This is a genomic window from Streptomyces sp. NPDC107521, assembly GCF_055598485.1.
This window is the reverse complement of sequence record NZ_JBVKAT010000010.1, coordinates 113,566-170,188: the sequence shown is the minus strand read 5'-3', so window position 1 is coordinate 170,188 and position 56,623 is coordinate 113,566. Positions and strand designations below refer to the sequence as shown.

The 56,623-nt window shown below is 74.2% G+C and carries 48 protein-coding genes and 1 pseudogene (2 of these 49 running past the window's edge); 34 read left to right on the top strand and 15 right to left on the bottom strand.

All coding sequences use genetic code 11. The features are described from left to right. Both chpH and ACZ7LB_RS17520 read left to right on the top strand, forming a co-directional pair. Nucleotides 1-150, top strand: the 3' portion of a protein-coding gene (gene chpH / locus ACZ7LB_RS17525; RefSeq protein ID WP_161226434.1) for a chaplin ChpH. 84 nt of this gene lie to the left of the window's left edge; only the last 150 of its 234 coding nucleotides appear in the window; its start codon lies beyond the left edge, outside the window; the stop codon is at nt 148-150. A 229-nt stretch (nt 151-379) separates the two neighbouring features. Beyond that, nucleotides 380-1,024, top strand: a complete 645-nt coding sequence (locus ACZ7LB_RS17520; RefSeq protein ID WP_471469072.1) for a chaplin — start codon at nt 380-382, stop codon at nt 1,022-1,024. A 106-nt stretch (nt 1,025-1,130) separates the two neighbouring features. Here ACZ7LB_RS17520 and ACZ7LB_RS17515 read toward each other — a convergent pair whose 3' ends face one another. Then, complete coding sequence (locus tag ACZ7LB_RS17515) at nt 1,131-1,319, bottom strand: DUF5703 family protein (protein WP_161226438.1); 189 nt, start codon at nt 1,317-1,319, stop codon at nt 1,131-1,133. Between the two features lie 47 nt (nt 1,320-1,366). Here ACZ7LB_RS17515 and ACZ7LB_RS17510 point away from each other — a divergent pair, with 47 nt between their 5' ends. Continuing rightward, the gene (locus ACZ7LB_RS17510) at nt 1,367-2,125 is read left to right on the top strand and encodes a hypothetical protein (protein WP_471469070.1); all 759 of its coding nucleotides are present in this window, start codon (nt 1,367-1,369) and stop codon (nt 2,123-2,125) included. A gap of 255 nt (nt 2,126-2,380) precedes the next feature. Here ACZ7LB_RS17510 and ACZ7LB_RS17505 read toward each other — a convergent pair whose 3' ends face one another. Next, on the bottom strand, nt 2,381-4,969 hold the full coding sequence (locus ACZ7LB_RS17505) for a helix-hairpin-helix domain-containing protein (protein WP_471469068.1): 2,589 nt from the start codon (nt 4,967-4,969) through the stop codon (nt 2,381-2,383). Beyond that, nucleotides 4,966-5,952 (bottom strand): aldo/keto reductase, encoded by a 987-nt coding sequence (locus ACZ7LB_RS17500; protein WP_471469066.1) that lies wholly within the window; start codon nt 5,950-5,952, stop codon nt 4,966-4,968. Before ACZ7LB_RS17500 ends, ACZ7LB_RS17505 begins: the two co-directional genes overlap by 4 nt. A gap of 113 nt (nt 5,953-6,065) precedes the next feature. On the opposite strand from ACZ7LB_RS17500, the gene ACZ7LB_RS17495 reads away from it, so the two are divergent. Continuing rightward, on the top strand, nt 6,066-7,121 hold the full coding sequence (locus tag ACZ7LB_RS17495) for an LLM class F420-dependent oxidoreductase (protein ID WP_471469064.1): 1,056 nt from the start codon (nt 6,066-6,068) through the stop codon (nt 7,119-7,121). Between the two features lie 269 nt (nt 7,122-7,390). Beyond that, the gene (locus ACZ7LB_RS17490) at nt 7,391-8,182 is read left to right on the top strand and encodes a ferritin-like domain-containing protein (RefSeq protein ID WP_471469062.1); all 792 of its coding nucleotides are present in this window, start codon (nt 7,391-7,393) and stop codon (nt 8,180-8,182) included. Nucleotides 8,183-8,379: 197 nt separating this feature from the next. On the opposite strand, the gene ACZ7LB_RS17485 is transcribed toward ACZ7LB_RS17490, so the two are convergent. After that, nucleotides 8,380-9,375, bottom strand: coding sequence for a magnesium and cobalt transport protein CorA (locus tag ACZ7LB_RS17485; protein WP_471469060.1), 996 nt, complete (start codon nt 9,373-9,375; stop codon nt 8,380-8,382). Between the two features lie 61 nt (nt 9,376-9,436). Between ACZ7LB_RS17485 and ACZ7LB_RS17480 the strand changes: the two genes are divergently transcribed. From ACZ7LB_RS17480 to mshC, 4 genes are all read left to right on the top strand, one after another. Next, on the top strand, nt 9,437-10,123 hold the full coding sequence (locus ACZ7LB_RS17480) for a histidine phosphatase family protein (protein ID WP_471469058.1): 687 nt from the start codon (nt 9,437-9,439) through the stop codon (nt 10,121-10,123). An 84-nt stretch (nt 10,124-10,207) separates the two neighbouring features. Beyond that, nucleotides 10,208-10,798 (top strand): DUF3090 domain-containing protein, encoded by a 591-nt coding sequence (locus ACZ7LB_RS17475; protein ID WP_161226453.1) that lies wholly within the window; start codon nt 10,208-10,210, stop codon nt 10,796-10,798. Continuing rightward, nucleotides 10,762-11,595: an SCO1664 family protein gene (locus ACZ7LB_RS17470; RefSeq protein WP_471469056.1), complete on the top strand. Its 834-nt coding sequence runs from the start codon at nt 10,762-10,764 to the stop codon at nt 11,593-11,595. The genes ACZ7LB_RS17475 and ACZ7LB_RS17470 overlap by 37 nt, the downstream gene beginning before the upstream one ends. Before the next feature lie 141 nt (nt 11,596-11,736). Beyond that, complete coding sequence (gene mshC, locus ACZ7LB_RS17465) at nt 11,737-12,966, top strand: cysteine--1-D-myo-inosityl 2-amino-2-deoxy-alpha-D-glucopyranoside ligase (RefSeq protein WP_471469054.1); 1,230 nt, start codon at nt 11,737-11,739, stop codon at nt 12,964-12,966. Nucleotides 12,967-13,035: 69 nt separating this feature from the next. Here the strand turns inward: mshC and ACZ7LB_RS17460 are convergent, their stop codons facing one another. The 4 genes from ACZ7LB_RS17460 to ACZ7LB_RS17445 form a co-directional block, all read right to left on the bottom strand. Beyond that, nucleotides 13,036-14,022 (bottom strand): PAC2 family protein, encoded by a 987-nt coding sequence (locus ACZ7LB_RS17460; RefSeq protein WP_471469052.1) that lies wholly within the window; start codon nt 14,020-14,022, stop codon nt 13,036-13,038. A 249-nt stretch (nt 14,023-14,271) separates the two neighbouring features. Further along, on the bottom strand, nt 14,272-15,810 hold the full coding sequence (glpK, locus tag ACZ7LB_RS17455) for a glycerol kinase GlpK (RefSeq protein WP_471469051.1): 1,539 nt from the start codon (nt 15,808-15,810) through the stop codon (nt 14,272-14,274). Between the two features lie 305 nt (nt 15,811-16,115). Continuing rightward, nucleotides 16,116-16,907, bottom strand: a complete 792-nt coding sequence (locus ACZ7LB_RS17450; RefSeq protein WP_471469049.1) for an MIP/aquaporin family protein — start codon at nt 16,905-16,907, stop codon at nt 16,116-16,118. A 402-nt stretch (nt 16,908-17,309) separates the two neighbouring features. Then, nucleotides 17,310-18,074 carry an IclR family transcriptional regulator gene (locus ACZ7LB_RS17445; protein ID WP_471469047.1) on the bottom strand — a complete coding sequence of 255 codons (765 nt, stop codon included), beginning with the start codon at nt 18,072-18,074 and terminating at the stop codon, nt 17,310-17,312. Nucleotides 18,075-18,488: 414 nt separating this feature from the next. Between ACZ7LB_RS17445 and metH the strand changes: the two genes are divergently transcribed. From metH to ACZ7LB_RS17430, 3 genes are all read left to right on the top strand, one after another. Further along, nucleotides 18,489-22,001 carry a methionine synthase gene (metH, locus tag ACZ7LB_RS17440; protein WP_471469045.1) on the top strand — a complete coding sequence of 1,171 codons (3,513 nt, stop codon included), beginning with the start codon at nt 18,489-18,491 and terminating at the stop codon, nt 21,999-22,001. Nucleotides 22,002-22,192: 191 nt separating this feature from the next. Beyond that, entirely contained in the window at nt 22,193-22,897 is a 705-nt protein-coding gene (locus ACZ7LB_RS17435) for an HAD family hydrolase (protein WP_161226468.1), read from the top strand. Between the two features lie 614 nt (nt 22,898-23,511). Continuing rightward, nucleotides 23,512-25,110, top strand: coding sequence for an ABC transporter substrate-binding protein (locus ACZ7LB_RS17430; RefSeq protein WP_471469044.1), 1,599 nt, complete (start codon nt 23,512-23,514; stop codon nt 25,108-25,110). Between the two features lie 81 nt (nt 25,111-25,191). Here the strand turns inward: ACZ7LB_RS17430 and ACZ7LB_RS17425 are convergent, their stop codons facing one another. Beyond that, on the bottom strand, nt 25,192-25,863 hold the full coding sequence (locus ACZ7LB_RS17425) for a response regulator (RefSeq protein ID WP_161226472.1): 672 nt from the start codon (nt 25,861-25,863) through the stop codon (nt 25,192-25,194). 205 nt (nt 25,864-26,068) lie between these two features. Continuing rightward, nucleotides 26,069-27,040, bottom strand: a complete 972-nt coding sequence (locus ACZ7LB_RS17420) for a RecB family exonuclease (protein ID WP_471469042.1) — start codon at nt 27,038-27,040, stop codon at nt 26,069-26,071. An 823-nt stretch (nt 27,041-27,863) separates the two neighbouring features. Here ACZ7LB_RS17420 and ACZ7LB_RS17415 point away from each other — a divergent pair. The 3 genes and pseudogenes from ACZ7LB_RS17415 to ACZ7LB_RS17405 form a co-directional block, all read left to right on the top strand. Continuing rightward, nucleotides 27,864-29,276 (top strand): annotated as a pseudogene (locus tag ACZ7LB_RS17415) (site-2 protease family protein); the annotation flags it as partial. A 47-nt stretch (nt 29,277-29,323) separates the two neighbouring features. Then, nucleotides 29,324-30,226, top strand: coding sequence for a tRNA (adenine-N1)-methyltransferase (locus ACZ7LB_RS17410; protein WP_471469040.1), 903 nt, complete (start codon nt 29,324-29,326; stop codon nt 30,224-30,226). Between the two features lie 309 nt (nt 30,227-30,535). Next, nucleotides 30,536-31,111 (top strand): hypothetical protein, encoded by a 576-nt coding sequence (locus tag ACZ7LB_RS17405; protein WP_471469038.1) that lies wholly within the window; start codon nt 30,536-30,538, stop codon nt 31,109-31,111. 96 nt (nt 31,112-31,207) lie between these two features. Here the strand turns inward: ACZ7LB_RS17405 and ACZ7LB_RS17400 are convergent, their stop codons facing one another. Next, complete coding sequence (locus tag ACZ7LB_RS17400; protein ID WP_471469210.1) at nt 31,208-31,513, bottom strand: ferredoxin; 306 nt, start codon at nt 31,511-31,513, stop codon at nt 31,208-31,210. Nucleotides 31,514-31,761: 248 nt separating this feature from the next. Here ACZ7LB_RS17400 and arc point away from each other — a divergent pair, with 248 nt between their 5' ends. The 6 genes from arc (at nt 31,762) to ACZ7LB_RS17370 (ending at nt 38,838) form a co-directional block, all read left to right on the top strand. Then, nucleotides 31,762-33,528: a proteasome ATPase gene (arc, locus tag ACZ7LB_RS17395; protein ID WP_161226476.1), complete on the top strand. Its 1,767-nt coding sequence runs from the start codon at nt 31,762-31,764 to the stop codon at nt 33,526-33,528. 225 nt (nt 33,529-33,753) lie between these two features. Beyond that, nucleotides 33,754-35,265 carry a depupylase/deamidase Dop gene (dop, locus tag ACZ7LB_RS17390; protein ID WP_471469036.1) on the top strand — a complete coding sequence of 504 codons (1,512 nt, stop codon included), beginning with the start codon at nt 33,754-33,756 and terminating at the stop codon, nt 35,263-35,265. A 177-nt stretch (nt 35,266-35,442) separates the two neighbouring features. Beyond that, complete coding sequence (locus tag ACZ7LB_RS17385; protein ID WP_161226477.1) at nt 35,443-35,661, top strand: ubiquitin-like protein Pup; 219 nt, start codon at nt 35,443-35,445, stop codon at nt 35,659-35,661. Between the two features lie 266 nt (nt 35,662-35,927). After that, nucleotides 35,928-36,773 carry a proteasome subunit beta gene (prcB, locus tag ACZ7LB_RS17380; protein WP_471469034.1) on the top strand — a complete coding sequence of 282 codons (846 nt, stop codon included), beginning with the start codon at nt 35,928-35,930 and terminating at the stop codon, nt 36,771-36,773. A 71-nt stretch (nt 36,774-36,844) separates the two neighbouring features. Further along, on the top strand, nt 36,845-37,609 hold the full coding sequence (gene prcA, locus ACZ7LB_RS17375) for a proteasome subunit alpha (protein ID WP_471469033.1): 765 nt from the start codon (nt 36,845-36,847) through the stop codon (nt 37,607-37,609). Between the two features lie 428 nt (nt 37,610-38,037). Beyond that, on the top strand, nt 38,038-38,838 hold the full coding sequence (locus ACZ7LB_RS17370; RefSeq protein WP_471469031.1) for a HEAT repeat domain-containing protein: 801 nt from the start codon (nt 38,038-38,040) through the stop codon (nt 38,836-38,838). Here ACZ7LB_RS17370 and ACZ7LB_RS17365 read toward each other — a convergent pair whose 3' ends face one another. Beyond that, nucleotides 38,839-39,876, bottom strand: a complete 1,038-nt coding sequence (locus tag ACZ7LB_RS17365; RefSeq protein ID WP_471469030.1) for a LacI family DNA-binding transcriptional regulator — start codon at nt 39,874-39,876, stop codon at nt 38,839-38,841. Nucleotides 39,877-39,981: 105 nt separating this feature from the next. Between ACZ7LB_RS17365 and ACZ7LB_RS17360 the strand changes: the two genes are divergently transcribed. The 11 genes from ACZ7LB_RS17360 to ACZ7LB_RS17310 all read left to right on the top strand — a co-directional run bounded on the left by ACZ7LB_RS17360 (nt 39,982) and on the right by ACZ7LB_RS17310 (nt 51,602). After that, the gene (locus ACZ7LB_RS17360) at nt 39,982-41,241 is read left to right on the top strand and encodes an MFS transporter (RefSeq protein ID WP_471469028.1); all 1,260 of its coding nucleotides are present in this window, start codon (nt 39,982-39,984) and stop codon (nt 41,239-41,241) included. A gap of 9 nt (nt 41,242-41,250) precedes the next feature. Continuing rightward, a complete protein-coding gene (pafA, locus tag ACZ7LB_RS17355) occupies nt 41,251-42,612 on the top strand; it encodes a Pup--protein ligase (RefSeq protein ID WP_471469026.1) in 1,362 nt (453 codons plus the stop codon). Between the two features lie 143 nt (nt 42,613-42,755). After that, nucleotides 42,756-43,766: an FKBP-type peptidyl-prolyl cis-trans isomerase gene (locus ACZ7LB_RS17350; protein WP_471469024.1), complete on the top strand. Its 1,011-nt coding sequence runs from the start codon at nt 42,756-42,758 to the stop codon at nt 43,764-43,766. A 59-nt stretch (nt 43,767-43,825) separates the two neighbouring features. Then, nucleotides 43,826-44,197, top strand: a complete 372-nt coding sequence (locus tag ACZ7LB_RS17345; RefSeq protein ID WP_161226484.1) for an FKBP-type peptidyl-prolyl cis-trans isomerase — start codon at nt 43,826-43,828, stop codon at nt 44,195-44,197. 124 nt (nt 44,198-44,321) lie between these two features. Beyond that, complete coding sequence (locus tag ACZ7LB_RS17340; protein ID WP_471469023.1) at nt 44,322-45,275, top strand: helix-turn-helix transcriptional regulator; 954 nt, start codon at nt 44,322-44,324, stop codon at nt 45,273-45,275. Nucleotides 45,276-45,293: 18 nt separating this feature from the next. Further along, a complete protein-coding gene (locus ACZ7LB_RS17335) occupies nt 45,294-46,436 on the top strand; it encodes a helix-turn-helix transcriptional regulator (RefSeq protein ID WP_471469022.1) in 1,143 nt (380 codons plus the stop codon). Between the two features lie 56 nt (nt 46,437-46,492). After that, nucleotides 46,493-46,726 (top strand): hypothetical protein, encoded by a 234-nt coding sequence (locus tag ACZ7LB_RS17330; protein WP_161226532.1) that lies wholly within the window; start codon nt 46,493-46,495, stop codon nt 46,724-46,726. Between the two features lie 174 nt (nt 46,727-46,900). Next, entirely contained in the window at nt 46,901-47,095 is a 195-nt protein-coding gene (locus ACZ7LB_RS17325; RefSeq protein ID WP_471469020.1) for a hypothetical protein, read from the top strand. A gap of 318 nt (nt 47,096-47,413) precedes the next feature. After that, nucleotides 47,414-47,695 carry a Sec-independent protein translocase subunit TatA gene (gene tatA / locus ACZ7LB_RS17320; protein WP_471469019.1) on the top strand — a complete coding sequence of 94 codons (282 nt, stop codon included), beginning with the start codon at nt 47,414-47,416 and terminating at the stop codon, nt 47,693-47,695. Between the two features lie 48 nt (nt 47,696-47,743). After that, nucleotides 47,744-48,691 (top strand): twin-arginine translocase subunit TatC, encoded by a 948-nt coding sequence (tatC, locus tag ACZ7LB_RS17315; RefSeq protein WP_471469017.1) that lies wholly within the window; start codon nt 47,744-47,746, stop codon nt 48,689-48,691. 58 nt (nt 48,692-48,749) lie between these two features. Beyond that, nucleotides 48,750-51,602, top strand: a complete 2,853-nt coding sequence (locus tag ACZ7LB_RS17310; protein ID WP_471469015.1) for a DEAD/DEAH box helicase — start codon at nt 48,750-48,752, stop codon at nt 51,600-51,602. A 210-nt stretch (nt 51,603-51,812) separates the two neighbouring features. On the opposite strand, the gene ACZ7LB_RS17305 is transcribed toward ACZ7LB_RS17310, so the two are convergent. Further along, on the bottom strand, nt 51,813-52,781 hold the full coding sequence (locus tag ACZ7LB_RS17305) for a pseudouridine synthase (protein WP_471469014.1): 969 nt from the start codon (nt 52,779-52,781) through the stop codon (nt 51,813-51,815). 167 nt (nt 52,782-52,948) lie between these two features. Between ACZ7LB_RS17305 and ACZ7LB_RS17300 the strand changes: the two genes are divergently transcribed. Next, nucleotides 52,949-53,533 (top strand): GNAT family N-acetyltransferase, encoded by a 585-nt coding sequence (locus tag ACZ7LB_RS17300; protein ID WP_471469012.1) that lies wholly within the window; start codon nt 52,949-52,951, stop codon nt 53,531-53,533. 672 nt (nt 53,534-54,205) lie between these two features. On the opposite strand, the gene ACZ7LB_RS17295 is transcribed toward ACZ7LB_RS17300, so the two are convergent. Then, nucleotides 54,206-55,045 carry a siderophore-interacting protein gene (locus ACZ7LB_RS17295; protein WP_471469010.1) on the bottom strand — a complete coding sequence of 280 codons (840 nt, stop codon included), beginning with the start codon at nt 55,043-55,045 and terminating at the stop codon, nt 54,206-54,208. Nucleotides 55,046-55,359: 314 nt separating this feature from the next. Next, a complete protein-coding gene (locus tag ACZ7LB_RS17290; protein WP_471469208.1) occupies nt 55,360-56,265 on the bottom strand; it encodes a 5'-3' exonuclease in 906 nt (301 codons plus the stop codon). A 192-nt stretch (nt 56,266-56,457) separates the two neighbouring features. Between ACZ7LB_RS17290 and ACZ7LB_RS17285 the strand changes: the two genes are divergently transcribed. Beyond that, nucleotides 56,458-56,623 carry the 5' portion of a quaternary amine ABC transporter ATP-binding protein gene (locus tag ACZ7LB_RS17285; RefSeq protein WP_471469009.1) on the top strand. The gene runs 923 nt beyond the window's last position, so the window shows 166 of its 1,089 coding nt (coding positions 1-166); its start codon is at nt 56,458-56,460; its stop codon lies off the right edge, out of view.

Sequence of the window (56,623 nt, the reverse complement as noted above, 5' to 3'; positions counted from 1 at the left end):
GCCCAGGGTGCCGCCGCGCACTCCCCGGGTGTCCTTTCCGGCAATGTCGTCCAGGTTCCCGTGCACGTCCCGGTGAACGTCTGCGGCAACACGATCGACGTGATCGGCCTGCTGAACCCCGCCTTCGGCAACGTCTGCGTCAACGACTGACGCCGCCGCTCGCCCCCTGAGGGTCTGAGTCCGCCGGCCCCGGAGCACGCGCCACGCGCTCCGGGGCCGACGGCCTTGGGGGCGCGGGACACGACGCCGGACGTCGGTGACGACGGCACCCCCGGCACCACGGAACCCCGGTACCACCGATCCCCCGGTACCGCGGGCCCCACTCGGTACTTCGGATCCCCGGCCCTCAGAGGCCCGGGGCAAGGCAGGGAATCAGTACATGCGACAGGCAACCCGCAAGGGTCTGATGACGGTGGCGGCCGCCACCGGCGTGATCGCCGCGGCGAGCGGCGCGGCCCACGCCGACTCGGGTGCGCACGGCGCGAGCGCCGGATCGCCCGGCGTGGTGTCCGGCAACACCGTGCAGGCCCCGGTGCACGTCCCGGTGAACGTCTGCGGCAACACGGTCGACGCCGTCGGCGCCCTCAACCCCGCGATGGGCAACTCCTGTGTCAACCGGGGCGGTGGTGGCGCGCACGCCGAGGGGCACGCCTCGGACTCGCCCGGCGTCGGCTCCGGCAACAACGTCCAGGTGCCGGTCGACGTGCCGGTGAACGTCTGCGGCAACAGCGTCAACGTCGTCGGCCTGCTCAACCCGGCCCTCGGCAACAACTGCGAGAACGGCGGGGGCCACGAGGCGCCGCCCGTCGAGCCGGAGCCCGAGAAGCCCGTCACCCCGAGCACCCCCGGCACCGACGCGCCCCCCGCCCCCGGGACCCCCGAGCGGCCCGCCCCCGGGCCCCAGGAGCCGGTCAACCTCGCGGAGACCGGCAACGGGATCCCGCTGGGCCTCTCCGTCCCGCTGGGCGCCGGTGTGCTGCTCACCGGTGTCGTGCTCTACCGCAGGGCGCGCGCCGGGGTGTGATGCCGGTCACCGGCCGCCGCCGCGGCGCCGGACCGGCGTGAGGCATCTCACCACACGCGGAAGCGGGCCCCGCACCGGCGGGGCCCGCTCCTTGTCCGTCGACCGCTCACCAGGTGGCGCGCACCTGGCGGATGATCCGCCGCCGCAGCCGCACCTTCCGGCTGCCGTCGCGCAGCAGGGTCAGTCGGTACAACTCCCAGTGTCCGTACTCGGCATGGTCCGTCAGCAGTCGCGTCGTCTCCTTGCGGGACACCCCGCGCGGCAGGCGCACGTCGACGAATTCGTATTCCGGCATCGCATCTATTGTGCGGGCCGGGGCCCGGTACGGATAGCGTCTGCACTATGTCTGATGCTGCGCAGCCCACCGCTGCCGAGGTACGCGCCGCCGCCGAGGCGGTGAAGACCGCGCTCGACCGCCACCTGGCCGCGGTCGAACGCCGCTCGGGGGAGGACGACCCGGCCGTCCACGAGGCGTTCAACCAGCTGGCCGCGGCCGCGGAGGCGTACGACGAGTTGCTCTACGACCACTACGACGAGGTGACCCCCTTCGAGATCCCCGGTGCGGACGACTCCCTGCCGCCGTACAGGGGCCCCGAGGAACCGCACGCGGTGAGCGTGCTGATCCGCCGTGACTACGCCGTGGCCGAGCCGCGGCGGCTGATGGCGCAGGCCCGCCGGGTCGAGGCGGCGGACGACGAGCGGGACGCGGACAGGGACGCGTCCGGCACCGTCCACGGAGCCCTGGGCATCCTGTTCGGCGAGTACGAGCCGGACGAGATCGCCTCCCGCCACACGGAGTTCGGCCTGGAGGAGGGCGACTCCACGCTGTGGGTGACGGCCGCCGACGAACTCGCCGAGCCCGGCGAGTGGTTGGAGGCCCCCTTCGACCACGTCGACGCCGAGGAGGTCGTCTGCCGCTTCGACGTCAGCGCCGTCTTCGACGACGAGGACGAGGACCTGGGCGGCGCGGACGACGACGAGGACGAAGAGGACGACGACGAGAGCGACGAGGACGACTACGACGAGGCTCCGGACGACGACGGCGCCGCCGGGCCGTCCGGGGACGGCACGGGACCGGCGCGGTCGCCCGCGGCCCGCTGAGGGGCGGGCGCGCGGACACCGGCCGGAGGACGGCGGCGGCTACGGAGGATCTTCCCTCCGTGGCCGCCGTTCTCGTTCCGGCGTCCGGTGCGGGTCCCCGGCCCAGGGTCCGGGTTCCGGTTCCGGGGCCCGCGCCCCGGCCGGGTCCCCGGCCGCTCGGCCACCGCGGGCCGTGCGCCGGAGAGTTCGGCGGGACCGCGGGGCGGGCGATCGGCGGGTCGGCGGATCAGGGGGAACCGGGGAGGAACCCGGGGGTCAGCCGTCCGTCGGGGCGTGCGGCGCGAGGAGGACCGGCAGCCGGGTCGTCCGGGGCGCGGCCGGGACCTCCGCCACGGCGCGGGGCAGGGCCTGCTCCACCCCGTGCACCACGGAGAGATGGCGCACGGCCCGGCCGAACGCCGTGTAGACCCAGGGGCGGCTGAGCGCCCCCGCCGCGTCCCCGGGCAGCACCACGACCACCGCGGGCCACCGGCCGCCGACCGCCTGGTGCGCGGTCAGCGCCCAGCCGTGCCGCACCGACCGCTCGACCCGCTCCCTCGGGACGACCACGCTCTCGCCGCCGCACGACAGCCGCAGCCCCTCCGCGTCGGCGCCCTCCACCCGGCCCGGCACCGTGCGGCCCGGGGCGGGGGAGTAGGCGACGAGGTCCCCCGGGTCGAAGCCGCCGAAGCGGCCGGGGCCGGGATTCAGCCGTTCCTTGAGCGCCGCGTTGAGGGCCCGGGTGCCCGCCGCGCCGCCGTGGCCCGGGGTGATCACCCGGGTCCGCCCGGCGGGCACCCCGATCGCGCGCGGCACCGAGTCCACGACGAGCTGCACCGCCCGGTGCACGGCCTCCCCGGCGTCCCGCACCGGCACGATCACGATCTCCTTGCCGGGTGCCTCCACCCGGCCCAGCTCCCCGGCGCCGATGCCGGAGACCAGCTCGCCCAGCGGCCCCGGGTCCGGCCGCCGGGAGGCGACGCGGGGGCAGAGGCCGGACGCCAGCAGGTCCGCGAAGACCCGGCCGGGCCCCGCCGAGCCGAGCACCGAGGGGTCACCGCTCAGGACCAGCCGCGCCCCGTCCGGCAGCGACTCCGCGAGCAGTGCGGCGGTCTCCACGTCCAGTTGCGGCGCGTCGGCCACCACGAGCAGGTCGAGGTCCAGCGCGCCGTCCGCGTCCCGCCCGGGGCCCTCGCTCCCGGCGAGCAGCCCGGCCACGGTGGTGACGGCGGGGGCGTCCCCGCCGGGGACGGGGGAGTCCGGCGCGGGCTCCCCGGGCACGGCGTCCGGGGATCCCGCGGGCTCCGCGCCCACGGCGGCGAGGGCGGCGAGGCGGTCGCGGCCGAGCGGGCCGTGCGCGGCGGCCCAGGCGCGCAGGCCCAGCGCGTGCGCCGCGCGGAGCAGGGCGGCGGGCTCGGCCAGGGACGCCTCGCCGCCGGTGTGCAGGACCAGCCCGTGGTCCGCGACCGCCCGGATCAGTTCGGCGGCGGAACCCCGCGCCGCGGCGGCCTCCCGCTCCCACTCGGGCGCCGCACCGTCCCGCTTCGGCGTGGAGGCGGCCAGCCGGGCCAGGGCGTCCGCGAGGCTCTCCTCCGCCAGCGCGTACCGCTCCAGCCCGACCAGGACCCGCACCGGGCGGTCCTCCCCGTCGGCCTGCTCCTCCCCGGCCGGGGCGCCCTCCGGGTGGCCGCCCGGTTCGTCCAGGGCGTCCTGGAAGACCAGGGCGTCGCCCTCGGCGAGCGCGCTCTGCACGGCGGCGTCCGGGTCCGGCACGCCCTGCTGGGCGAGCGCGGCCGTGAGCCGGGGCAGCTCCAGGGCGGTGTGGCCGCCGAGCGCCGCCCGCTCCAGCTGCCGGACGGTGAGGGCGCGGCCCCGCCGTTCGTCACCGGGGCCGCACTCCGCGCCGAGCAGGGACCGGGCGAAGCCGTCGGCCTGCTCGGGGCGCACCTCGGGGAGGCGGAGCAACTGCCAGGGGTCCTCGCGCAGCACGGGGCCCGCCGATTCGCCCAGCAGCGCGGCGGCCGCCGGCGCGAGCGCCTCGGGGGCACCGCCCTCGGCCAGCACTTCCCGCACCGCCCGTACCGTCTCCGGCGCGGGCCCGGCGGGGGCCTGGGGGACTCCGGCGGACGGCGGCGCCGGTGCCCGCCGGGCGGGCTCCCGGCGCGGCGCCGGGCGGCGCGGGGCCGGGGCCGGTCCGTCGAACCCGTCGGCCGGGGGCTTCGCGCCCTTCTCCACGGCCCGTACGGCGGCGAGGAGATCGGCCGCGGTGCCGCTCAGCTTGGCTCCGCTGGCGATCGGCTCCGTACGCTCCGCCCTGCGCCGCTCGATCCGCTCCCGCTCGACCCGCTGCGCGGCCAGCTCGGCCGTGGCCTCGGACACGGCGTCCTTGCCCCCGGCACCCTCGGCACCCTCACCCCCGGGGTTTCCGCCGTCCGCGCCACCGTCGCCCTCGGCGTCCGCGCCACTGCCGGAACCCGTGGCGCCCGCGCCCTCGGCCTCCCCGTCCGTCCCGTCATCCCGCGCCCCGCCGCCGGCACCGGTCCCGGCCTCCGCCCCGCCGCCGGAGCCCGCGCCGAGGTCCGCTCCGCCCTCCGCCCCGCCGCCGTCCGCCGCATCGCCCCGCGCCCCGCCGCCGGTACCGGGCCCGGAGCCCGCGGACGCGGGTGTGTCCCCGGCGTCCGGGACCCCCGCGCCCCCGTCCGCCTCCGCCTCCGGCGCTCCGGCGGCGGTCGCGCTCCCGTCCGCCCCGTCCGCGCCGCCGGTCCCCGCGGTTGCATCCGCCCCGTCCGTCCCGGCGGGCGCGTCGGCGGGGGCGGCGGGCCCCGTTCCCTCGGTGCTCCCCGTGGGGGCGGGCTCCGTGCTCACAGCGTGCTCCAGTCGTGATCGGGATAGCGGTGCACGGGCGCCGACACGTCGTCGAGGGCCCGGCAGATCTCGTCAGGAAGCGTAAGCGCCTCCACTGACAGCGCCGCCGTGAGCTGCCGCGCGTTGCGCGCCCCGACGACCGGCGCGACCACCCCGGGCCGGTCCCGGACCCACGCCAGCGCCACCTGCAACGGCGTCACCGCCAGCCCGTCCGCCGCCGTCGTCACCGCCTCCACGATGTGCCCGGCCGCGGTGTCGAGGTAGGGGGCGACGAACGGCGCCATGTGCTCCGACGCCCCGCGCGAGTCGGCGGGCGTCGCGTCCTTGCGGTACTTGCCCGTGAGCACCCCGCGCCCCAGCGGCGAGGAGGGGAGCAGCCCGATGCCCAGATCGAGCGCGGCGGGCAGCACCTCGCGCTCCACACCCCGCTGCAGCAGCGAGTACTCGGCCTGGGTGCTCGCCAGCCGGTTGCGCACCCCCGGGGCCGCGAGCTGCCAGGTGCCCGCCTTGGCCAGCTGCCAGCCGCAGAACCCGGCCACCCCCGCGTAGCGGGCGCGCCCGCTGCTGACCGCGAGGTCGAGGGCGTGCAGCGTCTCCTCCAGCGGGGTCTCCGGGTCGTAGGCGTGGACGTGCCACACGTCGACGTGGTCCGTGCCCAGGCGGGCGAGGGAGGCGTCCAGCGCGGAGAGCAGATGCCCGCGCGAGCCGTCGAAGCGGCGGTCGAAGTCGGCGACGCTGCCGGCCTTGGTCGAGATCACCAGATCCCGGCGCGGCACCAGTCCCTCCATGAGCCGCCCCAGGAGGTACTCGGCCTCTCCGTCGCCGTACACGTCGGCGGTGTCGACGAGGGACCCGCCCGCCTCCCAGAAGGTCTTCAGGAGGTCCGCCGCGTCGTGCTCGTCGGTGTCCCGGCCCCAGGTGAGGGTGCCCAGCCCGATGCGGGACACACGCAGCCCGGTGCGCCCCAGATGCCTCTGCTCCATGGACGCCGACACTACTGGCCGCGGCCCGCGCCGTGGGGACCTGTGGACAACCGGATCCCGCGCGCTAGGGTCGGGTCGTGTCGGACGTTACTGATCGGTAAGGGGTGTCGGCCATGAAGCTCGGGATCAGCCTCGGCTACTGGGGTGCCGGAATGGACGCGGACAACCTGGCCGTGGCCCGGGAGGCCGACCGGCTCGGCTACGCGGTCTGCTGGGCCTCGGAGGCGTACGGCTCCGACGCGGCCACCGTGCTCGCCTGGGTGGCCGCCCGGACCGAGCGCATCGACGTCGGTTCCGCCATCTTCCAGATCCCCGCCCGCCAGCCCGCCATGACCGCCATGACGGCCGCCACCCTCGACTCCCTGTCCGGCGGCCGGTTCCGCCTCGGCCTCGGGGTGTCCGGCCCGCAGGTCTCCGAGGGCTGGTACGGCGTCCGGTTCGACAAGCCGCTCGCCCGCACCCGCGAGTACGTCGAGATCGTCCGCCGGGCCATGACCCGCGAGCGCCTGTCCTTCGAGGGGGAGCACTGGACGCTGCCCCTGCCCGGCGGGCCCGGCAGGCCGATCAAGCTGACCGTGCACCCCGAGCGCCCGCACATCCCGCTCTACATCGCCGCCATCGGCCCCAGGAACCTGGAGCAGACCGGCGGGATCGCGGACGGCGCGCTGCTGGTCCTCTCCGCCGCCGAACACCTGGAGGAGACCGCGGTCCGGCATCTGCGCGCCGGACGCGAGGGGGCCGGGCTGACGCTCGACGGCTTCGACGTCTGCCCCACGCTGCCGCTCGCCCTCGGCGAGGACCGGGACGTCGCCGCGCTGGCCGACGTGTTCCGCCCGTACACCGCGCTCTACGTCGGCGGCATGGGCAGCCGCGAGCAGAACTTCTACAACCGGCTCGCCCGGCGCATGGGCTACGAGCGGGAGGCCGCCGAGATCCAGGACAGGTACCTGTCCGGGGACAAGGAGGGCGCCGCGGCCGCCGTACCGCACGAGCTGATCGACCGGACCACCCTGCTCGGCTCCGTCGGCCGGATCGCCGACCGGATGCGGGCCTACGCCGCCGCCGGGGTCACCACCCTGACCCTCGCCCCGGCCGGCTTCACCCAGGACGAGCGGATCGCCGCGCTCCGGGCCGGCGCCGAGGCCCTGGAGCGGGCCGGCCTCGGCTGAGCGGCACCCTCGGGTTCTCGCGGCCGTGGTGGGGGCTCGGGGGTCTTCCCCGCCACGGCCGACACCGGGAACAACGCGCCCGCGCCCGCCGGGTTACGGCCCTTTCCGGACGCCGTCCGTCCCCCGTACGGCCCAGTGGCCCGCCGCCCCTGTTGCCGCGCCCCCCGGCCCGCACTTGACTCGGTCTCCACGGAGCCCGCGTGAGCGGAGGCGTGCCGCGACCGGCGGACCGCCTCGCGGAGACCTGCGGAGGCGGAGAGGTGCCACGGATGCTTTCGGCCAAGAGTCTGTTCCAGGAGATCCTCGACCACGACGAGTCGTTCCGGCTGTTCTGCTCCATCGCGGCCGGCGGCGAGTCGCAGGGCGGCTGGGAGAACGGGCGGATCGCCGCCCTGGTCCCCGAGAGCGAGCGCGCCCTCGCGCCCAGGATCGCCCGGCACGGCGCGGACGAGGACAAGCACGGGCGGATCTTCAACGCCCTGCTCAACAAGCGCGGCCTCGGACCCGTCGTCGTACCGCCCGAGGCGGACTACACGATGCTGCTGGAGCAGCGGGGCATCGGCCTCTCGCACGACCGGCTCCGGGCCGACCGCCCCCTCACCGTGCGGGACGTGATCACCTACCTGGCGCACAGCAGGGTCACCGAGCAGCGCGCCGCCGAGCAGATGCGGATGCTCTGCCGGCACTTCTCGGACCACCCGGAGCTGGGCCGGGCGGTGCGGATGATCTCCGCCGACGAGGACAACCACCTCGCCTACTCCCACGAGGAACTGCTCCGCTTCGCCGCCGCCGGGCACGGCCGGTACGTCGAGCGCACGCTGCGGGCCTGCGCGTTCGCCGAGATCCGCGTCCACCGCGACGTCGGCCTCGCCGTGATGGCCCGGATGGGCCGCCTGCTGGGCTGGTCCCGGGTCCGCTCGGCGGTCCTCGCGGCCGGCATCCACGCCCGGTACGGCTACGAGCGGCTGTTCGGCTGGCGCCGGATGGTCACCCTGCGGATGCCCGAGCGCCGCGACGCGCTCGGTGGCCCGGCGCCCGCCGCGGCCACCGAGGTCGCCTGACGGCCCGCCCGGCCCGGGGCCGCGCGCCCGGACCGCACCCACCGGGACCCGGCGCCACGCGCCCGTGCCGCGCCCCGCCCCGCCCCGCGGCCCCCGGTCGCGCGCCCGCCGGGGCGAGTCCAGTACGGCGTGCGGCACGGAGGGAGCCGCACGCGCCCGTGCGCCCGCCCGGGCGACGGGTGCAGGACCCCGGCGGGTCACAGCCAGCCCCGCCCCTTGAACAGCCGGTAGAGCAGCACCTCCAGCCCGGCCATCACCAGGATCACCGCCGGGTACGCCCCCACCCACCGCAGCTCCGGCATGTGATCGAAGTTCATGCCGTAGATCCCCGCGATCATCGTGGGCACCGCGGCCATGGCCGCCCAGGCGGAGATCTTCCGCATGTCGTCGTTCTGCCGCACGCTCATCTGCGCCAGATGCGCCGACAGGATGTCCGAGACCAGCCGGTCCAGCGCCTCCACCGACTCGTTCACCCGCGTCAGGTGGTCGTTGACGTCCCGGAAGAACGGCCGCGCCCGGTCGTTGACGAACGGCACCCCGGAGCCGAAGGCCCCCGTCCCCGCCAGCCGGGCCAGCGGCGGCGCCAGCGGGCCGGTGGAACGGCGGAACTCCAGCACCTGCCGCTTGAAGGTGTAGATCCGCGAGGCGGTGCTGCGCGAGCCGCCCCCGTCCGGGGAGAACACCTCCGCCTCCAGCTCCTCCAGGTCGTTGTGCAGCTCCGACGCCACCGCCAGGTAGTGGTCGACCGTCGCGTCCGCGATGGCGTAGAGCACCGCTGTGGGCCCCTTGCCGAGCAGGTGCGGCTCGTGCTCCAGCCGCTGCCGCACCGCCCGCAGCGGGGAGCCCTCGCCGTGCCGGACGACGACCACGAAGCCGTCGCCCAGGAAGATCATGAGTTCCCCGCTGGAGACGACATCGCTCTCCGGCTCGTACACCACCGGCTTCAGCACCGCGAACAGCGAGTCCTCGTACACCTCCAGCTTCGGCCGCTGGTGGGCGTTGAGGGCGTCCTCCACGGCCAGCGGGTGCAGCGAGAACTCCTCGGTGACCAGCGCGAACTCCTCCTCGGTCGGCTCGTGCAGCCCCACCCACACGAAGCCGCCCGCGGCGCGGGCCGCGGCGAGCGCCTCGGAGAGGTCCGCGGGACCGTCCGTACGGCGCCCGTCCCGGTAGACGGCACAGTCGACGATCACCGAAACGCACTCTCCCTCACCCGGGCGCCCGCGCACCGCGCCGTACGCCTACTCTGGCCGCATGCCCACGCTGATCCTGGTCAGGCACGGACGTTCCACCGCCAACACCGAGGGACTGCTCGCCGGGTGGACACCCGGCGTCGCCCTCGACGAACGCGGCGCCGCACAGGCCGCCGCACTGCCCGGACGACTCGCGGCCCTGCCGCTGTCCGAGATCGTCGCCAGCCCGCTGCAACGCTGCCAGGAGACCATCCGGCCGCTGCTCGACGCCAGACCGGAGCTGGGCGCGCACACCGACGAACGCATCGGGGAGTGCCACTACGGCGACTGGACCGGCCGCAAACTCGCGGAACTCGGGGACGAACCGCTGATGGAGGTGGTCCAGGCGCACCCCTCGGCGGCGGCCTTCCCCGGCGGCGAGTCGATGCGCGCCATGCAGACCCGCGCCGCCGAGGCGGTGCGCGAGTGGAACGCGCGCGTGGAGCGCGACCACGGCCCCGACGCCGTGTACCTGATGTGCTCCCACGGCGACATCATCAAGTCCCTCGTCGCCGAGGCCCTCGGCCTGCACCTCGACCTCTTCCAGCGGATCGCCGTCGACCCCTGCTCCGTCACCGCCATCCGCTACACCCGGCTGCGGCCCTTCCTGGTGCGCCTCGGCGACACCGGCGACCTGGCGTCGCTGGCACCGCCCGAGCGGCCCGCCGGCGGTGACGCGGCGGTGGGGGGCGGTGCGGGCGCACCGTGATCGTCCGCCGCAGTAGGGTGAGGCGGTCGCAGCACTGCCCGTGACCGCGTTTTCCGTGCCCCCGACTTCCCATGGAGACAGGACGTGTCCCGTCAGGTGTTCCTCTACGACCAGCCGGAACGCTTCGTGGCCGGTACGGTCGGGCTGCCCGGACGCCGTACGTTCTTCCTCCAGGCGTCCGCGGGCACCCGGGTGACCAGCGTGGCCCTGGAGAAGACCCAGGTCGCCGCGCTCGCCGAGCGCATGGACGAACTCCTCGACGAGGTCGTGCGGCGCAGCGGGGGCAGCACCGTCGTCCCGGCCGTGGCCCCCACCGAGAACGCCGACACGGCCCCCCTGGACACCCCCGTGGAGGAGGAGTTCCGGGTCGGCACCATGGCGCTCGCCTGGGACGGCGAGGACCAGCGCATGATCGTCGAGGCGCAGGCCCTGGTCGAGCTGGACGCCGACTCCGAGGAGGACCTGGCGGAGGCCGAGGAACGCCTCCTCCAGGACGAGGAGAACGGCCCGCCCATGCTGCGGGTCAGGCTCACCGGCGCGCAGGCCCGGGCCTTCGCCAAGCGCGCCCTCGACGTCGTCAACGCCGGGCGGCCGCCGTGCCCGCTGTGCAGCCTCCCGCTCGACCCGGAAGGACACGTATGTCCGCGCCAGAACGGATACCGACGGGGAGCCTGACCCCCGCCGACCCGGCGGTCGCCGGCCTGCTCGCCCACGGCGAGCTGACGGTGCGCGGACGCATCGGGGAGGCATCCAACGCCGCCCTGTACTGCACCGTGGCGCACGAGGGCCGCGAGGCGCGCTGCGTCTACAAGCCGGTCGCCGGGGAGCGCCCCCTCTGGGACTTCCCCGACGGCACCCTCGCCCGCCGGGAGACGGCCGCCCACGCGGTCTCCGAGGCGACCGGCTGGGACCTGGTGCCGCCCACCGTGCTGCGCGACGGGCCGTACGGCGAGGGCATGGTGCAGCTCTGGATCGAGACCGTGCCCGGGGCCGAGCTGCTCGCCCTGGTGGAGGAGGGCGAGCCCGGCCCCGGCTGGAAGGCGATCGGACTCGCCGAGGTCGGCGAGGGGCGCACCGCGCTGCTCGTGCACGCCGACGACGAGCGGCTGCGGCGGCTCGCGGTCCTGGACGCCGTGATCAACAACGCCGACCGCAAGGGCGGGCACCTGCTCCCCGCCGCCGGGGACCGGCTGTACGGCATCGACCACGGGGTGACCTTCCACACCGAGGACAAGCTGCGCACCCTGCTCTGGGGCTGGGCCGGGGAGCCCCTCACCGAGGAGGCCGTGGCGGTCCTCGGCGGTCTGCGGGAGGCCCTGCGGGACGGCGCGCCGCTGGCCCTCCGCCTCGGGGAGCTGCTCGCCCCCGAGGAGACCGGTGCCGTACGGGCGCGGGTGGAGGCGCTGCTGGCCTCCGGCCGGCATCCGGAGCCCGGCGGCGAGTGGCCCGCGATCCCCTGGCCGCCCGTCTGAGCACCGTTCCCGTTCCCGGCGGACCGCGGCGGCGGCCCCAGGGGGCCCATGCACACACGGCCGCCGTGCGCAACAGTGCCGTCTCGGCCGTCCTGCCCGGCCGGTTCGTGCGCCGAACCGCGGTCCGGTTAGGCTCAGGACATGCATGCCTGGCCCGCTTCCGAGGTCCCCGCCCTGCCCGGTCAGGGCCGCGACCTGAGGATTCACGACACCGCGACCGGGGGCCCGGTGACCCTCGACCCCGGTCCCGTCGCCCGCGTCTACGTCTGCGGCATCACGCCGTACGACGCCACCCACATGGGACACGCGGCGACCTACAACGCGTTCGATCTCGTGCAGCGCGTATGGCTCGACACCAAGCGGCAGGTCCACTACGTCCAGAACGTGACCGACGTCGACGATCCGCTGCTGGAGCGGGCCGAGCGGGACGGCGTCGACTGGGTCGCCCTCGCCGAGCGGGAGACCGCCCTGTTCCGCGAGGACATGACGGCGCTGCGGATGCTGCCGCCCCGGGACTTCGTCGGCGCCGTCGAGGCGATACCCGCCATCGTCCCGCTGGTCGAGCGGCTGCGCGAGGCCGGTGCGGCCTACGAACTCGAGGGCGACATCTACTTCGCCGTCGAGTCCGACCCGCACTTCGGCGCCGTCTCCCACCTCGACGCCGCCGCGATGCGGCTGCTCTCCGCCGAGCGCGGCGGCGATCCGGAGCGGCCGGGCAAGAAGAACCCGGTCGACCCGATGCTGTGGATGGCCGCCCGCGAGGGCGAGCCGAGCTGGGACGGCGGCTCGCTGGGCCGCGGCCGGCCCGGCTGGCACATCGAGTGCGTGGCCATCGCCCTCGGCCACCTCGGCATGGGCTTCGACGTCCAGGGCGGCGGCTCCGACCTCGTCTTCCCGCACCACGAGATGGGCGCCTCGCACGCCCAGGTGCTCACCGGCGAGTTCCCCATGGCCAAGAGCTACGTGCACGCCGGGATGGTGGCCCTCGACGGCGAGAAGATGTCCAAGTCCCGGGGCAACCTGGTCTTCGTCTCGCGGCTGCGCCGCGACGGCGTCGACCCCGCCGCCATCCGGCTCGCCCTGCTGGCCCACCACTACCGCTCCGACTGGGAGTGGACCGACGAGGGGCTGCGGGAGGCCGTCGCGCGGCTGGACCGCTGGCGCGCCGCCGTCTCCCGCCCCGACGGGCCGTCCGCCGAGGCGCTCGTCGAGGAGATCCGCGAGGCCCTCGCCGACGACCTGGACTCCCCGTCCGCGCTGGCCGCGGTCGACCGCTGGGCCGCCCTCCAGACGGAGACCGGCGGCGACGACATCGGCGCCCCCGGCCTGGTCTCCCGTGCCGTCGACGCGCTGATGGGCGTCGCCCTGTAGGGGCGCCGGCCCCCGGAGCCGGGTGAGGGGCGCTTCCGCCGCGGAAGCGCCCCTCACCCGTCTCCGGCCCTACTCCTCCGGCGCGTCCTCGTCGTCCCCGCCCGCCTTCGGCGGCTTGGACGGCCGGGTCCGGCCGCCCGGGTTGTCCCGCAGGTACGGCGTGCCCGGCGGGGCCTCCCCGCCGTCGGCCGTGGCGTGCCCGCCCGGCCCGGTCCCGCCGTCCCGGCGCCGCAGGTACCGCTCGAACTCCCGGGCGATGGCGTCCCCGGAGGCCTCCGGCAGGTCCGCGGTGTCCCGCGCCTCCTCCAGCGACTGCACGTACTCCGCGACCTCGCTGTCCTCGGCGGCGAGCTGGTCCACCCCGACCTGCCAGGCGCGCGCGTCCTCGGGCAGCTCGCCCAGCGGGATGCGCACGTCGATCAGGTCCTCCAGGCGGTTCAGCAGGGCCAGCGTCGCCTTCGGGTTGGGCGGCTGCGACACGTAGTGCGGCACCGCGGCCCACAGCGACACGGCCGGCACGCCCGCGTGCGTGCACGCCTCCTGGAGGATGCCGACGATGCCCGTCGGGCCCTCGTACTTGGTCTCCTCCAGATTCATCCGGCGGGCCAGGTCGGCGTCGGAGGTGGTGCCGCTGATCGGCACCGGCCGGGTGTGCGGGGTGTCGCCCAGCAGCGCGCCGAGCACCACCACCAGCTCGATGCCCAGCTCATGGGCGAAGCCGAGCAGCTCGTTGCAGAACGAGCGCCAGCGCATGGACGGCTCGATGCCGCGGACCAGGACGAGGTCGCGCGGCTTGTCGCCGCCGACGCGGACCACCGAGAGCCTGGTCGTCGGCCAGGTGATCCGGCGGACGCCGCCGTCCATGAAGACCGTGGGGCGGTTGACCTGGAAGTCGTAGTAGTCCTCGGCGTCCAGCGCCGCGAACACCTCGCCCTTCCACTCCCGGTCCAGGTGCTCGACCGCGGTGGAGGCGGCGTCGCCGGCGTCGTTCCAGCCCTCGAACGCGGCCACCATGACCGGGTCGATCAGCTCGGGTACCCCCTCGAGCTCGATCACCCAGCGCCTCCTTCCGACGTGCCCTCGCGTACCCCTCAACCTTACGGCGTACCGAGGGACCGACCGCAGCCCCCTCGCACGGGGGAGTGAACGGAACACTGCCCCGATCCCGCCGGTCGAACACCCCGGCGAGCGGGGGGTTTCCGGCGCCGGGGGCGGGCGGGCACCGCCCGCTCCGGGCCCCGCCCGCCGCCGCTCCGGCCCCGTCCGCGTCCGCGTCCGCCCCGGGGCCGGGCGCCCGGCGTCTGGTCAGTCCTCGTCGTCGAGCCAGCCCTTGGTCCGCTCGACGGCCTTGAGCCAGCTCCGGTACTCGCGGTCGCGGACCTCCGGGTCCATCCGCGGGGTCCACTCGGCCGCCCGCCGCCAGTTGGCGCGCAGGTCGTCGGTGCTCGTCCAGAAGCCGATGGCGAGCCCGGCGGCGTAGGCGGCGCCGAGACAGGTGGTCTCCGCGACCATGGGGCGCACCACGGGGGCGTCCAGGACGTCGGCCAGGGTCTGCATCAGCAGGTTGTTGGAGGTCATCCCGCCGTCGACCTTGAGGGTGGTCAGCTCGACCCCGGAGTCCTTGGTCATGGCGTCCGCGATCTCCCGGGTCTGCCAGGCGGTGGCCTCCAGCACGGCGCGCGCGAGGTGGGCCCGGGTGACGTAGCGGGTCAGCCCGGCGATCACGCCGCGGGCGTCGGAGCGCCAGTAGGGGGCGAACAGGCCGGAGAAGGCCGGGACGAAGTAGGCGCCGCCGTTGTCCTCGACGGACAGGGCGAGGGTCTCGATCTCGGCGGCGGTGGAGATCATGCCCATCTGGTCGCGCATCCACTGCACCAGCGAACCGGTGACGGCGATGGAGCCCTCCAGGGCGTAGACGGGCGACTCCTCGCCGATCCGGTAGCCGACCGTGGTCAGCAGGCCGCTGTAGGAGTTGATGATCCTGCGGCCGGTGTTCATCACCATGAAGGTGCCGGTGCCGTAGGTCGACTTGGTCTCGCCCTCGGAGAAGCAGGTCTGGCCGAACAGTGCGGCCTGCTGGTCACCGAGGGCGGAGGCGACCGGGACGCCGCCGAGCAGTCCGCCCAGCCGCCCGCCCCGGATCTCCCCGTAGACCTCGGCGGAGGAGCGGATCTCGGGCAGCATCCGCGGGGGCACCCCGATCGACTCGCAGATCCTCTCGTCCCACCGCAGGGTGTGCAGGTTCATCAGCAGGGTGCGGGAGGCGTTGGTGACGTCGGTGACGTGCCGGCCGCCGTCGGCGCCGCCGGTCAGGTTCCAGACGACCCAGGAGTCCATGGTGCCGAACAGCAGGTCGCCCGCCTCCGCCCGCTCGCGCGCCCCCTCGACGTGGTCCAGCAGCCAGCGGGCCTTGGGCCCGGCGAAGTAGGAGGCGAGCGGCAGCCCGGTCTCGCGCCGGAAGCGGTCCTGGCCGACGTTGCGCCCCAGCTCCCGGCAGAGCGCGTCGGTGCGGGTGTCCTGCCAGACGATGGCGTGGTGGACGGGCTCGCCGGTGTGCCGGTCCCACACGACGGTGGTCTCGCGCTGGTTGGTGATGCCGATGGCCTTGATGTCCTCGCGGGTGATCCCGGCCCCGGCGACCGCCCCGGCGACGACCTCCTGCACATTGGCCCAGATCTCGGTGGCGTCGTGCTCGACCCAGCCCGGCTTCGGGAGGATCTGCTCGTGCTCCTTCTGCTCGACGGAGACGATCCGGCCGTCGCGGTCGAAGACGATGCAGCGCGAGGAGGTGGTGCCCTGGTCGATGGCGGCGATGAAGGGGCCCGCGGTGGGGGCGTCGGTCACGGTGCGCTCCTGGGTCGGTGATGGTGGCCGGGTGTGTGCGGCGGGTGCGAGGGGCCGGGTACCCGCTGGGCGGAAGTCTGGCCGCAGTTCCCCCGTTCCGGCGCGGCGACAGGCGGTCGGCGCCCGCTCTTCGGGCCGGTGCCCGGCGCGGGGTGCTCCCGCTCCCGGTCTCCGGCCGGGGGCTCCGGCCCCGGTTCGGCCCTTCGGCCGCGGTCTCCCGCTGCCGGTCTCCGGCCCCCGGCCCGGGTCTCCGGCCGGGCCCGGCGTCCGGCGCGGCACCCCGGCCCGCCGCTCCGGCGGCCGGCTCAGGCGAACGCCGCGTTGTAGACGCCCGCCGCGGCGGCGCCGCCCAGCAGGGGACCGACGACGGGCACCCAGGCGTACGACCAGTCGGAACCGCCCTTGTTGGGCAGCGGCAGCAGGGCGTGCACGAGGCGGGGGCCGAGGTCGCGGGCCGGGTTGATGGCGTAGCCGGTGGGGCCGCCCAGCGAGAGGCCGATCGAGACCACCACCAGCGCGGTCACCAGGCCGCCCAGGGGCCCGAGGCCGTCGCCCTCGTCGTTGAGGCCCTGGGTGAGCACGGCGAGCAGCAGCACGAAGGTGCCGATGGCCTCGGTGGTGACGTTCTGCACCGCGTCGCGGATCTCCGGGCCGGTGGCGAACACGCCGAGGACGGGGCCCGCGCCCCGCTCCCGGGCCTCGACCGCCCCGTCGGGTGCCTCCGGCGCCGGGCGGCCGACGACGGCGCGGTCGGTGAGGTGGGCGCGGAACTGGCCCGCGTAGGCGGCGTGGACCAGGACGGCGCCGGTCATCGCGCCGAGGAGCTGTCCGGCCCAGTACAGGGGGAGGGTGCTCCAGTCGCCGTCCTTCAGGGCGATGCCGAGCGTGACGGCCGGGTTGAGGTGGGCGCCGGAGAGCGGCGCGGCGACGTAGACCGCCGTGAGCACGGCGAAGCCCCAGCCGAGGGCCACGGCGAGCCAGCCGGCGTCGCGGGCCTTGGACGCCTTGAGCGTCACGGCGGCGCAGACACCGCCGCCCAGCAGGATGAGCACGGCGGTACCGATGGTCTCGCCGAGGAAGATGTCGGAGCTGGACAACCGCGACTCCTTTGTCCTTCGTCCAGGGGAATCCGGGCCGCCGGATCGCTCCGGGGGCCCGGCGCCTCGGTGCGGAGGCGATGGCGGCCCTTGGCGTCGTCACACCCTCTTACGCGCATACCGGCTGGTGTTCGACCATGCCGACCCATGGACGGAGAGTCTTGTCGCGGTTTCGTGTACGCGTCAAGGGCGCGTCGGGGGGGACGGCGCGCGCCCCCGCCACCGCCACCCGCCGCCGCCCCGGCGGGGTGCACGACCCCCGGGGCCCGGGTACCCCGGCGCGTTCCCCGCGCCTTCCCGCGCGGCGCCGGGGTACGCGTCCCGGCCCCGCCGTCTCTTCCCCCGCCCCGCGCCCGGCGGCGCCCCGGCCCCAGGGCCGCCCGGCCCCAGAACCGCCCGGTCTCAGAACCGTCCGGCGCCCAGGTCGCGGGAGATGGCGCGGGCGCAGTCCCGTACCGCCGCGACCAGATCCGGCCGGGGCTCGCCGTCCCGGCACACCCGCTCCACCGCCCCGGTGACGCCCACCGCGCCCACCGTCAGCCACCGCCGGTCGTGGACGGGGGCGGCGACCGAGGCCACGCCCTCCCAGGTCTCCTCCACGTCGGCGGCGTACCCCCGCGCGCGGGTGCGGTCCAGGATCCGCTCGACGTCCTCCCGCGCGCACGGCGTGCGCTCCGTGAACGCCGTGCGCGCGCCCTCCAGCGCCTCGCCGCGCGCCGCCGGGTCGTACGCCGCCAGCACCCTGCCGAGGGCGGTGGAGTGCAGCGGCCGCGTGGTCCCGGTCTCCAGGACCTGCCGGGTGTCACCGGGGCGGGGGACGTGGTGCACGACCAGCACGCCGTGCCGGTGCGGGACCCCGAGCTGGACGCTCTCGCCGCCGGAACGCGCCAGGTCCTCCGTCCACACCAGGGCGCGCGCCCGCAGCTCGTGCCCGTCCAGGTGGGCGGTGCCCAGGCGCAGCAGCTCCGCGCCGAGCCGGTAGCGGCCCGAGGACTCCTCCCGCTCGACGAGGCCCTCGTGCTGGAGGGTGCGCAGGATGCCGTGCGCGGTGCCCTTGGCCAGGCCCAGGGACGAGGCGATCTCCGACAGCCCGAGCCGCCGCTCGCCGCCCGCCAGCAGGCGCAGCGCCGCGGCCGCCCGTTCGAGCGACTGGATGTTCCGTGTCACCGCCCACCGCCTCCGTTCCCTCTCGGCCGCCGGGGCCGCCTGCGGCAGGGCCCGCGTCCTCCCGGGGCCCGCCGTGTGCCGCGATGCCCGTGGGCCGCCGGCCGCGGGCCGCCGGTTCCGTCCCCGGCGGCACGTCCCGCGCGCCCCCTGAGTCCCACCAGTGTTCGGCAATGCCGAACACTACCGGTTCCGGCCGAACCCCCGCCAAACGGCGGCCGACGCCGCCCGTCGGGCGTCGCGCCGATGGATTCCGGCCAACTTCGCCCCACCCGTACCGGTCCGCCTCCCGGACCCCTCGACCCATCACGGCCCGGTCCCCGCTACCCTGGCGGCGTGCGTCACCCCGGATCGTCCCCCGTGGACGGCCCTCCGGGGCGCAAAGCCGACAGCCGTCGCATCCTAGGGAGCCCGTCCATGGCCTCGTCGCCGTCCATCCCCTCCGCCGACACCCGGACCCGTGTGTCCGCCCTCCGTGAGGCCCTCGCCACCCGTGTGGTGGTCGCCGACGGCGCGATGGGCACCATGCTCCAGGCGCAGAACCCCACGCTGGACGACTTCCAGCAGCTGGAGGGGTGCAACGAGGTCCTGAACGTCACCCGGCCCGACATCGTGCGCTCGGTGCACGAGGAGTACTTCGCGGCCGGCGTCGACTGCGTGGAGACCAACACCTTCGGCGCCAACCACTCCGCCCTCGGCGAGTACGACATCGCCGACCGCGTCGAGGAGCTGTCCGAGTCAGGCGCCCGGGTCGCCCGCGAGGTCGCCGACGAGTTCACCGCCCGCGACGGACGCCAACGGTGGGTGCTGGGCTCCATCGGCCCCGGCACCAAGCTGCCCACCCTCGGCCACGCCCCGTACACCACGCTCCGCGACGCCTACCAGCGCAACGCCGAGGGCCTGGTCGCCGGCGGCGCCGACGCGCTGCTCGTCGAGACCACCCAGGACCTGCTCCAGACCAAGGCCTCCGTGATCGGCGCCCGCCGCGCCCTGGAGGCCCTGGGCCTGGACATGCCGGTGATCGTGTCGGTGACCGTGGAGACCACCGGCACCATGCTGCTCGGCTCCGAGATCGGCGCCGCCCTGACCGCGCTGGAGCCGCTCGGCATCGACATGATCGGCCTGAACTGCGCCACCGGCCCGGCCGAGATGAGCGAGCACCTGCGCTACCTCGCCCGGCACTCCCGCATCCCGCTGTCCTGCATGCCCAACGCCGGTCTGCCCGTCCTCGGCAAGAACGGCGCCCACTACCCGCTGGGCGCGCCGGAGCTGGCGGACGCGCAGGAGTCGTTCGTCCGCGACTACGGCCTCTCGCTGATCGGCGGCTGCTGCGGCACCACCCCCGAGCACCTGCGCCAGGTCGTCGAGCGCGTCCGCGGCCTCGTGCCCACCGTCCGCGACCCGCGCCCGGAGCCCGGCGCCGCCTCGCTCTACCAGACCGTGCCCTTCCGCCAGGACACCTCGTACCTGGCCATCGGCGAGCGCACCAACGCCAACGGCTCCCGGAAGTTCCGCGAGGCCATGCTGGAGGGCCGCTGGGACGACTGCGTGGAGATGGCCCGCGACCAGATCCGCGAGGGCGCCCACATGCTGGACCTGTGCGTGGACTACGTGGGCCGCGACGGCGTCGCCGACATGGAGGAACTGGCGGGCCGCTTCGCCACCGCCTCCACCCTGCCGATCGTGCTGGACTCCACCGAGGTCCCCGTCCTGCGCGCCGGGCTGGAGAAGCTCGGCGGACGCGCGGTGATCAACTCGGTGAACTACGAGGACGGCTCCGGGCCGGAGTCGCGGTTCGCGAAGGTCGCCGCCCTGGCGCGGGAGCACGGCGCCGCACTGGTCGCGCTCACCATCGACGAGGTGGGCCAGGCCCGCACCGCCGAGAAGAAGGTCGAGATCGCGGAACGCCTGATCGAGGACCTGACGGGGAACTGGGGCATCCACGAGGAGGACATCCTCATCGACTGCCTCACCTTCACCATCTGCACCGGCCAGGAGGAGTCCCGCAAGGACGGCGTGGCCACCCTCGACGGCATCCGCCTGCTCAAGGAGCGGCACCCCCGGGTGCAGACCACCCTCGGTCTGTCGAACATCTCGTTCGGCCTCAACCCGGCCGCCCGCATCCTGCTGAACTCCGTCTTCCTCGAGGAGTGCGTCAAGGCCGGACTGGACTCCGCGATCGTCCACGCCTCCAAGATCCTGCCCATCGCCCGCTTCGACGAGGAACAGGTCACCACCGCCCTCGACCTGATCCACGACCGCCGCCGCGAGGGCTACGACCCGCTGCAGAAGCTCATGCAGCTCTTCGAGGGAGCCACCGCCAAGTCCCTCAAGGCCTCCAAGGCCGAGGAACTGGCCGCCCTCCCGCTGGACGAGCGGCTCAAGCGGCGCATCATCGACGGCGAGCGCAACGGCCTGGAGGCCGACCTCGACACCGCCCTGACCGAGCGCCCCGCGCTGCGGATCGTCAACGAGACCCTGCTGGACGGCATGAAGGTGGTCGGCGAGCTGTTCGGCTCCGGCCAGATGCAGCTCCCCTTCGTGCTCCAGTCCGCCGAGGTGATGAAGGCGGCCGTCGCCCACCTCGAACCGCACATGGAGAAGACCGACGAGGCGGGCAAGGGCACCATCGTGCTCGCCACCGTCCGCGGCGACGTCCACGACATCGGCAAGAACCTCGTCGACATCATCCTGTCGAACAACGGCTACAACGTGGTCAACCTGGGCATCAAGCAGCCCGTCTCCGCGATCCTGGAGGCGGCCGAGGAGCACAGGGCCGACGTCATCGGCATGTCCGGGCTGCTGGTCAAGTCCACGGTGATCATGAAGGAGAACCTGGAGGAGCTGAACCAGCGCGGGCTTGCCTCCGGCTACCCGGTCATCCTCGGCGGCGCCGCCCTCACCCGCGCCTACGTCGAGCAGGACCTGCACGAGATCTACGAGGGCGAGGTCCGCTACGCCCGGGACGCCTTCGAGGGGCTGCGCCTGATGGACGCCCTCATCGGCATCAAGCGCGGTGTGCCGGGCGCCAAGCTGCCCGAGCTGAAGCAGCGCCGGGTGCGGGCGGCCACGGTCGAGATCGAGGAGCGCCCCGAGGAGGGGCCCGTCCGCTCCGACGTCGCCACCGACAACCCGGTGCCCGCCCCGCCGTTCTGGGGCACCCGCGTGATCAAGGGCATCCAGCTCAAGGAGTACGCCTCCTGGCTCGACGAGGGCGCCCTCTTCAAGGGCCAGTGGGGTCTCAAGCAGGCCCGCACCGGCGAGGGCCCGACCTATGAGGAGCTGGTCGAGACCGAGGGCCGCCCGCGGCTGCGCGGCCTGCTGGACCGGCTCCAGACGGACAACCTGCTGGAGGCGGCCGTCGTCCACGGCTACTTCCCCTGCGTCTCCAAGGACGACGACCTGATCGTCCTCGACGACGCGGGCAACGAGCGCACCCGCTTCACCTTCCCGCGCCAGCGCCGCGGCCGGCGGCTCTGCCTGGCCGACTTCTTCCGCCCGGAGGAGTCCGGCGAGACCGACGTGGTCGGCTTCCAGGTCGTCACCGTGGGCTCCCGGATCGGCGAGGAGACCGCCCGGATGTTCGCGGACAACGCCTACCGCGACTACCTCGAACTGCACGGGCTCTCCGTCCAGCTCGCGGAGGCCCTCGCCGAGTACTGGCACGCGCGGGTCCGCTCCGAACTCGGCTTCTCCGGGGAGGACCCGGACGTGATGGAGGACATGTTCGCCCTGAAGTACCGGGGCGCGCGCTTCTCCCTCGGCTACGGCGCCTGCCCCGACCTGGAGGACCGGGCCAAGATCGCGGACCTGCTCCAGCCGGAGCGGATTGGCGTGCACCTCTCGGAGGAGTTCCAGCTCCACCCCGAGCAGTCCACCGACGCCATCGTGATCCACCACCCCGAGGCGAAGTACTTCAACGCCCGCTGACACCCCGCCGGCGCCCCGGGCGGCCCCCGGAGCCCCGCCCGGCCGTCACCTCCGGAGCCCCGCCCGGGCGCCGGAGGGCTCCGGGGCAAAGGCCGCGCGCTCCCGCCCGGCGGGACGTACACTTGTCGGTCCACTGCAGGCCGGTTCCCTTCGGGGAACCGGCCTGATCGCCCCCCCAAGGAGGTACGTGGATGACCAGTACGGTCCCCGCGCTCGGAACCCTGACGGCCGAAGGCTCCGCCCTTCAGGCGGTGCTGCTCGACATGGACGGCACCCTGGTCGACACCGAGGGCTTCTGGTGGGACGTCGAGGTCGAGGTGTTCGCCTCCCTCGGCCACGCCCTCGACGACGCCTGGCGCCACGTGGTGGTCGGCGGGCCCATGACCCGCAGCGCGGGCTTCCTGATCGAGGCCACCGGCGCCGACATCACCCTGCCCGAGCTGAGCGTGCTGCTCAACGACGGCTTCGAGCGGCGCATCGGCCGCACCCTCCCGCTGATGCCGGGCGCCGGGCGGCTGCTCGCCGAGCTGGCCGCGCACCGGATTCCCACGGCCCTGGTCTCCGCCTCCCACCGGCGCATCATCGACCGGGTGCTGACCACGCTCGGCCCCCAGCACTTCGCCCTCACCGTCGCCGGCGACGAGGTGCCGCGCACCAAGCCGCACCCCGACCCGTACCTGACCGCCGCCGCCGGGCTGGGCGCGGAGCCCGCCCGCTGCGCCGTGGTCGAGGACACCGCGACCGGTGTCGCCGCCGCGGAGGCCGCCGGCTGCCACGTGGTGGCCGTGCCGTCGGTCGCGCCCATCACCGCGGCCCCGCGGCGCACCGTGGTCGGTTCGCTGGAGGAGGTCGACCTGCCCTTCCTGCGCGGTCTGGTGAGCCCCCTGGGGCGGTGACCGCCGCCCGGTCCGCCGCGCGGGTCCCGGCCGCCCCCACCCGTGCCCCCGCCCCCGCCGTGCGCCGGCCGACCGTGCCCCGGCGGCATGTGCCGCGCCCGCCCACGCCCGCCTCCGGCCGCGCCGCGCCCGCCCGCGCCGCGCCCGCCCGTGTCCCGGTCCGCGCCGCCTCCCGGGCGGCGGTGGCACGCCTTCGGGGCGGCCGGACGTCCCGGATGTCCGGCTTGCCTCCCGGACAAGGCCACTTGAGGGGGAACTTCCGTTCACCCGCCACCGGAATGAGTACCTCCGGAGTGGGGGCAAGCTGTGACGTTCCCCACGTTTTCGAGGATCGACAGGTGTGCCCCGATGTGCCTGTGTGCCCCGTTCCGGGGGGTGGAGGAGTGCCCATGTGTCCCGATTGGTGAGATGCTGCACTAATCCTTCCCCTGTCGGCGTTTCGGTGCGTCCACGACCGGTTTCGCTCCGTGATGAGTCCGCGCTCCGGGGCCCTCCGGCGCTCCTACGCGCGCGGACTAACCTCGTCGCGAGAACCTCGGCCACTACCCCCGTGATCCGCCGCGACACCCCTGTGTGCTGGATACACGGACCGACAGCTCTGGAGAAACTCGAGCATGAACCGCAAGACTTTGGTGCTGCCGGCCGTCGTCGGCCTGCTCGCGCCGGTACTCGCCGCCTGCGGTGGGTCCAACGGCGGCAAGGGCGAGGCCATCGTCGTCGGCACCACGGACCGGTTCAGCGCTTCGAAGGAGGCGCCGGCGCCCTTCGACCCGGCGTACGCGTACGACGTCGGTGCCTGGAACATCATGCGCCAGAGCCTCCAGACCCTGATGTCCCAGCCGCGCGGCGGCGGCGACCCGGTGCCGGACGCGGCCGAGCAGTGCGAGTTCACCGACAACGGCAACGAGCGGTACGCCTGCACCCTGCGCGACGGGCTGAAGTTCGCCGACGGCTCCGCCCTCACCGCCAAGGACGTCAAGTTCTCGATCGACCGGGTCCTCGACATCAAGGCCGACACCGGTGTCTCGGCCCTGCTCGCCAGCGTCGACACGGTGGAGGCCAAGGGCGACCGGGAGGTCATCTTCCACCTCAAGGCACCCGACGCCACCTTCCCCTTCAAGCTGTCCGCCCCGGTCGCCGGCATCGTCAACCCGGACAACTACAAGAAGGACGCCCTGCGCGAGGGCTTCTCGGTCGACGGCTCCGGCCCCTACACCATGAAGGCGGAGGTGAAGGACGGCGAGATGACCAAGGCCGTCTTCACCAAGAACGCCAACTACAAGGGCCCGTTGAAGCTCAACAACGGCAAGGCCGAGATCGTCTCCTTCAAGGACTCCGAGGCCATGGGGGCCGCGCTCGGCAAGGGTGACATCGACGTCATGAGCCGCGCGCTGACGCCCGAGCAGATCCGGACCCTCTCCAACGCCCAGGACGACGAGATCAACCTGGTCGAGATGCCCGGACTGGAGATCCGCTACCTCGCCTTCATGACCGAGTCGCCGGGCGTGAGGGAGAAGGCCGTCCGCCAGGCGATGGCCCAGCTCATCAACCGCAGCGAGCTGGTCTCCGAGGTCTACGGCTCCCAGGCCGAACCCCTGTACTCGCTGGTCCCGGCGACCGTCACCGGCCACTCCAACGCCTTCTTCAACAAGTACGGCGACGCGAGCGTCAGCAAGGCCCGGACCCTGCTGGCCGACGCCGAGGTGAGCACCCCGGTGAAGCTCACCCTGCACTACACCACGGACCACTACGGCACCGTGACCAAGAAGGAGTTCGAGCAGTTGCAGAAGCAACTGAACGCCGGCGGACTCTTCGACATCGAGATCGAGGGCCACGCCTGGGACAAGTTCCGCCCGGCCGAGCTGAAGCGCCAGTTCGATGTCTTCGGCATGGGCTGGTTCCCGGACTTCCCGGACGCCGACAACTTCCTCGCCCCGTTCCTCGACAAGGACAACATCCTCAACTCGCCGTACGCCGACGGCCAGATCATGAACACCCTGCTCCCGCAGTCCCGCCGCCAGGCCGACCGGCTCACCGCCGGCGACAGCATGATCAAGGTGCAGGACATCGTCGCCGACGACGTGCCGATGATCCCGCTCTGGCAGGGCAAGCAGTACGTCGCCTACCGGGACACCGTCACCGGCGCCGCCTACGTGCTCAACTCCTCTTCCGGGCTCCAGCTCTGGGAGCTGGGCCAGGGCGTCGGCGGCTGATCCGGACAGCACCCGAGAACGCCCGAGGGGCGCCCGCTTCGCATGAAGCGGGCGCCCCTCGGGCGTCCTCCGGGACGGCGGCTACTGGGCGCCGGGGCGCACCAGCCCGCTCTCGTAGGCGTACACCGCGGCCTGCACGCGGTCGCGCAGCCCCAGCTTGGTCAGCACGTGCCCCACGTGCGTCTTGACGGTGGTCTCGCTGACGAAGAGGTCGGCGGCGATCTCCGCGTTGGACAGCCCGCGGGCCACCAGCTTGAGGACCTCCACCTCCCGGTCGGTCAGGGTGTGCAGGGTGTCCGGGACCGGCTCGTCGCCCGAGGGCAGATGCGTGGCGTACTTGTCGAGGAGCCGCCGGGTGATGCTCGGCGCCAGCATCGCCTCGCCGGCCGCCACCACCCGGATCGCCTGCACCAGTTCGTTGGCCGGGGCGTCCTTCAGCAGGAAGCCGCTGGCCCCCGCCCGCAGCGCCTCCACCACGTACTCGTCGAGGTCGAACGTGGTGAGGACCAGCACCTTGGCCGGGCCGTCCCGCTCGGGCCCGGTGATCTGCCGGGTCGCCTCCACGCCGTCCATCCGCGGCATGCGGATGTCCATCAGCACCACGTCGGGCTGCAACGCCCGGACCTGGTCGAGGGCCTGGAGGCCGTCCCCGGCCTCGCCGACGACCGCGAGATCCTGCTCGGCCTCCAGGATCATCCGGAAGCCGGTGCGCAGCAGCGGCTGGTCGTCGACCAGTAGGACACGGATGGCCACGTGAATCTCCTTCGCTAGTCCGGCCCCATTCTGCCCTGAGCGTGATCGCCGGACCGCCGGGGCCCGCCCCCACCGCACGCACCGCCGCACGCACCGCCGCGCGGGGGCGGTCCGTGCGGTGCCGGGTGCGTGCGCGACGCCGCGCGGCGGGCGCGGACCGCCGTGCCGGTCCAGTACTGCAACGACGCGGAGTGTCGTTGCAGTACTAGCCGGGCACCCGGTCCCCGCCGGGTGCGCGCACCGGCAGCGGATAGGGCGGGGGAGTGCCGCCGTACTCCGGGCAGTGGGCCTGGTGGTCGCACCAGCCGCACAGCTTGGTCGGCCGGGGCCGCCAGTCGCCCGTCTCCGTCGCCAGCCGGATCGCGTCCCACAGCGCGAGCAGCTTGCGCTCGACCCGCTCCAGGTCGGCGGGGACCGGGTCGTAGGTGACCACGTCACCGCTGCCGAGGTAGACGAGCTGGAGGCGCCGGGGCAGCACCTTCTTGAGCCGCCAGACCACCAGGGCGTAGAACGTCATCTGGAACAGCGCGCCCTCGGCGTACTCCGGCCGGGGCGCCTTACCCGTCTTGTAGTCGACGATCCGCACCTCGCCGGTGGGCGCCACGTCGACCCGGTCGATGATGCCGCGCAGCCGCAGCCCGGAGTCCAGCTCGGCCTCGACGAACATCTCCCGCTCGGCGGGCTCCAGCCGGGTGGGGTCCTCCAGCGCGAACCAGCGCTCCACCAGCCGCTCGGCCTCGCCCAGCCAGCGGGCCAGCCTCTCGCCGCCGGGGTCGTCGGCGAACAGCTCGCCGACCTCCGGCCTGCTCTCCCGCAGCCGGTCCCACTGCCCCGGCACCAGCGACCGCGCGTGCGGAGCGGTGCGTTCGGCGGCGGGGGCGTCGAAGAGGCGCTCCAGCACCGCGTGGACCAGGGTGCCCCGGGTCGCGGCCTCGCTGGGCTTCTCCGGCAGCCGGTCGATCACCCGGAACCGGTAGAGCAGCGGGCACTGCATGAAGTCCCCCGCGCGGGACGGCGAGAGGGAAGCGGGCGCCACGGCGGCCGGCGCCACGGCCGCGGGGGCGGCGGACCCGGCCGGCGCCCCCGCCGTCGCGCCGCCGTCCTCCGCCACTGCCGCCGTCGCCGCCGGTGCGGTGCCGCCGGCGTCCCGCGCGGCCTCCTCGATGCTCGTCTCCATGTCCACGAACCTTACGGCCCGGCACCGACAGTCACCCACCGTCGAGGGAACCCCGGGTGCCGGGGCGGGGCACGCGGCACCGGACGCATACCATCGACCGCAGACCCTTCCGCCCGGCAGGCGCGGGAGACGCATCGAACGAGGGGACACCGTGAACGTGAGCGGCGGGAGCGGGCAGCCGCGGTCCGGCAAGGACGAGCCGGCGGAGCCGGAGGCGACCCCCGCGGCCCCGGCCGCCGGTGCCGGTCCCGCCGGACGCCCGCCGGAGGGCGCGCAGTCCGGCCCCGACGCCGGTCCGGACACCCCGGACAACGCCCCGGGCGGGCCCTCGGGCACTCCCGCCGACGGTGCCGGGGAGACGGCCCCGGGCGGCCCGACGGGCACGGCCCCCGCCGACCGCCCCGACCACGCCTCCTCCGACGGCACCCCGCACGGCCCCCCGGCGCCCCCGCCGGGTTCCGGCGACGGCGGGAGCGGTACCCCCGGCGAGGGGAACGGCGACGACGGCCAGACCCCCGACGGCGGTGACCGCGCCCGCGACGGCGAACACCCCGCCCCCGACGACGGCGGGGCCCGCGGCAGCGGCTCCGGGGACCGGGCCCCCGCCCCCGACGGCGACGGGGCCCCCCGCGACACCCACCCCGGCCACGCGCCCGCCCCCGACGGCCACCAGGCCCCCGCTCACGGCGGCGGCGACCGGGCCCGCCACGGCCACCGGGCCCCCACCTCCCACGATGATCGCGGGACCTCCGCCCCCGACGGCGACGAGGCCCCCCGCGACACCCACCCCCGTCACGCGCACGCCGCCAGCGGTGAGGCCCCCACCCCCCACGACGGTGGCGCGGCCCCCGCCCGCGACGGCGGGGACCGGGACCGCCACGGCGACGAGCACGCCGGTGACACCCACCCCCGCCACGCCCACGCCGACAGCGGCGACCACGGCGCCCCCCACCGCCCCGCGCACCCCCCGGGCGCCCACGTCACCGGCCACCCCGCGGCGGGCACCGACCCCGACCACGAGCGGCGCTCCCGCGCCCACGCCGGGGGAGACGCCGGACCGGGCCCCGGCCCGCGGCGCCGCCGCGAGCCCGGCGGCGGGCTGCTGATGGGGCGGCCGTTCGGCGTACCCGTCTACGTCGCGCCGAGCTGGTTCCTGGTCGCCATCCTGATCACCTGGGTGTTCGGCGGCCAGCTCGACCGCGTCCTGCCCGGTCTCGGCGCCGCCCGCTACCTCGTCTCCCTCTTCTTCGCCGTCGCCTTCTACGCCTCCGTCCTCGTCCACGAACTCGCCCACACCGTCGCCGCGCTCCGCTTCAAGCTGCCGGTGCGCCGCATCCAGCTCCAGTTCTTCGGCGGCGTCTCCGAGATCGAGAAGGAGGCCGAGACCCCGGGCCGGGAGTTCGTGCTGGCCTTCGTCGGCCCGCTGCTCTCCCTCGTCCTGGCGGGCGTCTTCTACCTCGCCCTGCTGCCCGTCGACCCCGGAAGCGTCCCCGGCGTCCTGCTGGCCGGTCTGATGATCTCCAACCTGATCGTCGCCGTCTTCAACTTCCTCCCCGGCCTCCCCCTGGACGGGGGCCGGATGCTGCGCGCCGTCGTCTGGAAGATCACCGGCAAGCCCATGAGCGGCACCGTCGCCGCCGCCTGGGTCGGCCGCGCGCTCGCCGTCAGCGTCCTGATCGGGCTGCCGCTGCTCACCCAGTCCGGTGCCCTCGGCGCCGGGGCCGTGGACAACGTGGGCATGGACACCGTGATGGACGCCCTGCTGGCCGCCATCCTCGCCGCGATCATCTGGACCGGCGCCGGCAACAGTCTGCGCATGGCCCGGCTGCGCGAGCACCTGCCCGAGCTGCGCGCCCGCGCCCTGACCCGGCGCGCCGTCCCCGTACCCGCCGACACCCCGCTCTCGGAGGCGCTGCGCCGCGCCAACGCCGCCGGTGCCCGGGCCCTGGTCGTCGTCGACGCGGACGGCGGGCCCGTCTCCCTGGTCCGCGAGGCCGCCATCGTCGGCGTGCCCGAGCACCGCCGCCCGTGGGTGCCCGTCAGCGGGCTCGCCCAGGACATCACCGAGGGCATGCGGCTCTCCGCCGAGCTGACCGGGGAGGAACTCCTGGACGCCCTGCGCGCCACCCCGGCCACCGAGTACCTGGTGGTCGAGGAGACCGGAGAGATCTACGGCGTGCTCTCCGCCGCCGACGTCGAGCGGGCCTTCGTCAAGGCCATGGCCCGCCCCTCCTGACGGGCCGCGTGGTCGGCGGCCCCTCCGGGGACCGGTAGGCTGGTCACATGTCCGAACCGACCGGTGCCGCCCGCAGGCGCGGGCCCTTCAAGGTCGGGGACCAGGTTCAGCTCACCGACCCCAAGGGCCGCCACTACACGTTCACGCTCGAGGCCGGGAAGAACTTCCACACCCACAAGGGTTCCTTCCCGCACGACGAACTGATCGGCGCTCCCGAGGGCAGCGTGGTCCGCACCACCGGGAACGTCGCCTATCTCGCGCTGCGCCCCCTGCTCCCCGACTACGTCCTGTCCATGCCCCGCGGGGCAGCCGTCGTCTACCCGAAGGACGCGGGCCAGATCCTGGCCTTCGCCGACATCTTCCCCGGCGCCCGGGTCGTCGAGGCCGGTGTCGGCTCCGGCTCGCTCAGCAGCTTCCTGCTCCGCGCCATCGGCGACCAGGGCATGCTGCACTCCTACGAGCGGCGCGCCGACTTCGCGGAGATCGCGCAGGCCAACGTGGAGCGCTACTTCGGCGGCCCGCACCCCGCCTGGCAGCTCACCGTCGGCGACCTCCAGGACAACCTGTCCGACACCGACGTCGACCGCGTCGTCCTGGACATGCTCGCCCCCTGGGAGTGCCTGGAGGCCGTCTCCAAGGCGCTGGTCCCCGGCGGCATCCTGTGCTGCTACGTGGCCACCACCACCCAGCTCGCCCGCACCGTCGAGTCCATCCGCGAGATCGGCAGCTTCAACGAGCCGACCGCCTGGGAGTCGATGATCCGCAACTGGCACATCGAGGGCCTGGCCGTCCGCCCGGACCACCGGATGATCGGCCACACCGGCTTCCTGCTCACCGCCCGCCGCCTCGCGGACGGCGTCGAGCCGCCCATGCGCCGCCGCCGCCCCGCCAAGGGCGCCTACGGCGAGGACTACGCCGGCCCCAACGCCGACGGGGGCTCCGGCCGCTGAGGCGCGCCCGGCCCCGGTAGAACGCACCGGCGCCGCGGCGGAGTTCCCCGGGACCGGGCGCAACTCCGACGCGGCGCCGCCGTCTTGGCCGCCCGCTCCGCCGCACCGCCCGCGTACCCCCGCGCCCCAACGCGCACCGGTCGCCGCAGCCCACCCGCGCACCGGCCGCCGTTGCCTTCCCCGCGGCCCCGGCGCACCGCCCCGCGGCGGTGGCCCCGCCCCGCGCACCCCGCCGTTCCCCCGCCCCGCGACGCTGTGGCACGATGCAGGCCACCCCCACCGGCACAGCCCTCACAGGAGACACTCCTCGTGCAGCACCCCGCCGTTCCGGACCTCGCGCACACCCGTGCCCGGCCGATCCACTGGATCGCCACGGCCGCCGCCGTCGCCGGGGTCGTGGCCCTGTCCCCGCTGCTCGCGCCCGGCCCCGCGACGGCCCGGCACACGGCGGCCACCGGTACCGGGACGGCCCCGGGGCGCGCGGCGCCGCCCGACGCGGAGGGCGTGGAGTTCCCCCTGGACTGCGGCCCCGTCCGGGCGGTGGTGGCGAAGAAGGCCGTCGGCGACCTCGACGGCGACGGCCGTCCCGAGACCGTGGCCGCCGTCCACTGCGACGCCCCCATGGGCACCCCGCCCGACGGGGTGTACGTCCTCACGCGCGGCGACGGCGGCGCCCCCCGGCTGGTGGCCACCCTGGTGGACCCCGCCGAGCGCCGGACGGTCACCCGGCTCGCGGTGCGGGACGGAGCGGTTCTCGCCACGCTGCTCGGCTATTCCTCGGCCACGGTGCCGAGTTGCTGCCCCGACCTCTCGGACGACGTGAAGTGGCGGTGGGGCAACGGCGTGTTCGTCCGCGGGGCGGCCGCCGGGGCGCGCGGCGTCTGAGCCGCCGGCCGCCGCCGCCCGTGCGCCGCGCGGCGCCACCCCGCGGGGCGGGCCGCGGCGGCGGTCACCGGACGCGCACGTCACCTCACGGCGCGGTCACGGCGCGTCGGGGCCGTGGACCTCGGTCCCGTCCGAGACGCGGCGCACGTGGATGCACTCGCCGGGGCACTCCTTCGCCGAGTCCACCACGTCCGCGAGGAGCGGCAACGGCACCGGGGCCGCCGCCCCCTGGTCCTGCAGCAGCTCGTCGTCGGCGCCCTTGACGTAGGCCAGGCCGTCGATGTCCAGCTCGAACACCTCGGGCGCGTACTGGGCGCAGATGCCGTCCCCGGTACACAGGTCCTGGTCGATCCAGACCTCCAGTGCCTCGCTCCCGGTACCGGCCTCCTGCTGCACGATCATTCCCATCCTGCCGTTTCCTGCGCCGTTCCCGGCCGGGAATCCGGCCAGCTCCGACGGGTGTTGAACATCTCGACCCTACCTCCGCCGGGATTCTCTTCACGGCCGATGGGTATTCCCCTGGCGTGAGGGAGAGCGCAAGGGTGAAGATCGGACACACCCCGACCGTCTTTGTGATCTAGGGGTTTCAATCGACACCCACCCAGGTAGGGTCTGGAAGCGTCCAGCTCCCCTTGGAGGAGGTGAGGACCGTGGCAGCCCACGACGACGACATGAACCGCGGCATCCGCCCGGGACGCGGGTCCGACGACCCGGCCGGGCAGGTGGCCTATCTTGAGCAGGAGATCGCCGTCCTGCGACGCAAGCTCGCCGACTCTCCGCGGCACACGAGAATTCTCGAAGAGCGGATCGTCGAGCTGCAGACCAACCTGGCCGGCGTCTCCGCGCAGAACGAGCGGCTGGCCAACACGCTCCGCGAGGCCCGCGACCAGATCGTGGCCCTCAAGGAGGAGGTCGACCGCCTGGCCCAGCCCCCGGCCGGATTCGGCGTCTTCCTGCAGGCGAACGAGGACGGCACCGCCGACATCTTCACCGGCGGCCGCAAGCTCCGGGTCAACGTCAGTCCGGGCGTCGAACTGGACGGGCTGCGGCGCGGCCAGGAAGTGATGCTCAACGAGGCGCTCAACGTGGTCGAGGCCATGGCCTACGAGAGCGTCGGCGACATCGTCACCCTCAAGGAGATCCTGGAGGACGGCGAGCGCGCCCTGGTGCTCGGCCACACCGACGAGGAGCGCGTGGTCCGGCTCGCCGAGCCGCTGCGCGGGGTGACCATCCGCCCCGGCGACGCCCTCCTGCTCGAACCCCGCTCCGGCTACGTCTACGAGGTCGTGCCCAAGAGCGAGGTCGAGGAGCTGGTCCTCGAAGAGGTCCCCGACATCGGCTACGAGCAGATCGGCGGCCTCGGCGGCCAGATCGAGATGATCCGCGACGCGGTCGAGCTGCCGTACCTCTACCCCGACCTGTTCAAGGAGCACGAGCTGAGGCCGCCCAAGGGCGTCCTGCTCTACGGCCCGCCCGGATGCGGCAAGACGCTCATCGCCAAGGCCGTGGCGAACTCGCTGGCCAAGAAGGTCGCCGAGGTGACCGGCCAGGCCGCGGGCAAGAGCTTCTTCCTCAACATCAAGGGCCCGGAGCTGCTCAACAAGTACGTCGGCGAGACCGAGCGGCAGATCCGCCTCGTCTTCCAGCGCGCCCGGGAGAAGGCCAGCGAGGGCACGCCGGTCATCGTCTTCTTCGACGAGATGGAGTCCCTCTTCCGCACCCGCGGCTCCGGCGTCAGCTCGGACGTGGAGAACACCATCGTCCCGCAGCTCCTCGCGGAGATCGACGGCGTGGAGGGCCTGCAGAACGTGGTCGTGATCGGCGCCTCCAACCGCGAGGACATGATCGACCCCGCCATCCTGCGGCCCGGCCGGCTCGACGTGAAGATCAAGATCGAGCGCCCGGACGCCGAGGCGGCCAAGGACATCTTCGGCAAGTACCTCACCGAGCGGCTCCCGCTGCACACCGAGGACCTCGCGGAGCACGACAAGGACAAGGCGGCCACCGTCCAGAGCATGATCCAGACGGCGGTGGAACACATGTACGCCGAATCCGAGGAGAACCGCTTCCTGGAAGTCACCTACGCCAACGGCGACAAGGAAGTCCTCTATTTCAAGGACTTCAATTCCGGCGCCATGATCGAGAACATCGTGGGCCGCGCCAAGAAGATGGCGATCAAGGACTTCCTGGAAAAGGACCAGAAGGGCCTCCGCGTCTCCCATCTCCTCCAGGCGTGCGTGGACGAGTTCAAGGAGAACGAGGACCTCCCCAACACCACCAACCCGGACGACTGGGCCCGGATCTCCGGAAAGAAGGGCGAGCGGATCGTGTACATCCGCACCCTGGTCACCGGAAAGCAGGGCGCGGACACCGGACGCTCCATCGACACGGTGGCGAACACCGGGCAGTACCTGTAGAAGCGGGGCGGCTGCGGGTGCCCCCGGCGGGTACCCGCAGCCGGCTGTTTTGGGGGTCCACGGCTGGAGCAGGGCAATGACGCAAATGATCTCCCCGCCGGCGCAGAGGCGTTCTAGGCTCGTGCGTACCGCCGGTTCGCGCGGTGCGGGGACGGGCACCGCACACGCACCGGAGCGCCACGTGAGCGACGCCCCCGACCGAGGGCGCCGGGCAAGGAGGGCCGCATGACCGTACGGCGAGTAATGGGCATCGAAACGGAGTACGGCATCTCCGTCCCCGGCCACCCCAATGCCAATGCCATGCTCACCTCGTCCCAGATCGTCAACGCCTACGCCGCGGCGATGCACCGGGCCCGCCGCGCCCGGTGGGACTTCGAGGAGGAGAACCCGCTGCGGGACGCGCGGGGCTTCGACCTCGCCCGGGAGGCCGCCGACTCCAGCCAGCTCACCGACGAGGACATCGGCCTGGCCAACGTGATCCTCACCAACGGCGCCCGGCTCTACGTCGACCACGCCCACCCCGAGTACAGCGCCCCCGAGGTCACCAACCCGCGCGACGCCGTGCTGTGGGACAAGGCGGGCGAGCGGATCATGGCCGAGGCGGCCGAGCGGGCGGCCCAGCTCCCCGGCGCCCAGCCGATCCACCTCTACAAGAACAACACCGACAACAAGGGCGCCTCCTACGGCACCCACGAGAACTACCTGATGAAGCGGGAGACCGCCTTCTCGGACATCGTGCGGCACCTGACCCCGTTCTTCGTCTCCCGCCAGGTCGTCACCGGCGCCGGACGCGTCGGCATCGGCCAGGACGGGCACGAGCACGGCTTCCAGATCAGCCAGCGCGCGGACTACTTCGAGGTCGAGGTCGGGCTGGAGACGACCCTCAAGCGGCCCATCATCAACACCCGCGACGAACCGCACGCGGACGCCGAGAAGTACCGCCGGCTGCACGTGATCATCGGTGACGCGAACCTGTCGGAGATCTCCACCTACCTCAAGCTGGGCACCACGGCGCTGGTGCTCTCCATGATCGAGGACGGGTTCATCGCCGTCGACCTCGCCGTCGACCAGCCCGTCCGCACCCTGCACCAGGTCTCCCACGACCCCTCGCTGCGCCAGTTGGTCACGCTGCGCAGCGGCCGGACGCTCACCGCCGTCCAGCTCCAGATGGAGTACTACGAGCTGGCCCGCAAGTACGTCGAGGAGCGGTACGGGGCGGACGCCGACGACCAGACCAAGGACGTCCTGGGCCGCTGGGAGGACACCCTCAACCGGCTGGAGAACGATCCGATGAGCCTGGCCGGCGAGCTGGACTGGGTGGCCAAGCTGGAGCTGATGCAGGGCTACCGGCGCCGCGACGGCCTGGACTGGGACGCCGCCCGCCTGCACCTGGTCGACCTCCAGTACGCGGACGTACGGGCGGAGAAGGGCCTCTACAACCGTCTGGCCGAGCGCGGACGGGTCAAACGGCTGCTGGACGAGTCCGAGGTCGAGCGGGCGCGGACGAAGCCGCCGGAGGACACCCGGGCGTACTTCCGCGGGCGCTGCCTGGAGCAGTACGCCGACGACGTGGCGGCGGCCTCCTGGGACTCGGTGATCTTCGACCTGCCGGGGCGGGACTCGCTCCAGCGGGTCCCCACCATGGAGCCGCTGCGCGGGACGCGCAACCACGTCAAGGCGCTGCTGGACCGCTGCCGCACCGCGGAGGACCTGGTCAGGGTCCTGTCCGGCGAGTGAGAGGACCGGGTGGGTACCCGGGGAAAGTCGGCCGGACAGGGTGGAAACCACCGGGTCCGGGAACCATTGAGGTGGCCCCCGCGCGTTGGAGGGACGCGGGGGCGATGTCGGACCCGGCTAGTAGGGTCTGATCTTGACCGAGCAACTGTGTCGGGCGAACCGAGCGGGGTGAGGGTGATGGCGACCAAGGACACCGGCGGCGGGCAGCAGAAGGCCACGCGTTCCACCGAGGAGGCCGAGGAGCAGGCGCAGGACGCGCAGGTATCCGAGGACCTCAAGGAGCGCCAGGAGAAGCTCAGCGACGACGTGGACTCCGTCCTGGACGAGATCGACGACGTCCTGGAGGAGAACGCGGAGGACTTCGTGCGGTCCTTCGTGCAGAAGGGCGGCCAGTAGGCCGATCCCTCCGCCCCGCGCGCCCGGCGGCGCCCGGGGCGGGGCGAGGGGTCCGACCGGGGCGCGCGGTGCGGTGGGAACCGCGCCGCGCGCCGTCGTCGACGGGGGCCGGGGGGTTCGTTCCGCGGTTTCCGCCGAGTGTGTGGATCACCGCCGCCAGGCGGGTAGGGTCCGTGGCACGGCCCACTTGGGGGCACCGGCCGGCGGCCGGTGGCGGACAAGGGGCACGGCTGACCAGCAGACGCAGAGTACGTGGAAGGAAACGCGTGGAAGCCAACACTCGTAGCACCGGGCGTCTACCGGCCGCCTTCCTGACGCCCGGGTCCTCCTCCTTCATGGACTTCCTCGGGGAGCACCAGCCGGAGCTGCTGCCGGGCAACCGGCAGCTCCCGCCGGTGCAGGGCGTGGTCGAGGCGCCGCACGGCACGACGATCGTGGCCGTCACCTTCCCCGGCGGCGTCGTGCTCGCCGGTGACCGGCGGGCCACCATGGGCAACGTCATCGCCCAGCGGGACATCGAGAAGGTCTTCCCGGCCGACGAGCACTCCGCGGTGGGCATCGCCGGCACGGCCGGCCTGGCCGTGGAGATGGTCAAGCTCTTCCAGCTCGAGCTGGAGCACTTCGAGAAGGTCGAGGGCGCCCAGCTCTCCCTGGAGGGCAAGGCCAACCGGCTGTCCACGATGATCCGGTCCAACCTCGGCATGGCGATGCAGGGCCTCGCCGTGGTGCCGCTGTTCGCCGGGTACGACGTGGACCGGGGCCGCGGCCGCATCTTCTCCTACGACGTGACCGGCGGGCGCTCCGAGGAGCACCACTTCGCGGCCACCGGGTCGGGCTCGGTCTTCGCCCGCGGGGCGATGAAGAAGCTGTTCCGCGGCGACCTGACCGAGGAGCAGGCCACCACGCTGGTGGTCCAGGCGCTCTACGACGCGGCGGACGACGACTCGGCGACCGGCGGTCCCGATGTCGCGCGCCGGATCTATCCGATCATCACCGTGATCACCGGGGACGGCTTCCGCCGGCTCACCGAGGACGAGTCCTCCCAGCTCTCCCGCTCGGTCCTGGAACGCCGCCTGGAGCAGCCGGACGGGCCGAGGGCCGCGCTGCTGTGACGGCGGCCGGGTCCTCCGGCGTGTGCAGGACAGGTGGTCCAGTGACTTCGACAGAAAGGGACGGATAACCGGTGTCGACTCCGTTCTACGTCTCACCCCAGCAGGCGATGGCCGACCGGGCCGAGTACGCCCGCAAGGGCATCGCCCGAGGCCGCAGCCTGGTCGTGCTGCAGTACACCGACGGCATCGTCTTCGTCGGCGAGAACCCGTCCCGCGCGCTGCACAAGTTCAGCGAGATCTACGACCGGATCGGCTTCGCGGCCGCCGGCAAGTACAACGAGTACGAGAACCTGCGGATCGGCGGCGTCCGCTACGCCGACCTGCGCGGCTACACGTACGACCGGGACGACGTGACCGCCCGGGGACTGGCGAACGTGTACGCCCAGACGCTCGGCACGATCTTCTCCAGCGCGGGGGAGAAGCCGTACGAGGTGGAACTGGTGGTCGCCGAGGTCGGCGAGACGCCCGAGGGCGACCAGATCTACCGGCTGCCGCACGACGGCTCCATCGTCGACGAGCACGGCTCGGTCGCGGTCGGCGGCAACGCGGAGCAGATCAGCGGATACCTGGACCAGCGGCACCGGGACGGGATGACGCTGGCCGAGGCCCTGAAGCTGGCCGTCCAGGCGCTCTCCCGCGACACCAACGGCAGCGAGCGGGAGATCCCGGCGGAGCGGCTGGAGGTCGCGGTGCTGGACCGGACGCGGCCGCAGAAGCGCAAGTTCAAGCGGATCGTCGGCGAGCGGCTCTCGCGGCTGCTGGCCGAGGCGACCGGGGCGGCCCCGGAGCCGTCCGACGCGGAGTCCTCGGCCGGGGGCGACGACGAGGACGCGTGACGCCGGGCCCGCCGAGGGCGGGCCCGCCCCCCGCCGCTGACCGGGGCCTCCAACGCGAGTCCGGTGGTTCCGCCGCGGTGCCGGGGCCGCGCCAGGACCGGGGTCGAGCCGTCGGCCCCGGGCCCGCCCCGGAGGCTCCACCACCGCCCCGTGGGTTCACCACGGCTCGGGGGCTGCGGGGCCGGTCTCCGGCCCTCCCGTCAGCCCGAGGGCTCCATTAGCTCCAGGGGCTCCGCCCCCGTCCGGCGGGTGCCCGTCCCGCCGATGCGGTGCGCGCCCTGCGCCCCACCCGTCCGGCGCCGGATCCGCCAGGCCCGCCGCCCCCGCCGGGTGTCCCTCCGCGGAGCGGGGCCGGGGCGCGCGTCCGCGCCCGTTCCGGCCGGGGGTGTCACCGGGGCCGTCCGCGCGGGCCCGTAGCATGCGCCGACATGGCGATGTTCGTGCACCTCACGTCCGCCGCCCACGCGCAGCGCATCCGGCGCGGCGGGCTCCGGGCCGGCCGCGGACCCGACGGCGCGCGGGGGGTGTACTGCTTCCCCGTGCTCCGCTCCCACACCCTCACCCACCAGTGGCTGCGTGAGCTGGCCCGGTTCGGCGGCCGGGGCGGGCTGGTCGCCGTCCATCTGCGGCTCGACGACGAGCAGCCGGTCCTCGCCGGGAGGTACGGGGACCGCGCGCGCCACCCCCGCTCCACCGTCCCCGCGGCCGAGGCGGTGCGCCGGATCGCCGCGCTGGACGATCCGCGCGGGTGGGAGGTGTTCGTGCCCCGGGCCGTCCGGCCGCGCGAGATCCACCGGATACGCCCCGCCCCGCAGGTCGCCGGCTGGCGGTACCGGCCCGACGCGCACGGGACGCGCCCCTGCACCTGCCAGGGCTGCCGGGTGCGGGGCGAGTACGGCTCGCGGCGGCTGCGCGAGCGGCTGCCGCACCCCCTGGACGGGCCGCCGCCCCCGGCCGGGGCGCTCCTCGCCAGGATCGAGGCGGCCGGCGATCCCGGGGACCCGGCCGCCCTGCTGGCCGCCCTGCACGGGTTCGGGATGCGGCGGCGCGGCCCGGTCGCCCGGCTGGCCCGGCTGGCGGCGCACCCCGACCCCGAGGTGCGCCGCGGGCTGGTGTGGGCGGTCGCCGGGTGGTCCACCCCCGGGGTCGGCGGGCTGCTGGACACCCTCGCGGACGATCCGGACCCCGGTGTGCGGGACGCGGTGGAGTCCGTCCGCGGGAACGCCTGATCAGCCCGGTACGGGGGCGGGGCCGTCGGCGGGCGGCGGGGCCGTGGAGCAGCGGGTGACCAGGGCGACCGGGATGTCGCCCGCCTCCGGGGTGCCGCCCTGGAGGACCGCCAGCAGGGCCCGCATGCCCCGCTCCCCGAACAGCTCCGCGTCCAGCCGCACCGTCGTCAGCTCCGGGTCGATCGCCGTGGCCAGGCCCAGATCGTCGAGGCCGGTGACCGACAGATCGTCCGGGACGCGCAGCCGCGCCCGCCGCGCCGCCTTGTACACCCCGGCCGCCAGCTTGTCGTCGTCGCAGACCACCGCCGTGGGCCGGGGGCCCGGGCGCGCGAGGGCCGCCTCCGCCGCCCCGAGCGCGTCCTCGATCGAGATGGCCGCCCGCGCCGTCGCCAGCGTCGTGCCCGGCACCGCCGACAGCCGCGCCGCCAGCTCCCTCGCCCGCACCTCGAAGGTCCAGGACGGCACGTCCGCCGCGAGGTGCAGGAAGCGCCGGTGGCCGAGGGCCAGCAGGTGCTCCGTGACCTGCCGGATGCCGTCGGCGATGTCCAGGTTGACCGTCGCCGCGCCCAGGCTGCCCTCCGGGTCGCTGTCCAGCATCACCAGCGGCAGCTGGTCGCCCCGGATGGCCGTGAGGGCGTCGGCCGCCATCGAGGAGGCGATGACCCCGTCGAGAGCGGCGGACGCGGAGGCGAAGGGGTCCCGGGCCGGGCCGACGCCCTCCGGCGAGGGGTAGAGCACCACCCCGAAGCCGTGCTCGGCGGCGACCCGCGCGGCCCCCGTGTACACCCCGGCGAAGAACTCCGTGGTCAGCGCGGGCACCACCAGCAGCACCGTGCGGGTGCGGCCCAGCCGGAGGTTGCGGGCCGCGAGGTTGGGCCGGTAGCCCAGGGCGTCGGCGGCCTCCCGGACCCGCCGCGCCGTGGGCTCGGAGACCCGCCCCCGCCACTTGTCGCCCAGGACCAGGGAGACCGCCGCCTGGGAGACTCCGGCGGCGCGGGCGACGTCCCGGCTCGTGGGGCGGGCGCTGCCTCGTGACACCGTTCCCCCTGCGCTTTCGTCTGGACTCGTGAACAGCCGACATGGTACGTATGACGACGGAAGTTATACGTACAACGTCATCGTTCGTGAGACAGGGGACGGCCCGTGGTCGCCGGGTACCTGGAGATTCTGCGGGCACGCCACGCCGCGCGGCTGCTCGTCGGCACGCTCGTGGGGCGGCTGCCCAACGCCACCGCCGCCATCGCGATCGTGCTCTTCGTCCGGGCCGAGGGCGGCTCCTACAGCCTCGCCGGGGCCCTGGCGGCCGTCTACGGCGTCGCCAACGCGGTCGGACAGCCGGTGCTGGGCCGGCTCGTGGACCTGCGCGGCCAGCCGGGGGTGCAGTTGCCCGCCGCCGTCCTGTCGGCCCTGGCCATGGCGGCCTTCGCCCTCCTCGGCACCGGAAACGTCGCGGCGGCGTACGCGGCCGTGGCCGCCGCCGGGCTGCTCACCCCGCCGCTGGAGGGCGGGCTGCGGGCGCTCTGGCCGGGCGTGCTGGGCGGCGAGGGCCGGGTGCACGCGGCGTACGCCATGGACGCCGTCGCCCAGGAGGTCATGTTCACCGTCGGACCGCTGCTCGTGACCCTGTGCGCGTCCCTGTGGTCGGCCCGGGCCGCGCTGCTGGTCCTCAACGTCATCGGCGTGCTCGGCGCCCTCTCCGTGGTGCTGTCGCCCCCCTCGCGCGCCTGGCGTTCGGCGCCGCGCGAGGCGCACTGGCTGGGCGCCCTGCGCTCGGCGGGGCTGCTCGCCCTGCTCGGGGCCTTCCTGTTCGTCGGGACGGCCCTGGGCTCCATCACCGTCGCCTCCGTCTCCTACGCCGACGACCACGGCGGCGACGCCGTCTACGGCTGGCTGATGGCCGCCCTCGGGCTCGGCGCGCTCGCCGGCGGCGCCGTCTACGGCGCCCGGGCGTGGACCGGCGAGCCCGCCCGCCGACTGCGGGCGCTGGTGGCCCTGCTGGCGGTGTGCTACCTGCCGCTGACGCTGCGCCCGGACCCGGTGCCCATGGTGCTGCTGACCGCGCTCGCGGGCGTCTTCCTCGCCCCGGCCGTCGCCTGCGCCTTCGTCCTCGTCGACCGGCACGCGCCCCGGGGCACCGTGACGGAGGCGTTCTCCTGGCTGGTGACCACCTTCACCGTGGGCGCCTCGGTGGGGACCGGCCTCACCGGACCGGTCGTCGAGGCGGGCGGATCGCTCTGGGGGTTCGCGGTGCCCGGGGCCGCCGGGGCCCTGTCGCTGCTGGTCCTGGCCTGCACCGGACGGGTGCTCGCGGACCCCGGCCGGGCGGCGGGAAAAACGGCTTCATCGGAAAATGATCCAAATCGTGCTGCCGAACCCCGTTTCAGCCCGGGCCATAAGGCGTAATGTTCAGTCATGGACCGCCGCATTTTCGGGCTGGAGAACGAGTACGGCGTCACGTGCACGTTCAGGGGACAGCGCCGCCTGTCTCCTGACGAGGTGGCAAGGTACCTTTTCCGCCGTGTCGTGTCATGGGGCCGCAGCAGCAATGTTTTCCTGAGCAACGGGGCCCGTCTCTACCTCGACGTGGGGTCGCACCCGGAATACGCGACCCCCGAGTGTGACAACGTGATCGAACTCGTCACGCACGACAAGGCGGGCGAGCGCATTCTCGAAGGACTGCAGGTCGACGCCGAACGACGCCTGCACGAGGAGGGAATCGCGGGCGACGTCTACCTGTTCAAGAACAACACCGACTCCGCCGGAAACTCCTACGGCTGCCACGAGAATTATCTGGTGGCCCGCCACGGGGAGTTCTCCCGGCTCGCGGACATCCTCATCCCGTTCCTCGTCACCCGGCAGCTCATCTGCGGTGCCGGAAAGGTGCTGCAGACACCGCGCGGCGCCGTCTACTGCGTCAGCCAGCGCGCCGAGCACATCTGGGAGGGCGTCTCCTCCGCGACGACCCGCTCCCGGCCCATCATCAACACCCGCGACGAACCGCACGCCGACGCCGAGCGCTACCGGCGGCTGCACGTCATCGTGGGCGACTCCAACATGTCCGAGACGACCATGCTCCTCAAGGTCGGCGCCACCGACCTCGTGCTGCGCATGATCGAGGCGGGCACCGTCATGCGCGACCTCACCCTGGAGAACCCGATCCGGGCCATCCGCGAGGTCAGCCACGACATCACCGGCCAGCGCAAGGTGCGCCTGGCCAGTGGCCGGGAGGCGTCCGCGCTGGAGGTGCAGCGGGAGTACTACGAGAAGGCCGTGGACTTCTGCGAGCGCCGCGGCATCCGCACCGGCACCGTCGAGCGGGTGCTGGAGCTCTGGGGCCGCACCCTGGACGCCGTCGAGACCGAGGACCTCGACCGGGTCGGCACCGAGATCGACTGGGTCATGAAGTACAAGCTCCTGGAGCGCTACCGGGCCAAGCACAACATGACCATGTCGAACCCGCGGGTCGCGCAGATAGACCTCGCCTACCACGACATCCACCGCCGCCGCGGCCTGTACTACCTGCTGGAGAGGAAGGGGCAAGCCGCCCGGGTCGCCGACGACTTGAAGATCTTCGAGGGCAAGTCCGTCCCGCCGCAGACCACTCGGGCCCGGCTGCGCGGCGACTTCATCCGGCGGGCCCAGGAGCAGCGCCGGGACTTCACCGTCGACTGGGTCCACCTCAAGCTCAACGACCAGGCGCAGCGCACCGTGCTGTGCAAGGACCCGTTCCGCTCCGTGGACGACCGGGTGGAGAAGCTGATCGCCGGAATGTGACCGGGTGACGGGGGGCACGCGCATCCGCACCCAGGGCCGGAACGCCACACGGGCGCCGTACGTTCCACGTACGGCGCCCGACTCACGCCGTAGAGTTTGCGCGCACCCCGACAGGCACACCGACCGATTACGAGGCCCCCACCGTGCGCCGACGCTCACTCCTCATCGCCGTTCCCGCCGGACTGGTCACGCTCGCCGCGTGCGGCGACGACTCGTCCGGATCGACGAGCAGCAGCAGCGCCCCCGCCAGCGCGTCGCCCGATGCCTCGGCCGGCTCGGAACCCCCGGCCCCGAAGATCGTCGACGGTCCGCTGCCGGCGATCACGGCGGGCACCGGGTTCGACGAGAAGCCGACGGTCGCCAAGGGCAGCGGTGACCCCTCCGACCAGCTCGCCGTCAAGACGGTCATCGCCGGAAACGGGACCACGGTCGCGGAGAACGACTTCATCTCGGCCAACTACCTCGGCCAGATCTGGTCCGACGCGAAGGTCTTCGACAACTCGTACGACCGCAAGTCCCCCCTCGTCATCCAGCTCGCCAAGGGCGGCATCATCGACGGCTGGCGCTACGCGCTGACCGGCCGGAAGGCCGGCAGTCGCGTCCTCTTCTCCGTCCCGCCCACCTGGGGGTACGGCGAGGACGGCAACGCGCAGGCGGGCATCAAGGGCACCGACACGCTGGTCTTCGTGGTCGACATCCAGGACACCTACAACGCCCGCAGCTCCGCCAAGGGCAAGGCCGTCCCGCAGGACGACGCCGCGCTGCCCAAGGTCGGCACCAACACCGACGGCAAGGCCCCCTCCATCGAGGTCCCCAAGGGCGACGCGCCGAAGAAGCTCGTCGCCGACTACGTGCTGGAGGGCGACGGCGCCGAGGTCGCCGCCGAGGACAGCGTCCTCGTCCAGTACAAGGGCGTGGTCTGGGACGGCGGCAAGGAGTTCGACTCGACGTACGCGCGCAAGCAGCTCACCTCGTTCTCCCTGCAGCAGGTCGTCAAGGGCTGGTCGCAGGGGCTGACCGGCAAGAAGGTCGGCAGCCGGGTCCTCATCGTCATCCCGCCGGAGCTCGGCTACGGCGACAACCCGCCGCAGGGCAGCGACATCGGCAAGGGCGCCACGCTGGTCTTCTCCGTCGACATCCTCGCGAAGATGTGACCCTCCGGGGATGTAAGACTTGGCCGTCGCCTTTCCGCAGAACAAGCAGGAGCTGATACGTGAGCATCGACAAGCCCGAGATCGACTTCCCGGGCGGCGAGCCCCCGGCGGATCTTGAGATCAAGGACATCTGGGAGGGCGACGGCCCCGTCGCGCAGGCCGGGCAGAACGTGACCGTCCACTACGTGGGCGTGGCCTTCAGCACGGGCGAGGAGTTCGACGCGAGCTGGAACCGCGGCGCGCCGTTCCGCTTCCCGCTCGGCGGCGGCCGGGTCATCGCGGGCTGGGACCGGGGCGTGCAGGGCATGAAGGTCGGCGGACGCCGCCAGCTCACCATCCCGGCCCACCTCGCCTACGGCGACCAGAGCCCCACCCCGGCGATCAAGCCCGGTGAGACCCTGATCTTCGTGGTCGACCTGCTCGGAGTCTGATCACCGGGCGATCAGTACCGGTCATCGGGGGTCCATGCCTGTCCGGGCATGGGCCCTCGGCTTTTGCCCCGCCACCCCGGGACGGTACGGTCACGGGTGAAGCACCACAGGGAGAAGGGCGTCGATGGCCATTGCCAAGGCCGAGCGGCTGATGAATCTGGCTCTGTGCCTGCTCGGGGCGCGACGCCCCCTCAGCAAGCGCGAGCTGCGCGACTCCCTGGAGGCCTATCTGGAGGCCGCCTCCGACGACGCCTTCAACCGCATGTTCGAGCGGGACAAGGAGGACCTGCGGGAGCTGGGCATGGTGATCGAGACGGTCGAGGCCCTGGACGGCGAGACCGGCTACGTCGCCCGCAGCGACAGCAACCGGCTGCCCCCCATCACCCTGGACGCCGAGGAGGCCGCCGCCCTCGGCCTCGCCGCCAAGGTCTGGCAGCAGGCCCGGCTCGCCGGTGCCGCCAGCGGCGCCCTGCAGAAGCTCCGCGCCGCCGGACTCCCGGAGGACGTCGACCCGTACGGGGCGCACGGCGCGCTGGAGCCCCGCATCCCCGTGCACGAGGCCGCCTTCGAGCCGCTGATGCTGGCCTGCCGCGACCGCCGCCCCGTCGTCTTCGACTACCGCAAGGCCAACGCCGCCCAGCCCGGCACCCGCACCGTCGAGCCCTGGGCCCTGGAGTGCTGGCGCGGCCACTGGTACCTGGCCGGATACGACCGCGACCGGGGCGCCGAGCGGGTCTTCCGGCTGTCCCGGATCACCGGCAGGGTCCGCTCGCGCGGCGGCCGGTTCACCGCCCCGGTGCCCGACGCCGTCACCGTCCGGGAGACCGTCGCGAGCTGGGCGGGGGAGACCGCCGACCGCTCCGCGCGGATCCGGCTGCGCGCCGACGCCGGGTACCCGCTGCGGTCCCGGGCCACCGCCGTCCGGGAACTCGGGAACGGCTGGGACGAGTTGGAGATTCCGTACGGGCACGGACTGGACGCCTGGCTGGTCGAGTTCGGGCCGGACGTGGTGGTGCTGGAGCCCGCGGAGCTGCGCGCGGACGTGGTGGACCGGCTGCGCGCCGTCGCCAAGGGCTGAGGGGAAGCGGACAACACAGTGGCAGGCAAACCGGTCAGGCCCGCGAGCGCCATCGACCAGACCCGGCGGATGCTCTCCCTGGTGACGTATCTGCGCGAGCGCCCCGGCGCCCGGATCGAGGACGTGGCCCGCGCCTTCGGCATCACCGAGGACGAACTCGTCTCCGACCTGGACGTGCTGCCGATGTGCGGCACCAGCTTCCGCGGCGGCGACCTGCTCGACATCGACACCGACGGTGAGCGCATCTGGTGGCACAACCCGGCCGCCCTGGGCGCGGACGCCGCCGAGCCCCTGCGGCTCGCCGCCGACGAGGCCACCGCGCTGCTGGTCGCCGCCCGCGCCGTGGCGACGCTGCCCGGGCTGCGCGAGGGCGACCGCCAGGCGCTGCTGCGGGCCACCGCCAAGGTGGAGACGGCGGCGGGCGAGGCGGCCGGAGCCAGCTCCCGGCTGTCGGTGACCTTCGAGTCCGAGGGCGGTGTCTTCGCCGACGTCGACCGCGCCATCTCGGAGCGCCGCCGCCTCTGGATCCGCTACTACTCCCCGGCCCGCGACGAGCTGACCGAGCGTGAGATCGACCCCATCCGGCTGGTGAGCGTCGGCCACACCTATGTCGAGGCGTGGTGCCGCCGCTCCGAGGCGCGGCGCACCTTCCGGCTGGACCGGGTCGCGGAGATCCGGATCCTGGACGAGCCCGCCGCGCCGCCCGAGGTGGAGCTGCGGGACCTGTCGGAGGGACTGGTCCAGCCCGCCGCCGAGGACCCCGAGGTCGTCGTCGAGGTCGGCGCGGGCGGACGCTGGGTCGCCGAGTACTACCCGCACGACAGCGCGGAGGAGCTGCCCGGCGGCGGGCTGCGGATCACCCTGCGGACTCCCGACCCGGCCTCGCTGCGGCGGCTCGCGCTGCGGCTCGGCCGCGACGGCCGGATCGTCTCGCCGCCCGAACTGGCCGCGAGCGCGGGCCGGGCCGCCCGCGAGGCGCTCGCCGGGTACGACGCCGAGGACCTCGCGACGGGCGGGCCGGACGGCGTGAACGGGACGCCCGGCACGGCGGGTTCCGCCGCCGCGGTCCGCCCGGACGGCACGGACACCACGGCCCCCGCGGCCGAACCGGCGGCGCCCGGCGGCCGGGACGACAGCGACAGTCAGGAGCGAGGGCGTTGAACGAGTCGGTCGGGCCGACGGTCCAGGGCGTGACGGCGGCGTCCGCCTTCGCCGGCATGAGAGCCGTCGCCCCCGTCGTCTTCAAGGCGGGCTGCCCCGACTGCCGGGGCCGCTTCGAACTGGCGGCGGGCGCCCTCATGCTGGCCATCGGCGCCACCAGCCGCACCACCTTCTACTCCTTCACCTGCCCCGACTGCGGGGCCGCCGTCCGCAAGCCGGCCGGTGAGCGGATCGTGGAGCTGCTCACCGGCGGCGGGGTCCGGACCCTGCGGCTGCACTCCACCGTCTAGACCCCGCCGTCGTGTCCGCGCCACCGTCCGGAGGGCGGGCGCCGGGTGCGGGCAGCGTGCTGCGGGCGGACGAAGCGGGCGACGGCGGCCCCCGGACCCCGGCCGGACGGCGCGGACCGGGCGCGGTCGCCCCGGCGGGCGGACCCCGGCCGCCGAGGCACTAGGCTCGGGCCCATGTTCTGGCCGATGTTCGCGGTTGCCGTGGCTTTCCTGGGTCTCGCCGTGCTCGCGGTCTTCGCGGCGAAGGTGTTTGTGGAGACCCGGCGGCTCGGGGCGCAGGTGGCGGATTCCGCCCATCGGATCGGCCGCGCCGCCGAGGAGCTGGAGCGCACGGCACGGCACGCCGCCCGCTCCGCCGACGCCCTGTGACCTCCGTCTCCGACCGGTGAGCGGGCGCGCCGCTCCGGTCAGCGGACACCGGACCCGGCCCCGGGACGTGACGCGGCCGACGTCCCCGCGCCGCGGAACGGTCCGCTTCGCCCTGTCGTCCGGCGGGTCCCGGCAGGTACGCTGCTGGTCGCGGCACGGAAAACGAGGCCCGGCCGCGGACGGGAGTACGATCCCGGGGCATTGCCTGACGTTTACCCCGGAGCGCTACGATCGCTGCACAGCACAATGGGTCGGACACCTGTCCGATCCGTTCGGCAGCACCCCCACCCCAGCCGCCTCGGTGAGAAGGTAAAGATTATGTTCGGAAGGCTCGGCGCCCCCGAGATCATTCTCATCCTCGTCGTCATCGTCCTGCTGTTCGGCGCGAAGAAGCTTCCCGACATGGCACGGTCGCTCGGCAAGTCGGCGCGCATCCTCAAGAGCGAGGCCAAGGCCATGAAGGACGAGAGCAAGTCCGAGGCCCCCGCCGACCCGCCGAACCCCGAGCAGTCCTCGTCGCAGCGCACCATCCAGGCCGCCCCCGGTGACGTGAGCAGCTCCCGCCCGGTCACCGAGCCGACGGACACCACCAAGCGCTGACGCAGGGCCGGGTGATCACCGGTCCACCGCACGAGATGAGGACGTGGGTTGCTCAAGTCCGCCCGCTCAAGGGAGAAGGACCCCGAGGGGCGCATGCCCCTCATCGACCACCTTCGTGAGCTCCGGAACCGGCTCGCGAAGGCGCTGCTGGCCATCGTCGTCGTCACGATCGTCGCCGCCTTCTTCTACAACGAGATCATCAACTTCTTCACCGACCCGGTCCTCGAATCGGTCGGCTGCAAGGAGTCCTTCGCCGAACTCGCGAAGGACCCCGAGCACCAGCGCTGTGCGCAGATCACGATCAACGGTCTGCTCGGCCCCTTCACCCTGGCCCTCAAGGTCTCCCTGATGGCCGGCATCGTCCTCGCCTCGCCGGTCTGGCTGTACCAGCTCTGGGGATTCGTCGCGCCGGGCCTGCACGGGAACGAGAAGAAGTACGCCTACGCCTTCGTGGCCACCGGCGCCCCCCTCTTCTTCGCGGGCGCGTACTTCGCCTACGTGGTGCTGCCCACCACGGCCAAGGTGCTCATCGAGTTCACCCCGTTCGGCGTCAACAACCTTCTCCCGCTGGACGATCTGCTCAACCTCGTCACCCGCATGGTGGTCGTCTTCGGCCTCTCCTTCGAGCTGCCGCTGCTCCTGGTCATGCTCAACTTCGGCGGCGTGCTCACCGGCCGGCGGATGCTCGGCTGGTGGCGCGGCATGATCCTCGGCATCACGCTGTTCGCGGCCATCGCCACGCCGAGCACCGACCCGCTGACCATGATGTCGCTGGCGGCACCGATCTGGATCCTCTACTTCGCCGCCGTGCTGGTCTCGATGCTCAACGACCGCAGGCGCCGCCGCCGCGACGACCAGGGGCCCTCCGACGACGAGGCCTCCGAGCTGGACCTCACGCCCGAGCCCCTGGACGACACCGACGCCGTCCGGCCGCCCCGCGCCCTGCCCGAGCAGCCGACCGCGGAGCGGGTCAACGGGTACGACGACGTGACCTGAGCCCCGCCGGGGCGGTGACGCGCGCCCGTCACCGCCCCCGCCGGAGCCGATCCCGATATTGATCGTCACGTTGTCGGTGCGGCCCGGTACGCTCGAAAGCACGATGACAGAGGATCTCTCACCGGCCGAGCGGTACGCGGCGGCCCGCCTGCGGACCGCCGAGCAGGCCACGGCGCTCGCCTCCTTCCGCGAGATGTACGACTTCGCCCTCGACCCGTTCCAGATGGAGGCCTGCCGGGCCCTGGAGGCGGGCAAGGGCGTCCTGGTGGCCGCGCCCACCGGCTCCGGCAAGACGATCGTCGGCGAGTTCGCCGTCCACCTGGCTCTCCAACAGGGCCGGAAGTGCTTCTACACGACGCCCATCAAGGCGCTGTCGAACCAGAAGTACTCCGACCTCTGCCGCCGCTACGGCGCGGAGCGGGTGGGCCTGCTCACCGGCGACAACAGCGTCAACTCGGACGCCCCCGTGGTCGTGATGACCACCGAGGTGCTGCGGAACATGCTGTACGCGGGCTCCCGGACCCTCCTCGGCCTCGGCCACGTGGTCATGGACGAGGTGCACTACCTCTCCGACCGCTTCCGGGGCGCCGTCTGGGAGGAAGTGATCATCCACCTCCCCGAGTCCGTCACCCTGGTGTCGCTCTCCGCGACCGTGTCCAACGCCGAGGAGTTCGGCGACTGGCTCGACACCGTGCGCGGCGACACCGAGGTCATCGTCTCCGAGCACCGGCCGGTGCCGCTGTTCCAGCACGTCCTGGCCGGACGGCGGATGTACGACCTGTTCGAGGAGGGCGAGGGCCACAAGAAGGCCGTCAACCCCGACCTCACCCGCATGGCCCGGATGGAGGCCAGCCGCCCCTCCTACCAGGACCGCCGGCGCGGCCGGCACATGCGCGAGGCCGACCGCGAGCGCGAGCGCCGGCAGCGCTCCCGGATCTGGACGCCCAGCCGCCCCGAGGTCATCGAGCGGCTCGACGCCGAGGGCCTGCTGCCCGCGATCACCTTCATCTTCAGCCGGGCCGGCTGCGAGGCCGCCGTCCAGCAGTGCCTCCACGCCGGGCTGCGGCTCAACGACGAGCCCGCCCGGGAGCGGGTGCGCGCCCTCGTCGAGGAGCGCACGGCCAGTATCCCGCCCGAGGACCTGCACGTCCTCGGCTACTACGAGTGGCTGGAGGGCCTGGAGCGCGGCATCGCCGCCCACCACGCGGGCATGCTCCCGACCTTCAAGGAGGTCGTGGAGGAGCTCTTCGTCCGCGGACTGGTCAAGGCCGTCTTCGCCACCGAGACCCTCGCCCTCGGCATCAACATGCCGGCCCGCTCGGTCGTGCTGGAGAAGCTCGTCAAGTGGAACGGCGAGCAGCACGCCGACATCACCCCCGGCGAGTACACCCAGCTCACCGGCCGGGCGGGACGGCGCGGCATCGACGTCGAGGGCCACGCCGTCGTCCTCTGGCAGCGGGGGACGAGCCCCGAGCACCTGGCCGGACTGGCCGGCACCCGCACCTATCCGCTGCGCTCCAGCTTCAAGCCGTCGTACAACATGGCGGTCAACCTCGTCGAGCAGTTCGGCCGGCACCGCTCCCGGGAGCTGCTGGAGACCTCGTTCGCCCAGTTCCAGGCGGACAAGTCGGTCGTCGGCATCTCCCGCCAGGTGCAGCGCAACGAGGAGGGGCTGGAGGGCTACCGGGCCTCCATGACCTGCCACCTCGGGGACTTCGAGGAGTACGCCCGGCTGCGCCGCGAGCTGAAGGACCGCGAGACGGAGCTGGCCCGGGAGGGCGTGCAGCAGCGCCGTGCCGAGGCCGCCGTCGCGCTGGAGCGGCTCAAGCCCGGCGACGTCATCCACGTCCCCACCGGCAAGTACGCGGGGCTCGCCCTGGTGCTGGACCCCGGCCTGCCCGCCGGGCGCTCCAACGGGCACCGCGGCTTCGACCACCACGACGGGCCGCGCCCGCTGGTGCTGACCGCCGAGCGGCAGGTGAAGCGGCTGGCGTCGATGGACTTCCCGGTGCCGGTCGAGCCGCTGGAGCGGATGCGCATCCCGAAGTCCTTCAATCCGCGCTCCCCGCAGTCCCGCCGCGACCTCGCCTCCGCCCTGCGCACCAAGGCCGGGCACATCACCGCCGAGCGCCACCGCAAGAAGCGCTCCCCGGCCGCCGACGACCGCGAGATCGACCGGCTGCGCAAGGCCCTGCGCGCCCATCCGTGCCACGGCTGCGACGACCGCGAGGACCATGCCCGCTGGGCCGAGCGCTACCACCGGCTGCTGCGCGACACCACGCAGCTCGAGCGGCGCATCGAGGGCCGGACGAACACCATCGCCCGCACCTTCGACCGGATCGTCGCGCTGCTGACCGAGCTGGACTACCTGCGCGGTGACGAGGTCACCGAGCACGGCAAGCGGCTGGCCCGCCTCTACGGCGAGCTGGACCTGCTGGCCAGCGAGTGCCTGCGCGAGGGCGTCTGGGAGGGGCTGGCCCCGGCGGAGCTGGCCGCCTGCGTCTCGGCCCTGGTCTACGAGTCCCGGATGGCCGACGACGCGATGGCGCCGAAGCTGCCCTCGGGCCGGGCCAGGGCCGCGCTCGGGGAGACGGTGCGGATCTGGGGGCGGCTGGACGCCCTGGAGGAGGAGTTCCGCATCCGGCAGACCGAGGGCGTGGGCCAGCGCGAGCCCGACCTCGGCTTCGCCTGGGCCGCCTACATGTGGGCGTCCGGCAAGGGCCTGGACGAGGTGCTGCGTGAGGCGGAGATGCCGGCCGGGGACTTCGTGCGCTGGTGCAAGCAGGTCATCGACGTGCTCGGGCAGATCTCGGCCGCCGCGCCGGGCGAGGGCTCGACGGTGCCGAAGAACGCCCGCAAGGCCGTCGACGGGCTGCTGCGCGGGGTCGTGGCGTACTCGTCGGTGGGCTAGCGGCAGTGGCCGGCGGCCCGGGGCCCCGGGCCGGGGTCCGGGGCCGGTCCGGGGGTCGCTCGCCGGGGCCGGCGGCGGGGTCCGCCGCGGGTCCGGGTCGGCCGCGGGCCGTGCCGCATGACGGGACTCCCGTCGAGGGGGCAGCGAGGGACCGGCGGTCGCCGGGTCGCCGCCCGGCCCGTCGGTGCGGTCCGGCGTGCCCGGCGCTGTCTACCTGTCGTCCGCCCAGTCGGTGTACGACTCCCAGGCCGCGAGGGTCCGCCCGCTGCGGAAGCGGTGCTCCCGTCCGGTCACCGGGTCGGTGAACTCCAGCCCGCGCGCCAGGAGCTGGAGCGGGCGCCGGAAGTCACCGGGCGCCACCGGGTCCGTCACCTCGGGATACAGCGGGTCGCCGAGGATCGGCACGCCGAGCGCGGTCAGGTGCACCCGGAGCTGATGGGTCTGCCCGGTGGCGGGCACCAGCCGGTAGCGCCCGAGCCCCGGGCCGCCGCCCGGTCGCGGGCGGTGTCCGGCCGCCTCGACGCGGGTGACCGCGTTCGGCTCGCCCGCGGTCTCCCGGGCCGCCAGGACGCCGCGCTCCTTCACGATGCGGCTGCGCACCGTGCGCGGGAGGACGAGCGCGGGGTCGTGGGCGGCGACGGCCTCGTACTCCTTGCGCACCAGCCGGTCGCGGAACAGGCCCTGGTAGGCGCCGCGCTCCTCGGGCCGCACGGTGAACAGCACCAGCCCGGCGGTGAGCCGGTCCAGCCGGTGCGCGGCCCCCAGCGCGGGCAGCTCCAGTCCGGTGCGCAGCCTGGCCAGCGCGGTCTGCGTGACATGGCCGCCGCGCGGGGTGGTGGCCAGGAAGTGCGGCTTGTCGGCGACGACGATGTGCTCGTCCCGGTACACGACCTCCACGGGGAACGGCACCGGCACCTCGGGCGGCGGTTCCCGGTGGAACCACACGTACAGGCCGGGCCGGTAGGGCGCGTCCGGGGCCACGGGGCGGCCGTCCGCCGTGACGACCCCGCCCGCGTCGAGCATCGCCCCGACCGCGCCGGGGGCGGCGCCGGACAGCCGCTCCACCAGGTGCTCGCGCACCGTGGCCCACGGACCGTCGGCGGGCAGCCGCAGCCGCACCGGGTCCACCCCGTCGCGCTGCGGCAGGGGCGGGGGAGGGGGAGGGGTGCGGCGTCTCATCGGGGCCAGGGTACGAGGCGGGGCGGGCCGGTGCGCGGGGTGCCCGCCAGCGGACGGGGCGCGGACCGGTCCCGGCGGGGGCGCGGGCCCCTCGCCGGGCGGCCGGGCCGTCCCGGGGCGGGGAAAACCGGTGGGCTCCGGGCGGGCCGTTCGGCAGGATGCGGGACATGCCCCGTCTGACGCGCCCCGTCCTCCCGCCCGGCACCCTCTCCCGTACCGGCCAGCCGGTGATCCCCACCGGCGACGGACTGGTGCTGCGGCCCTGGCGGCCCGGGGACGCGCCCGAGGTGTACGAGGTCTTCCGGGACCCGGCGGTGCGCCAGTGGCACAACAGGACCGCCGGGTCCGAGCGGGAGGCGCGCGACTGGATCGACGACTGGCGGCGGTCCTGGGAGCGGGAGCGCGCGGCCCACTGGGCGGTGACGGACGCGGACGACGACGGCCCGGTCCTGGGCCGGGCGGGGCTGCGCGAGGTGCGGCTCGCGGAGGGCACGGCGGAGGTCGCCTACTGGACGGCGCCCCGGGCGCGGGGCCGGGGGGTGGCGGTCCGGGCGGCGGTTGCGCTGGCGCGCTGGGCGCTGGACGGGACGGGGTTCCAGCGGCTGGAGCTGAACCACGCCGTCGCCAACCGGGCGTCCTGCCGGGTGGCGGTGAAGGCGGGCTTCGCGGCGGAGGGCACCAAGCGCCGGGCCCTGCTGCACCAGGACGGCTGGCACGACATGCACGCGCACGCGCGGGTACGGGGGGACTGAGCCGGGACGGGCCGGTGCTCCCGTTCGCCCGGGGGCCGGGAACCCACGGGCGCCGGTGCTTCCGTTCGCCCGGCGGGCCGGGAACCCACGGGGGCCGGTGCTCCCGTTCGCCCGCCGGGAATCCGTGGCGGTGCTCCTTGAGCCACGGAGCCACGGCTGGGGCGGGGCGGTCCGGGGCGGGCCGGGCGGGCCCGTGCCCGGCTTCGCCCGGGTGGTGGGGGGTGGGCGCCAAGGTGCGAGGGGGCCGGGCCGGCATCGGTGGCGAAGCGACGCCGGAGAAGGTCTCGCCCGGCCGAGGCCCCCGGCGAGCCGTGCCGGTCGCACGGGCGGGGCCGAGTACGCCGGTGCGGGTCTTGCCGGGTTTTGCCGGGTCGCTCCGGGCGGTCCGGGAACCGGTCGGGCCGCGCCGGTCGGGCGGGCGTGACGCCGCGCCCGCCCCGGAGGCACGGGCGCCGGGTGCCCTGGGAACAGGGCCCCGGCGCCCGTGCCGGGGTGCTGCCCGTGCCGGGGTGCTGCCCGTGCCGGGGTGCTGCCCGTGCCGGGGTGCTGCCCGTGCCGGGGTGCTGCCCGTGCCGGGGTGCCGCCCGTGCAAGACACCGGCGGTGGCGTCCCGGCCTCCGCCTCCGGCGTGTGGTGCCGGGGAGGCGGGGACGCCACCGCCGGTGGTGCGGGTCAGGCCGCGCGGGTCTCCTGCTCGGCCTCGACCCGGGCGTTCCAGTCCCGCTTCGACGCCTGCCAGCCGTCCTCGTTGTGGCCGAGGCGCCAGTAGCCGGAGATGGAGAGCGACTCGCGCGGAACGGCGCGCTCCACGCGGAGCAGCGCCCGCAGTTCCTTGACGCAGGCCGCCTCGCCGTGGACGAAGGCGTGTACCCGGCCCTCGGGGAAGTCCAGCGCGCGCACGGCCTCGACCAGGGCGCGGCCCACCGGACCGTCGCCGCGGTGCAGCCAGACGACCTCGATGTCGGAGTCGATCTTCTGCTCCTCCTCGGGCCCGTCGACCTCCACGAAGGCGAAGGCGCGGGCACCGTCGGGCAGCGCCTCCAGGGACCGGGCGATGGCGGGCAGCGCGCTCTCGTCACCGGCGAACAGGTGCCAGTCGGCCTCCGGGTCGGGGGCGTAGGCGCCGCCGGGGCCCAGGAAGCGGACGGTCTCGCCCGGCCGCACCCGCTGCGCCCAGGGGCCGGCCAGGCCCTCGTCGCCGTGGATGACGAAGTCGAGGGTCATCTCGCGCAGCCCGGCGTCCCAGTGGCGGACGGTGTAGGTGCGGGTCACCGGCCACTGGTCGCGGGGCAGCTCCTCGCGGATGCGCTCCATGTCGAAGGGCTCCGGGTAGACGGCGCCCTCGGCGGGGAACAGCAGCTTCACGTAGTGGTCGGTGCAGGTGTCCGCCGGGAGGGCGGCGAGTTCCTCACCGCCCAGCACCACGCGCTGCATGTGGGGCGTGAGCCGCTCGGTCCGTACCACCTGCGCGGTGTGGTGCCTGCGGGGCTTGCGTTCGGGACGGTCTGCCATGACGGCCTCCCTGCAACCAGAGTTAGGTTTACCTAAGTTAGCATTCCTCCCGCTCGGCGTGGCATGTGCCGGGTTTCCCCCGTACGGAACCCGAAGCGCCGCCCCGGGCCGGGGCACCGTCCGCGTCACCGGCTCCGCCGCCCGGGCCGGGGCCGCGGACGTCCGGGCCGGGGCGTGGACGGAACCAGGACCGGCACCCGGACCGGCACCGCCCTCCGGCGGGAACCGCCGCCCCCGCCGGGCCCCGGTCGCGGTTCCCCGGCCCCGGTGCTCCCGCCCCGCGCGGCTCCGGCGGCGCCCCCGGCCGGGGCCCCTCAGCCGGTCAGCGTCGTCAGGAGCCGCTCCAGTGATCCGCCCAGTCCCCAGCGGACCGCCAGCTCCTCCAGCGCCGCGGGGTCGCGAGGGGTGTGGGGCAGGGCGGTGTCCACGTCCGGCAGCGGCACGTCGTCGGCGACCCGGACCACCTTCGGGGCGACCGCGAGGTACGGCTCGGCCTCGGTGAGCCGCTTGCGCCGGGCGGGCGTGAGCTTCGCCGCCGGGTCCGCCGCGGCGGCGCGGATGCCGGCCAGGTCCCCGTACTCGGCCAGCAGCTTCGCGGCCGTCTTCTCGCCGATGCCGGGCACCCCGGGCAGCCCGTCGCTCGGGTCGCCGCGCAGCAGCGCCAGGTCCACGTAGCCGCGCCCGTCGACGCCGTACTTCTCGCGCAGCACCGACTCGTCGGTGAGCTGGAGCGTGCCGACGCCCTTGAGCGGATAGAGCACCCGCACCCCGCGGGCGTCGTCGACGAGCTGGTAGAGGTCCCGGTCGCCGGTGACGATGTCCACCGGGCCCCGGGCCAGCGCGGTGTAGGTGCCGATCACGTCGTCCGCCTCGTACTCCGGCACGCCGACCCGGGCGATGCCCAGCGCGTCCAGGACCGCCTCGATCACCGGCACCTGTGGCGTCAGGGTGTCCGGCACCTCCTCCTCGTCCGGGCCGGCCGGGCGCTCCTCGGCGACCCGGTGCGCCTTGTAGGACGGGATCAGCTCCACCCGCCAGCCGGGCCGCCAGTCGGCGTCCATGCAGGCGACGAGGCGGTCGGGCCGGTGGTCCCGGACCAGCCGGTCGATGAAGTCGAGCAGTCCGCGCACGGCGTTCACCGGCGTGCCGTCGGGCGCCCGCACGGAGTCCGGCACGCCGAAGTAGGCGCGGAAGTAGAGGGAGGCGGTGTCGAGGAGCATCAGTCGTCCGGTCACGTCCCGATCATGCCGCAGCCCCCGGCCGGACGGCGGCGGACATGTGAAGCGGGTCACTCATGTGTTTGGGTCCGAATGATCCGGGCAGGCGCGCAGCCGGGCCGAATCTTGGTTGAGCACTTCAACTGTTAGCAAGGCTTCGGACCCGAGTCCCTGTCCCCGATCCAAGAGGTAAGCGTGTCAGCGAGGCTAGAGGCCGAGCACCTGTACAAGGTGTTCGGGAGAAAACCGGACCAGGCGGTCGGACGACTGCGCGAGGGAGCCGACCGGGAGGAGCTGCGCGCCGACGGCACCACGGCCGCCGTCATCGACGCCTCCTTCACCGTGGAGCCCGGCGAGATCT

What these genes read in the sequence shown, in the direction of transcription:
- ACZ7LB_RS17490 (WP_471469062.1), top strand. Translation starts at nt 7,391, where the DNA reads ATGCTTTCGGCCAAGAGTCTGTTCCAGGAGATCCTCGACCACGACGAG.
- ACZ7LB_RS17420 (WP_471469042.1), bottom strand. Translation starts at nt 27,040, where the DNA reads ATGGAGACGAGCATCGAGGAGGCCGCGCGGGACGCCGGCGGCACCGCA.
- ACZ7LB_RS17295 (WP_471469010.1), bottom strand. Translation starts at nt 55,045, where the DNA reads ATGGCAGACCGTCCCGAACGCAAGCCCCGCAGGCACCACACCGCGCAG.
- pafA (WP_471469026.1), top strand. Translation starts at nt 41,251, where the DNA reads ATGGACCGCCGCATTTTCGGGCTGGAGAACGAGTACGGCGTCACGTGC.
- ACZ7LB_RS17370 (WP_471469031.1), top strand. Translation starts at nt 38,038, where the DNA reads ATGGCGATGTTCGTGCACCTCACGTCCGCCGCCCACGCGCAGCGCATC.
- mshC (WP_471469054.1), top strand. Translation starts at nt 11,737, where the DNA reads ATGCATGCCTGGCCCGCTTCCGAGGTCCCCGCCCTGCCCGGTCAGGGC.
- ACZ7LB_RS17470 (WP_471469056.1), top strand. Translation starts at nt 10,762, where the DNA reads ATGTCCGCGCCAGAACGGATACCGACGGGGAGCCTGACCCCCGCCGAC.
- ACZ7LB_RS17495 (WP_471469064.1), top strand. Translation starts at nt 6,066, where the DNA reads ATGAAGCTCGGGATCAGCCTCGGCTACTGGGGTGCCGGAATGGACGCG.
- ACZ7LB_RS17340 (WP_471469023.1), top strand. Translation starts at nt 44,322, where the DNA reads ATGGCCATTGCCAAGGCCGAGCGGCTGATGAATCTGGCTCTGTGCCTG.
- ACZ7LB_RS17400 (WP_471469210.1), bottom strand. Translation starts at nt 31,513, where the DNA reads ATGATCGTGCAGCAGGAGGCCGGTACCGGGAGCGAGGCACTGGAGGTC.
- metH (WP_471469045.1), top strand. Translation starts at nt 18,489, where the DNA reads ATGGCCTCGTCGCCGTCCATCCCCTCCGCCGACACCCGGACCCGTGTG.
- ACZ7LB_RS17290 (WP_471469208.1), bottom strand. Translation starts at nt 56,265, where the DNA reads ATGCTCCTCGACACCGCCTCCCTCTACTTCCGCGCCTACTTCGGCGTG.
- ACZ7LB_RS17435 (WP_161226468.1), top strand. Translation starts at nt 22,193, where the DNA reads ATGACCAGTACGGTCCCCGCGCTCGGAACCCTGACGGCCGAAGGCTCC.
- ACZ7LB_RS17520 (WP_471469072.1), top strand. Translation starts at nt 380, where the DNA reads ATGCGACAGGCAACCCGCAAGGGTCTGATGACGGTGGCGGCCGCCACC.
- ACZ7LB_RS17300 (WP_471469012.1), top strand. Translation starts at nt 52,949, where the DNA reads ATGCCCCGTCTGACGCGCCCCGTCCTCCCGCCCGGCACCCTCTCCCGT.
- ACZ7LB_RS17480 (WP_471469058.1), top strand. Translation starts at nt 9,437, where the DNA reads ATGCCCACGCTGATCCTGGTCAGGCACGGACGTTCCACCGCCAACACC.
- ACZ7LB_RS17510 (WP_471469070.1), top strand. Translation starts at nt 1,367, where the DNA reads ATGTCTGATGCTGCGCAGCCCACCGCTGCCGAGGTACGCGCCGCCGCC.
- ACZ7LB_RS17500 (WP_471469066.1), bottom strand. Translation starts at nt 5,952, where the DNA reads ATGGAGCAGAGGCATCTGGGGCGCACCGGGCTGCGTGTGTCCCGCATC.
- ACZ7LB_RS17385 (WP_161226477.1), top strand. Translation starts at nt 35,443, where the DNA reads ATGGCGACCAAGGACACCGGCGGCGGGCAGCAGAAGGCCACGCGTTCC.
- ACZ7LB_RS17305 (WP_471469014.1), bottom strand. Translation starts at nt 52,781, where the DNA reads ATGAGACGCCGCACCCCTCCCCCTCCCCCGCCCCTGCCGCAGCGCGAC.
- ACZ7LB_RS17515 (WP_161226438.1), bottom strand. Translation starts at nt 1,319, where the DNA reads ATGCCGGAATACGAATTCGTCGACGTGCGCCTGCCGCGCGGGGTGTCC.
- tatA (WP_471469019.1), top strand. Translation starts at nt 47,414, where the DNA reads ATGTTCGGAAGGCTCGGCGCCCCCGAGATCATTCTCATCCTCGTCGTC.
- dop (WP_471469036.1), top strand. Translation starts at nt 33,754, where the DNA reads ATGACCGTACGGCGAGTAATGGGCATCGAAACGGAGTACGGCATCTCC.
- ACZ7LB_RS17330 (WP_161226532.1), top strand. Translation starts at nt 46,493, where the DNA reads ATGAGAGCCGTCGCCCCCGTCGTCTTCAAGGCGGGCTGCCCCGACTGC.
- ACZ7LB_RS17325 (WP_471469020.1), top strand. Translation starts at nt 46,901, where the DNA reads ATGTTCTGGCCGATGTTCGCGGTTGCCGTGGCTTTCCTGGGTCTCGCC.
- ACZ7LB_RS17410 (WP_471469040.1), top strand. Translation starts at nt 29,324, where the DNA reads ATGTCCGAACCGACCGGTGCCGCCCGCAGGCGCGGGCCCTTCAAGGTC.
- ACZ7LB_RS17430 (WP_471469044.1), top strand. Translation starts at nt 23,512, where the DNA reads ATGAACCGCAAGACTTTGGTGCTGCCGGCCGTCGTCGGCCTGCTCGCG.